Raw genomic sequence first — 57671 nt, forward strand, 5'->3', positions numbered from 1 at the left:
CTCTAAGCTTTGAAATGCTTTTTGATCCAAATTTTAACACTCCTTCAGATATTTTAGCACAAATTGCACCTTTGGGTTTTGTATTAATAGCTTTTGCTTTATTAGAGCTTTTTTTAGCTTATAAACTTCCTAGTCTAAAAGAAGAAGATAAAAGTTTAGGTTTTGATAAAAAACAATATTTCCAAGGAAAGCTTTTAGCCTCTAATTTAAAAACAATATTTTCTCATAAAATCATTTGGCTTTGTATTGTAGGAATTTCACTTTTTTGGGCCATATCGCAACTTTATTTAGTGAGTTTTCCTGTATATGCAAAAAACGATCTTTTTATAGAAAATACCTTTTATGTACAATGCTCTTTAGCTTTTTCTGGTATAGGAGTGATTATAGGATCGCTTATTAGTGGTAAGTTTTCTAAAAATTACATCGAATTAGGCCTTATACCACTAGGTGCTTTAGGGATTTTTCTAATGAGCATTTTAATGCCATTTTTAGAAAACTTACTAAGTTATAGTGTAGTGTTTTTTATTTTTGGTTTAAGCGGGGCATTTTTTATCATACCTTTAAATTCTCTCATACAATTTCATGCAAAAGAAAATGAACTAGGAAAAGTCTTAGCAGGAAACAATTTCATACAAAATATTTTTATGTTAGGCTTTTTAACACTAGCTACTTTTGCTGCTTATGCTGAATTTGAAGTGATAAATTTGTTTTATTTTATCATCGCTGTAGCATTTTTTGGAAGCATTTATGTGTTAAGTAAATTGCCTTTTTCTTTAGTGCGTTTATTAATGAGTATAGCGTTTTTTCAACGCTACCGTTTATTAGTAGAAGGTTTTGAAAATATTCCTGAAAAAGGTGGAGCATTATTGCTTGGTAATCATATATCTTTTATAGATTGGGCTATTGTGCAAATGGCTATACCAAGAAAAATTTATTTTGTTATGGAAAAAAGCATTTATTCTAAGTGGTATATTAGAATTTTTCTTGATAAATTTGGAGTTATTCCTGTTTCAAGTGCTTCTAGTAAATCAAGTTTAGAGCTTATTGCTATGCATATTAAAAACGGAAATTTAGTTTGCCTTTTCCCAGAAGGAGTACTTTCACGCCATGGGCAGCTTAATGAATTTAAAGGCGGATTTGAGTTAGTTTGCTCAAAATTAGAAGAACAAGATGGAGTGATTTTACCTTTTTATATTAGAGGACTTTGGGGAAGTGCTTTTTCAAGAAGTGATGAAGAATTTTCAGCAAGAAACCGCAAAATAAGCAAAAGAAAAATCGCTATTGCTTTTGGAAAAAGCTTGCCAATACACACTAAAAAAGAAGTGGTTAAAACAAAGGTTTTTGAACTTTCATTTATTGCTTGGAAATCTCAATGTGAAAGTATGCATACTATAGCCAGAGCTTGGATAGATAGCGCTAAAAGAAATTTAAGTCAAATAGCTATTGTTGATCCTTTAATAGGTGGTATTACCTATAGAAAAATGCTTGCTTTAAGTTTAGTTTTTAGCTCTTTCATAAAAGATAGATCACATGAGCTAAATATACAACCTACCCAAGGAAGCTATGCTCCAAAAGAAGAATGCGTGGGAATTTTACTCCCTGCTTCTATGGCTAGTTCTCTTTGCAATCTAGCTGTATTACTTGCAAATAAAATCGTGGTAAATTTAAACTTCACAGCAGGTGTAAAAGCGATTAATCAAGCCATTCAAAGTTCTCAAATTCAACAAATTTATACTTCTAGAAAATTTATGGAAAAATTAGAAAATAAAGGTATAAAACTAGAATTTGAAGAGCATGTTAGAATCATTTTTATGGAAGATATTATCACAAGCTTTAAAAAACAAAAACTCAAAATCTTTTCTATGCTTGCTTTAGTAAGTATTTTACCTACTTGTTTAATAAAAGCATTATTTGCACCTAACAAACAAAACCTTGCCATAGCTGCTATATTATTTAGTAGTGGTAGCGAGGGAACACCTAAAGGAGTAATGCTAAATAATCGTAATATTTTAAGCAATATAGCTCAAATTTCAGATGTATTATGTGCAAAAAATGAAGATGTTGTCTTATCTTCTTTACCACCTTTTCATGCTTTTGGATTAACTGTAACTACTTTTATGCCTTTATTAGAAGGGATTAAAAGCATAACACATGCTGATCCAACAGATGCGCTAGGTGTAGCAAAAGCTATAGTAAAAAATAATGTTAGCATTATGTGTGCTACTTCAACTTTTCTAGGTATTTATGCAAGAAATAAAAAACTTGATGCGATTATGTTTGAAAGCTTAAGGATTATCGTCTCAGGTGCTGAAAAACTCAAAAGTGAAGTAAGAAGCGCCTTTGAAATGAAATTTAAAAAACCTATTTTTGAAGGTTATGGAGCTACTGAAACCACTCCGGTTGCAAGTGTAAACTTACCAAATAAATTTGATCCTGATTATTGGATTTTACACCGTGCAAATAAAGAAGGTAGCGTAGGTATGCCTTTACCAGGAAGTGCTATACGCATAGTAGATCCATCTACTTATGAAAGTTTAAATCATGGAGAAGATGGATTAATACTCATTGGTGGCCATCAGGTTATGGTGGGTTATTTAAACAATAAAGAAAAAACCGATGAAGTTATCAAAGAAATCGATGGTATACGCTGGTATAATACCGGCGATAAAGGTCATGTAGATGAGGATGGCTTTTTATATATAGTAGATCGTTATTCTCGTTTTGCAAAAATTGGTGGAGAAATGATATCTTTAGGAGCTTTAGAAGAAGAAATTGCTAAATTTATCAATACAGATATAGTAAAATTTTGCGCAGTTGCGCTAGATGATGATAAAAAAGGTGAAATGGTATGCTTATTAGTAGAATGTCAAGAGCAAGACTTTGATGGAATTTGCGAAGCGATTAAAAACTCTACTATGCCTGCTATTTTTAAACCAAGTAAATATTTTAAAGTAGAACAAATTCCACTTTTAGGCTCTGGTAAAGTAGATTTAAAAGGCGCTAAAGATTTAGCTAAAATCTTACAAGAAAATTAATTCCCAAAGTAATTTTACTTTGGGAAATTTTACAAACTATTTCTTTTAGTTTTATAATCATATTTTTTATCAAAAACAAGCTTATCGTTTTCTTTGACTGCTATTTTTCCTTTAATATAAAAATACTCCAAATCACTAGTTTGCGTTAAGATTATATCAGCCTCCATCATACAACCCTCGCGTCCTATTTGCATTGTTTGAGTAATAGTATACTCTGCACTTAATGGGTTTTCATTTTGAAGTTTTAATTCTCTTTTTAAATTGTGCTTTACTAAAACATCAACCTCATCAAATCTATAAACACCTTCTCCAAAAACTCCACCAACACCATCTGTAATACAAGTCCAAGTATCATTTAAAATATCATAAGAAATGCTTCTATCTACCCTACCTTCTTCTAAAAGTGTTATTGGAGTTAAAGGAGCACTTTGTGGTTGCATATTGATTTTATCGCTATCTTGACCACTAAAACATGGTAAATTAAATTCACACTCATTTAGATCTAAAGTTAATGTTGAAATTTTTGGCATAGGCCAAAACATAGGCCAAAAAGAATTTGCTAATGATAATCTTATCTTAGAACCCTTAGCAAATCTATATCCACAAGCATCAAGTTTGATTTGCTTTTGGATAAATTCATCTTTTTTTAAAGGTACAAATTGCTCTTTATCATCACTTAATGCAAGATTGATCACTCCATAACTTACTCTTTTTACAAAACCATCAGCTCTAACTTCACTAAGCTGAGCAAAGAGCATAGCTTTTTCTTGATCACTTGCAATTTTTACATTTAAAACTGGAAAACCCAAAATATCTAAATCTTGTTCTAAAAAATCACTTTCAAAAACAACCGCCATCCCATCATCTAGCCTTTGGTCACTAGGACTTTCTCCTAAAACACCAGCCCCCATCCATTCTCCGGATAAAAGCCCATGATTTAATGGAGTGTTAATTTTGATAAATTCACTTGATTTTTTGCATGTTAGTTTATACGGATTTAAATAGTATTTTTTATAGCTAATATCATTTTTAAAATCATTTAAAGCAACAAAACGACCTTCTACTTTCTCTGTTTTTGAATTTGGCTTAGAGCTATTTTCAATATATGCTTGTATCATAGGAGCTTCAAGCACATCGTTTTCTTCATTTTTAAGCCATTTATCCCACCATTTAAGTGCTTCTTGTAAAAAACCCATTGCAGGCAAAGGAGATCCATCATGAGGATAAACATGAGCCCAAGGACCAACGATAGCTTTTTTTGGAACTTTCAAAGCATTCATTAGAGTAAAAACAGGATTAGTATAAGAATCAGCCCACCCATCTAATGCAAAAACAGGAACTTGTATATCATCATAATTTTCTCCAACAGATCCATGCTTCCAATAGTCATCTTTTAAAGTATGCTCAAGCCACAATGCGGGCCATAAAGGCATATTCTCAAGCCTATTGAGCCATTTATTTCTACCATTTGAATCAATTTTTGGATCAACAAAGCGCGATTGATATGCAAGCATAATATTACCCCACCAAAAATTATCATTAAGTAAACATCCACCTTTATAATGAATATCCTCATTAAACCTATCATCAGTAAAACCTACTACTATAATTGCTTTTAAATTTTTAGGTTTTCTTGCTGCAACTTGTAAAGAATTAAAGCCACCCCAAGATTTACCCATCATACCAATATTCCCATCACACCATTCTTGCTTTGCAATCCACTCAATGACTTCTAAGGCATCATCTTGTTCTTGTTTTAAATATTCATCTTCTAATAAACCATCAGATTCCCCACTTCCTCTAATATCAACCCTAACAACCGCATAGCCATTACCACTAAAATATCCGTGCATAGGCTCATCTCTGCCCCTTGTTCCATCATTTTTTCTATAAGGAATGTATTCTAATATAGCAGGAACTTTTTCTTTTACTTGAGGAAGCCAAATTCGTGATGAAAGCTTAGTGCCATCTTTTAAAACTATCCATTCATTTTCTATTACTCTAACCTTGTTTTTAAAGTTAAAAACAATTTCCTTCATTTCATCTCCTTTTTATTGTATTTTTTAATCCAAATCAAACAAAACATTACACCCAAAATAGCCATAGCTATCATAATAGTAAAATATATATGAAAACCTTTTACACCTGGATATCTATCTAATAAATCTCCAGCAAGCAAAGGTGCAAAAACCTCAGGTAAATATCCAAAAGTAGATACAATACCTATGGCCATACCTGCTAAATGAATAGGAATTTTTCCCTCACTAAGTAAAGAATAATAAATTCCAAAATTAGAATACATAGCTACATAAATTACCACACAAGCAGAAGTTAAAACGCTCATTTGCAAAAATCCATTTAATTTTGAACTAAGCATTAAAAAAATAACACCAATTCCCATTAAAATAAAGCCTATCATCATTATTTTAGCCTTTCCATATCCATCTGCTATAAACCCACCTACCACAGAAGAAACAGGACGAATGTATTGAGCTAATACTGTTAAAATAGCTGCAAAAACAGCAGAAGCTCCTATCACATTACTTGCATAAGGAGTAAAATAATAAAAGCTCATATTAAAAAAATAGGTACAAAAAGTAATAGCAACCACAAGCCAAAGAGCAGAATTTTTCAAAAGAAAAACTAAATCTTTGATTTTAATCTTCTCACTTTGTTCATTAACCTCATCTTTTAAGAGAAAAAATAATAAAACAGCACTTGCAATAGGAGCTATAGAATAAAAAATAATAACCATTTCTATACCTTGCGCGGCTAAAGCTTTTGTTTGAAAATATCCAAAAATACTTGTAGCTATAGCCAAATGCGCAGCACCAACAACACCTCTACCACCTTCAAAAATTCCATAAGCTTTTGCTTGTTCTTTAGAATTTGCCAAGCTTCTTACTATTTTCATCAAAGAAGGCCAAAAAGTTAATAATGAAGTAATCCCCCAAATTCCATAAATAATCAAAAGTGCATTTAAAGAAGTAAAATATAAATGCAACAAACCACCAAGCCCTGTAGCAATTAAAGAAAAAATCAATAATTTTTTTGGCGCAAAACGATCTGCTAAATACCCTCCTAAGGCATAAGAAAACAAACCAAGCAATCCATAAGCACTACCCAAAAGCCCCATTTCAAAATTATTTAAATGATAAAGACTCATATAATCATCATAATAATATTTTCTAAAATAAGGCAAACCATAAATAATAGATCCACAAAAAGATAATAACAATAATGTAAAAAAATTATTTTTTAAACTTTGCTCTTTATTTTCATACATTAAAAACCTCCTTTTTTATACTATATATGATTTTTTTATTTTTTAATCTAAATATAGATAATTTTGCATAAAAATTTTAAATTGATATATTTTTTTACACACTTAAGATAATTTTTAAAAATTTTTTTTAATTAAATGAGTTGCAATAAAAACAAAAACTCTACAAAAAATTAAAATTATCTATAAATTTTTATATTTCATTATCATTTTTTTGATACATTTACACATTAAAATACTGAAAAAAGGGAAATAATGAAAATTTTTGATATGGTAGTTATTGGTGCTGGCCCTGCAGGTATTGCAGCGGGAGTAGAAGCTAAAATAAAAAATAAAGAAGTTATTGTTTTAGAAAAAGCTGATGCGATTTGTCAAACATTAGTAAAATTTTACAAAGAAGGCAAAAGAGTAGATAAAGCTTATAAAGGTTGTGATAGCACAAATCACGGGCATATAAATTTTGAAGATGGAACTAGAGAAAGTACGATAGAAACTTTCCAAAATGCTATCAAAGAGTATAATCTTGAAGTAAAGCTTTCTAGTGAAGTTGAAAGTGTTAAAAAAGATGGAGAAAATTTCATCGTTAGCACCGCAAATGAAAATTATATTTGCAAAAATGCAGTTATTGCCATAGGTAGAATGGGTAAACCAAATAAACCAAGCTATACTTTACCTATAACTTTAACAAAAATCATCAATTTTAATGCAAATTCAGCAAGCCAAGGTGAAAAAATCTTAGTTGTAGGTGGTGGAAATTCAGCAGCAGAATACGCTATAGATTTAGCTAAAAATAATGATGTGACGCTTTGCTATAGAAGAGAAACTTTCTCAAGATTAAACGATATTAATCTAGAAGATATTCAAAAAGCTTTTGAACAAGGCAGTGTAAAAGCAAAACTTGGCATAGATATAACTAGCATTGAAGATGAAAGCGGTAAAGCTAAAGTAAATTTTACTAATGACACAAATGAAATTTATGATCGTATCATTTATGCTATTGGTGGTTCAACTCCACTTGATTTCTTACAAAAATGCTCTATAGAAGTTGATGAAAAAGGTGTGCCAAGCTTTGATGAAAATAAAGAAAGCAATGTAAAAGGATTATTCGTAGCAGGCGATATAGCGAGTAAAAACGGAGCTTCTATTGTAGTGGGTTTAAATGATTCATTTAAAATCTGCGATCATCTTTATAAATGCTAAAACTCTTTCAATACTCAAAAGGCTATCGCTATAATAATGATAGCCTTTTGCTTTTTGACTTTTTATCTAAATATAATTTAAAAGGAAATATCCTTGATATAGGATGTGGTTGTGGAATTTTAGGACTTTTAATAAAGCAAAGATTTCCAAATTCAAAAGTTTATCTACTAGATATCCAAGAGCAAAATATCAAACTAAGCTATAAAAATGCCAAAGAAAATAAACTTGAAATTCAAGGCATTTGTGAAGACTTTTTAAACTATAAAAGTGATATAAAATTTGATTTTTTAATATCTAATCCTCCATTTTATAAAAAAAATACACAAAAAAGCCAAGATTTGCATTTATGTATATCAAGATATCAAGAATTTATGCCACTTGAGAAGATGCTTGCTAAAATAAATACTTTAATCAAACCAAATGGTAGTTTTTTTATGTGTTATGAGGCAAGTTTTATAGATGAAATTTGCGCTTATTTAAAACAATTTAAATTAAAACTAGTTTCACTTCAATGTGTTCATACTAATACACAAACTAATGCAAGACTTGTTTTAATGCATATTAAAAAAAATAGCAAAAGTCCTTGTGCGATAATGCCTACACTTTTTATGTATGAAAATGATGTTTTAAATCCAAAAATTAGTGAAATTTATGAAAATACAGGAACTGTAAGCTATGATGTGTGAAAAAGGTTTTGATTATTCTTTTGATGAAAGTGCTTGTGAAAAATGCGGTGGAAAGTGTTGCACTGGAGAAAGTGGGTATATCTATGCTAGCAAAGAAGAACTAGAAGCTATTGCTAGTTTTTTAAATTTAAGCTTTGAAGTATTTAAAGAGCAATACCTCATCAAAGTTGGGTTTAAATATAGCTTTAAAGAAGCAAAGTATGAAAATGGCTATCGTTGTATTTTTTTTGATACAATGTATAAAAAATGTTTAATTTACAAGCATAGACCAAAACAATGTAGAACTTTTCCATTTTGGGAGTATTTTAAAACACACAAAGAGGAGTTAAAAAAAGAATGTATAGGGGTTTGCTTTCACTAATTATAGTTTTTATCTTAACAAGCCTTGCTTTAGCTAAAGGTGAAGATAAAATCCTACAAGCACTTATTTATGAAGAGCATGGACAATTTCAAAAAGCATGTGATATTTATACAAATTTATTTCATGAAAATAATGAAAGTATTTATTTGCAAAAGGCTTTACTTTTAGCTTTAAGTGCTAATTTAAAACAAAAAAATGAGCTTTTAAAAGCTTCTAAAGACTTTTTAGAACACACAGCTATTGCAAGATTAAATGCTTTATATTTTTTTGAAATAGGAGATTATAAACAAGCTGAAGCTATACTTTATAAACTCATTAAAGAAGAACAAGATTATAGAAATTATGAAATATTAGGCGATATTTTTGCTAAAAAAGCTTTATATACTAAAGCTTTAGAGCAATACAATCTTGCTTATAAACTTTTTGAACATGAAAATTTATTACTTAAAATAGTTGAAGTTAATATCAAAAATAAAAATATCAACCAAGCTAAAAAGACCTTAGAAGAATTTGCAAAAAACTCACACTGTACCCTTAAAACATGCACCCTACTTTTAAAAATTTATCAAGAACAAAAAGATTATAAAGCAAGCATCCAAACCCTTGAAAAGCTATATAAACTCAACAATGATATTAAATACATCTACGCTATGATAGAATTACTAGTACAAGAAAAAAATTATACTCAGGCTCTAAATTTAACCCAAAAATATAACATAGATCCTGATACTAAAATTTTCTTATACACACAAACAAAAGATTATGAAAAAGCTTATGAAATAGCTTTAAAACATTATGAACTTAGCAAAGATAAAAAATATCTTTCTATGGCAGGTGTTTTAGAATTTGAAATTCATATGGATCCTAAAAGTAAAAAAGTCACGGACCCAAAAATTCTAGCCTCTATCATGAAAAAATTTGAACAAAGCGTAGATGTGCGCAGTGATGCTTTATATCAAAATTACTATGGCTATGCTTTAATTGAATATGATATTGATATAGCCAAAGGTATAGAGCTAGTAGGCTGGGCGCTTGAACAAGAACCACAAAATCTTTACTATCTTGATTCTTTAGCTTGGGGATATTATAAACTTAAAGATTGCAAAAAGGCTTATGAAATTTTGCAAAAAACACTGCATGATAAAGAATTTTCAAGCTCAGATGAAAGTAAAGAACATTTAAAGGCCATCGAAAAATGTTTAAAGCAATAGATTTAAAAAATCATTTTTCAAAAACACAAAAAATTCTTGAAAGTAAAAAAGAAATTTTTCCTTATGATATGCTAGGTAGAAGTCTAGCTTCTAATGCCTTTTATCCTAAAGATATTTACACACTTTTACTTGAAGGAAAACTTTCACATTTTTTATATTCTAAAGATTTAAATTTTAATCATGAAAATTTTGATGCCATCATCTTACCAACAAGCCCTTTGCTTAATCAAGACATACAAAATTTAAGTCTTTTTAGACGCTATCATGAAAAACCTATTGTGCAATTTGATTTTATTTTTGATGAATATCAAATTTTAGAAAGCTTAGTATATGGGGCTGATGCGTTTATTGCATTTCCTAAAATGCTAAAAACCATGCAACTAAAAAAGCTTTATAATTTTGCAATACATCTTGGTTTAGAGGCCATTTTTTATCTTGAAAGCAAAAATGACCTTAATAATGCTATTTTAGCTGGAGCTAGAATTTTTTTGCTAGAAGATGAAAAACTATTACCTTTGATACCAAAAAATAAAGCTCTTATAAGTAAAAATATTAAAAATCTACATGCTTGCATAAAGGAGAGTTGATGGAGTATTTATACGCACCTTGGAGGGATGTTTATTTTAACAATAAAGATAAAAATTTTTGCCCTTTTTGTCATTGTAAGCATGAACTTAATGAAGATGAAAAACTTGGGGTGATTTTTAGAGCTAAAGAATGTTTTGGCATTATGAATAAGTACCCTTATAGTCCGGGTCATTTTATGATTATCCCTTATGAGCATTTAGAAAATATAGAGGATTTAAGCGCTGATACATGGCTAGAAATTAGCCATTTTGTGCGTATTGGGGTTAAAATTTTAAAAGAAAACTTTCATGCTAAGGGTGTTAATATAGGTATGAATTTAGGCAGTGCAGCAGGAGCTGGCATAGCACCACATTGTCATTATCATTTAATCCCAAGATGGCAAGGCGATACAAATTTTATCACTACCATAGGACAAACTAGAGTTTGTGGGAGCGATTTAGAAAAAGTTTATATCACCTTATGCAAAGCTTTTAAAGACTATGTATAAAGAAGTTGATTTTGAAAATTTTTTAAAATTTAATTTTGATCTTTTAATTGATGCAAGAAGCCCTAAAGAATACAAACTTGCTCATATAAAATCTGCGCAAAATTACTACGCACTCAATGATAATGAATTTGAAGAAATAGGCACACTTTATAAGAAAAATAAAGGCTTAGCTAAAGCAAAAGGTGTAAGTTATATTTGCAAAAATATGAGTGAGCATATTAATAAAATTTATCAAAATTATAAAATAGGCTCTTTGGTGGGAATTTATTGTGCAAGGGGTGGTAAAAGATCAAAAGCTATTGCTTTAATTTTAGCTGAACTTGGTTATAGGGTTGTAAGATTAGAAGGTGGATACAAAGCCTATAGAAGTTATGTGAGTGAGTTTTTTAGAAAAGATTTAAATATTGAGTTTTTATGCCTTTGTGGTAATACAGCAAGTGGTAAAAGTGATTTAATCCAAACTTTAGATAATGCTTTAAATTTAGAAAAACTAGCCAACCACCAAGGATCTAGTTTTGGTAAAATTTATGGAGAACAACCAAGCCAAAAAGCCTTTGAAGATGAATTGTTTTATTTTTTAAAAGATTATACTTATAAAACTTGTTTTATAGAAGCTGAAAGCAGACAAATTGGAAATTTAACTATCCCGCTAAATTTATACAATAGCATGCAAAAAGCTAAGAAAATTTGGTGTGAGTGTGATATGAATTTACGCATTCAAAGAGTTTTAAAAAACTATACTCCAATGGATAAAAAAGTATTTTATCAATGTGTTGAAAAAATATCACCTTATATTAGCAAGGATTTTAAACTAAGACTTTGTCAAAATTATGAAGAAAACAATTTAGAACTTTGTGTAAAAATGCTTTTTGAATATTATGATAAAGTATATAAAAAACCTTCAAAAATTGATTATTTTATCAATAGTTCTAATTTAGATGAAGCTAAAAAACATCTTATGAGTTTAAACTCATAAGATTGTATTTACAAAGATAATAAAAATAATACTTGAAAGAATTCCAGCAACTGGTAAAGTAATCACCCATGCTAAACCAATAGGTTTCATCATAGCCCATTTAGCATCTTTATTAAATACTCCTATACCTAAAATTGCACCAATTAAAATATGGGTTGAGCTAACTGGAATTCCAAGTTGAGTGGCTAAAAGTATAACAATACTTGCACCAAGTTCAGCACTAAAGCCTGTTGTTGGTTTAATTTCAGCAAGTTTTGAACCCACAGTTTGAATAACTTCTTTACCTAAAAACCAAAGCCCAATAACTAAAGCTATACCAAACATAAGCATCACAGCAAATGGCACTGGTGAGCTAGGATTAATGGTGTTATTTTTAAGCACATCTAAAATTGCAGCAAATGGTCCAAGAGCATTGGCTATATCATTAGCTCCATGTGAAAAAGCAAAACTTGAAGCAGTAAAAATTTGAAACCACGAAAAAATCTTTTCTATGGTTTTATTAACCTGAGTTTTTTTCATCAATCTCACAACTGCTAAAGTAACAATATAAGCAAAAATAGAAATAATCGAAACTATCCATAAATTTTGCATTACATCTAAAGTAGAAACATTATTTAAACCCTTAAATAAAAACATAGAAGCAATAGTCAATGCACCTACACCTGCTATTAAAGGAACATGAAATTTCATTCTTGAGAAAACATCTATGTTTTTTTCTTTTTCTTTTAATTCTTTAATTTTTAACTTATATTCACTTCTTTTTTCATCATCATCTAAAACAATAGCGCTAAGTTCTTTGATTTGCTCTTCTTGGCTTTTGTTTTTTAAATTTTTAAAATATTCTTCTTTAAATGCTTTTTTTTCTTTTTTGATTTCTTTTACCACAAGAGTTATTTCTTCTGATGGCTTTAGAATTTTTTTATAAATATAAGCATAAATTAAATACGCCACAAGCCCACCAAGCAAAGGCGAAATAATCCAACTCATAGCTATTTTATAAATACCATTCCAATTTACCATAGATAATGCTTGATCTTGATCAAAAAATACAAAACCCATAGCAATACTTGAACCTACAATACCTCCTATAATACTATGAGTAGTAGAAACTGGAAGTCCTTTTTTAGTCGCTACAAAAAGCCAAATTCCTGAACTTAATAAAGCTGAGAGCATTACGCATACAAATACCATAGGATTAATTCCATCAGGTAAAACTACTATACCACTTCTTATAGTATTTGTTACTTCTCCTCCTGCAAATACAGCCCCGCTTAATTCAAATACCGCTGCAATAATCAAAGCTTGTTTTATAGTAACTGTTTTAGCACCCACGCTAGTACCAAATGAATTTGCAACATCATTACCACCGACATTAAAGGCCATGAAAATACCAAATACACTAGCAAGGATAAATAATATCATGGAATTATTAGGAATATAATTATACCCCCAAACAAAAAAGCATAAAACACTCACAATAAAAATAAAAAATGCAATAGCATTATCTTTACTCAAGCATTCTCCTTAAGAATTTATTTTAATGAATTAATTTTAGTAACTTTTACTTAGTTTTTTCTTTGATTTTTAAAAATTGCAAAGCAGATTTCACTGCTTGCATATAACTTTGTAAATTAATTTTTTCATTTTTATAAGCCCTATCATAAGCTGTTCCATGATCAACGCTAGTGCGAATTATAGGTAAATTTAAACTCACATTAATACTTTTTTCAAAATACAAAGCCTTTAAAGGCGCTAAGCCTACATCATGGTACATACTCACTAAATACTTGCATTTACTTAGTGCAAAAGGAGTAAAAGCACTATCAGCCACCAAAGGCTCACTTAAATAAATATTTTCCTTACAAGAAAGTTCTTTTTCTTTTTGACTTAAAAAATCTTCATTTTCTAAATTTTGCAAATTTAACGCACAATCTTTTAAAAATACATTTGCCATTCTTATAGCTTTTTTTATTTCCTGCTCTTCTTTTCCGCCTATTACGCCATTATCACTTGCATGAGGGTTAAAACTTAAAACACCAATTTTTTCAAATAAAGTGCATTGATAAAAATTAATTAAAAATTGTGCAAGTTTAAAAGCCTTAATCTTTTTATAAACATCTCTTAAAGCCATATGCTCAGTATACAAAGCCACAAAAAGCTCATCACACCCTAACATCATAATAGCATCTTGTTTGAAAAAATCTCTTAGTGCCTCAGTATGACCTTTATAACTCACTCCCCCTATTTGCCAAGTTTTTTTATTAATCGGTAAAGTTACCAAAGCATCTAAAAACAAATGCGTGCAATAACTAGCTCCTTCAAAACTTAAAAAAGAATAAGCTCCACTTTTAGCGTCTAAATTTGCAGGATTTAACTCAAAATCAAAATCAATAATTTTACTAGCTTGATATGAAAACTCATAAATTAAAAAATTTTCTTTTTCTTCTTTAAAGACAAAATGTGGTTTTAATGCATTAGAAATTTCAACTAAATTGATTTTAGATTTAGGATTTATTTTCAAAAATTTATTTGCTTTTTGAAATAATTCATAATGTACAAAATAATAAGGCTCGCAAATTTTTACTAACTCATCGTGACAAGCTAATAAAATTTGCATACCTATGCCATTTAAATCCCCTATGCTAATAGCAATTTTTTTCATCTTTTAATCAAAGCTTTCATTTGCAATATAGCTTTTTCTAAGCCCACAAAAACTGATCTTGCTACTATACTTTGTCCTATATTTAACTCTTCTATCTCTAAAATATCTACAATATTTTTTACATTTTTATAATTAAGCCCATGACCAGCTGCTACTCTTAAATTTAAACTCTTAGCCAAACTTGCACTTTGTCTTAATCTTTGGAGTTCATTTTCTAAAAGCTTTTTGAGTTCATTTTTACTTAAAATTAATTCAGGCAATGCATAAGAAGTTTGATTGATATTAGTATATAGTGCATTATAAATATTAGCATACAAGCCTGTATGAAGCTCTATAAAATCAGCATTTAAAGAAGATGATTTTTTAATATCTTCTAAATTTGGATCAATAAATAAAGAAACTTCGATTTGCTCTTGCTTTAAAGCATTAATAACTTCTTGTAGTTTTTCATTATCTAAATTTAAACCACCTTCTGTTGTAAGCTCTTGTCTTTTTTCAGGTACTAAAGTAACGCGTGAGGGTTTGTATTTTAAAGCATATTCTATCATATCAATAGAGCATTCTAAATTCACTACACATTTGCAATATTTTAAGATATTTTCTAAATCAAACTCATTAGCATGGCGACGATCTTCTCTCACATGGATAGTGATTTGATCAGCTAAATTTGCACTCAAAAACGCAGCTTCAAGCAAATCAGGATCATTTACTTTTCTAGCTTCTCTTAAAACTGCTATATGATCGATATTAACCCCTAAAAGCATAAGTTTTCCTTATAAGTTTTTTGCTATTATACTTTAAATTTTTTAAGGAGAGCTAGTGCTAGGTATTGATATGGGTTCAAATACATTAAGAGCTGTTTTAATGGATGAGAATTTTAATAAATTAAAAAGCGAAGAATTTATCATAGGGGCAGCTAAAAATATGCAAAATGATATCATTAGTGATGAAGCCATAGAAAGAATTTTTAATGCTTTAAAAATCTTAAAAGAAAAAAATTATGACTTAAGTCAAGCCAAAGCAGTCGCCACAGCTGCTTTTAGAAAAGCAAAAAATACTGAGTTTATTTTTGAAAAAATTCAAAAAGAATTTAAACTTGATGTAAAATTAATCGATGCAAAAACCGAAGCAAAACTAAGTATTTTAGGTATGCAAGAGCGTCTTAAAGCTCTTAAGCTTTTTAAAAAAGACCTAAACTATTGTGATTTAGGTGGTGCTTCTTGTGAAATTTCAAATGAAAAGTTTAGCAAAAGTTATGATTTTGGAATTATTAGTTTTTATGAAAGAATGCATTTTAAAGCTATAAAACCAAGTGCTTATGTAAGATTTTTTAAAAAATATCCACAAAATCTTATGCGTATTAAAGATGAAAAATTAAAAATTCATCTAAGCCCCTATCCTACGCATTTAAAACAACTTGCCTTAAAAGCTTTTGATCTTAGTAAAGATATAAAATTAAAAGGAATTTTTTTCATACTAAATTCAGGAGTACCCACCACACTTTGTGCTTATAAACAAAACATAAAATACAAAGATTATCTAGAAGAAAGTGTAAATGGCAAAATACTCAAACGCAAAGATTTTTTTGATTTTGCATTAAAAATTTGGAATTTAGAACAAGAAAAAGCTAAAATTTATCTTGGAGAAAATAGAAAAAAATACCTCATAGCAGGCTCAATGATACTTTTTGCTTTATTTAATAAACAAAAGCTCATTGTGATTGATGATGGTGTTAGAGAAGGTGTGTGTATAGCACATTTTAAAAATATCAAATTTTAAAGGAGAAAAAATGAGTTTAAAAGATCAAATTTTAGAAGATATTAAAGAAGCTATGCGTAGCAAAGATGACTTCAAAAGAAACACTTTAAGAACGCTTAATGCTAGCTTTAAACAAATAGAAGTTGATGAGAGAATTACGCTTAGTGATGAAAGAATATACAAAATCATTGCGAGCGAGATTAAAAAACGAAATGAAGCAGCTTTGGCTTTTTCTAAAGGCTCTAGAGAAGATTTAGCACAAAAAGAACTCCAAGAAGTAGCTATTTTAAGTGCTTATTTACCAAAACAACTTAGCGATGAGGAATTAGAAAGTGAGCTAAAAAAACTTATAGATAAATTACAAATTAGCTCTTTAAAAGAACAAGGTGTTTTGATGAAAGAAGCTAAAGCAGCTTTTGGCGCAAGCGTTGATGGTAAAAGACTTAATGAAATGGTAAGAAAGCTTTTAGCATGAAAAAAGTTTTAACACTTTGTGCCTTAGCTTTAAGCTCTTTTGCTTATACTCAATATGAATTGCATCCTAGCTTTAAAGCTTATTTTAAAGACTGCTCTTTATTGATGGATAAATATTATTATATTAATTGTTATGATTATAATTATAAAGGCACTAAGGCAATTGCTTATAAACTAGAAGCTAAAATTTTAAATCAAGGGCACATCAAAAAACGCCCAAGATTTCAAGAAGATACCAATATACCTAAAAAATACAGAACTTATTGGGAGGATTATCTAAGAAGTGGCTATACAAGAGGGCATGTCGTGCCAAATCAATCCATGAATGCAACCCCACAAGCTCAACTTAGTACTTTTTTAATGAGCAACATAACTCCGCAAAAAAAAGATATTAATGCAGAAATTTGGAATGAAATCGAACAAAGAGAAAGATATTTAGCAAAGAAAAATAAAGAATTAGAAGTCTTAAATTTAATACTTTATGATGATAAGCCAAAACGCATTAAAAACAACATAGCCATTCCTAGTTTTTATGTCAAAATTCTTAAGGCTAAAAATTTCAGTGAATGCTATAAAGTGCCAAATAATGATAATTTTGCAAGATTTGATAGAAATTATTTTAAGGAAGATTGTAAAAAATATATTGATTAAACTAGAAGCGCAAGGCTTCTAGTTTAGTTTTTACTCAACTTCAGCATCGATTACATCATCGTCTTTTTTCTTTTGAGCGTTTGGTTCTTCTTTTTTATACATATTTTCTGCTAATTTATGAGAAACTTCACTTAAAGCTTTCATTTTGCCTTCGATTTCTTCTTTAGAAGCATTAGCATTTTTCAATGTCTCTTTTAACTCATCTAAAGCTTTTTGAATATTTGCTTTATCATCATCGCCTACTTTATCTCCAAGCTCACTTAAAGACTTTTCTACTTGATGTACCAAACTATCAGCAGCATTTCTAGCTTCTACTGCCTCTTTGCGTTTTCTATCTTCTTCTTTGTGAAGCTCTGCATCTTTTACCATATTATTGATTTCTTCTTCACTTAATCCACTTGAACCTGTGATTTTAATCTCTTGAGCCTTACCTGTAGCTTTATCTTTTGCACTAACTGTTAAAATACCATTTGCATCAATATCAAAAGTTACTTCAATTTGTGGCATACCGCGAGGTGCTGGTGGAATTCCTTCAAGATTGAAATTTCCTAAAGATTTATTATCACGGCTAAATTCTCTCTCACCTTGTAAAACATTGATAGTAACTGCGCTTTGATTATCTTCAGCGGTTGAGAAAACTTGCTCTTTTTTGGTTGGTATAGTTGTGCCTTTTTCGATGATTTTAGTCATCACACCACCTAAAGTTTCAATACCTAAAGAAAGCGGAGTAACATCAAGCAATAATACATCTTTAACATCACCTTTAATAACCGCACCTTGAATCGCTGCACCTATTGCAACAACTTCATCAGGATTTACTGATTTATTAAGCTCTTTTCCAAAGGCTTTTTTAACTTCTTCTTGTACTAGTGGAACACGAGTAGAACCACCCACCATAACGATTTCTTTTACTTCACTTTTATCAAGCCCTGCATCTTTTACTACTTCGTTAATCTTACTAATAGTTTCAGCAACTAAACCATCAATCATGCTTTCAAATTTAGCTCTTGTTAGAGTTTTAGTTAAGTGTTTTGGACCACTTGCATCAGCTGTGATAAATGGTAAATTAATATTAGTTTCATTAGCTGAACTTAATTCTTTTTTAGCATTTTCAGCTGCTTCTTTTAATCTTTGTAAAGCCATTACATCGTTTTTAAGATCAATACCTGTTTCATCTTTAAACTCATTTGCTAAAAAGTCGATTAATTTATTATCAAAATCATCACCACCTAAAAATGCATTACCGCCAGTTGCTAAAACTTCTACAACATTATCACCTGTTTCAAGCACAGTAACATCAAATGTACCACCACCTAAATCATAAACTACAATTTTTTCACTTTCTTTTTTATCAAGTCCGTAAGCCAAAGCTGCTGCAGTTGGTTCATTAATAATTCTTAATACATTCAATCCTGCAATTTGTCCTGCTTCTTTTGTAGCTTTTCTTTGTGCATCATTAAAATACGCTGGAACAGTAATAACCGCATCTTCTACTTTTTCGCCCAAGAAAGCCTCTGCATCTTCTTTTAACTTCATTAAAACTTTTGCTGAAATTTCTTGTGGAGTATAAATTTTACCTGCTATTTCAATCGCACAAGCCCCATTTCTCTCTGTGATATGATAAGGTAAGCGATTTTTAGCTTCTTTTGCTGCCTCTTCATTGATCATTAACCCCATGATTCTTTTTATAGAATAAATAGTTTTTTCAGGATTAGTCACAGCTTGACGCTTAGCACTATCTCCAACTAAAACTTCACCTTTATCTGTAAAAGCAACTACTGAAGGAGTAGTGTTTTTACCTTCTTTATTTGGGATAACTTTACTCTCGCCTCTTTCATATACACTCACACAAGAATTTGTTGTACCTAAATCTATACCTATAACTTTTGCCATTTTTTATCCTTTTTATTAAATTTTATTTTGCAACACTAACTTTTGCTGATCTAATCACTCTATCATTCATCATATAGCCCTTTTGTAAAAGCTGGACAATATGATTGCTTTCATGATCAGCACTTTCAACATGAAACATCGCTTCATGTAAATTTGGATCAAACTCACCATCTGCTTCTATTACTTTAACCATATGTTTTTCAAGTTTTTTCAAAAGCAAGTCTAAAGTGTTTTGAACCCCTTCTTTGATTTTTAAACTTAATTCATCATTGGCTTCTACATTAATAGCCGCCTCTAATGCATCAACTACATCAAGCAAATCTTTAGCAAAACTTTCATTTGCATAAATTGTTGCTGCAATTTTTTCTTTTTCCATTCTTTTTTTGATATTTTCAAATTCAGCATTTGCTCTTAAATAAGTATCTTTTAACTCATTATACTCTGCTTGAATTTTTTCTAATTCATTGTTTTGACTTTCTGAATTTTCCACTGCTTCTTCTTGCATTTGCTCATTTTGCTTTTCTTCGCTCACGCAGCCTCCTTTATAATATTTAACATTGTTTTAAAATCAGAATACACACTACCGGCAAAAACCACATTAGATTCTTTACCTAAAAATGTACTCTTAAGCTTTAATCCCATAAAACCCTCTTCAAATAAAGGTTCAAATTGCAATTTATCGTTAAAATAAAATCCAATTTGAGGAGATAAAAGCTTAGCAAATTCATCATTTTGATAAATTTGATAAGCTTTACTCTCATTATATCTATAATAAACCATAGCATCTTTTAACATAGCAATTTTTTCTAACAACTCTTTAAACTCAACTCTAAAAGCTAAATTTTCAATACTTTTTAGATCAAGTCCTATAAGTCTTTGTAAGAAAATTAAACTATCTTGACTAAATCTTAAAACCAACTCATTTTGTCCAAAATCAAGTATGATAAATTTATCATTAACCTTAGTAATATCTTGCAAAATAAGCTCATCACCACCATAGACTAAGGTATAAATTTCAAACTTATCAAGCAAAAACTCTAGCAAAGCAAGATCGTTAATCACAATCTCATCTTCGCAAAGTTGCTCATACCAATAAGCCTTCATAGCAGTAAAAGTTGGTATGCGACCACTGCTAATGTGAAGTTGTGTTAATACACCCTCATCACTTAATTTTTTAAAATAAACTCTTATAGTAGAAGCAGGTATGCTAACTTTATGATTTAACTCATTAGAACCCACAGGATTATTACCATCTAAATAGGTCTCAATGATAGTTTTTAAAATTAAATCTTTTTTACTATAAGACTTCACTATAAAACCTTAGTTTTTTATTTTAGCACTCAATGTTTTTAAGTGACAAGATAATTATACAACTTTAGTATAATAATGTCAAGTTATTTTTAAATAAAAATATTTAAAATTATTTAGTCTATATAACTAAAGTTTATTTAGTTATTTATATATAATATATAAAAATTTCTTTTTCAGTTTTTTTAAAAGAAAAGATAATATAATTGCGTCTAGCAATATTTTTTAAAAGGTTTATAATAATGAAAAATCTTACTTTAAGAGAAAAGCAAGATCTAGAAGCTTATGTGTTTTCTAATATAGAAAGAAAAAAAATGGCTTTAAGTAGAATTTTAAAATTATATTATTTAAGATTTTTTAGATTAGTTTTTTAATTTATATTTTTTCATACCCTCTTTTGTGAAAGATAAGTCTTTAAAATCAGGAGATGAGATTAACTCCATACAAGTTTTATCTAAATTTTCCATTCCGCTTATTTGCATACTAGCTTGCAAATTTTCATCTAAATATAAATCAAAAATTACACAAGCTTGATTATTAACCTTGTAAAGAATTTTTCCACCTTTTTTCTCATCTAGTTCATACGCTTGTAGTTTATCATTTTTACTCATTTTCTTAATTTCATTTGCAAAAGATTGATGCAAGGTATAATAAATCATAAAATCACGCATTATGTTTTTAATATCAACAATTTCTTTTCTTAGTTTTGACAAATCTTTAGTGTATAAACTTATAAATTGCGTATTTAAGTATTCATTTAGACTTTTTTCGTTTAAATTTTCACACAATGGATAAATTTTAACCACGAAAGCCTTATTTTTAGCAAGCACTATATCTACGCAAGCTTGTTTGTTTTGTTTGTATTCTAAAAATAAAGCTTGACTTGAGCTTAAATTTAGCGTGTTTTGTTTATTGTAAGCAAAATCGCTTAAATCTTCATAGATATTTGCATAAGAAAAAATTCCCGCAAAAAGCAATAATAAAATTTTCATTCAAATAAATCTTTATGATGATTTTTTAAGTACTCTACTACTTCTAAGATCTCATCAACTCCTTCTTTTTGAGTATTTTGACAAACCTCATCAATGCAATCAATATAAGCCTCAATTGCTTTTTCTAATTTTGCTCTTTTTACCCCAGCAAACAAGAGCATTACCTCTAAAACTATGCTTAATTCATATTGTAAATTTTCTATTTCTTCTTTAAAATCATGATTTGTTTTCATTATTTTCCTTTAATTCTTTGCTTTTAATTAAATCCACAAATTGTGCTTTTATAAAATCATAGTTAGAGCTATCTTTATACGCAGCGAACAATCCACCACTAGCATTTTTATGCCCTCCCCCATTGACCAAGCTTTTAGCCATCAAACTCACATCGATTTTATTATTTGCTCTAAAACTTAAGGTTTTTCTTGAACTAAGATCAACGAAAAAATCAAAATCAGGATTTTGCATTAAAAAATCATTTCCAATTACAGAAGTATTGCCTATATTTGAAGTTAATAAACCTTTACTTCCTTTATAAAATACACTAAATTTTTCTTTATTTACACTTAGTCTTTCTACCACAAATTTGGAAATTAAATTGCTTAAGGTGTCATCATTTTCTTTTTTAAAAAAAGATTTTTTTAAGCCATGCAAATCATCATCTAAATTAATATGAGCATTTTTTTGATGAATGTATTTTCTACAAACATCAAAAAGATAAAAAAGATATTTAATATTTTCTTGTGCAAACATTACTCTATTGATTTCTTTTGCTCCAGAAACCATACCAAGCAATACTTTTCCAAGTTCAAAATTCTCATCTTCACTCAACCAAATATCTACTGCATTTACCACATCTACAAATTCTGACAAAGCTTTATTTTCGCCATAACATTTACTAAAAAAATCATAAACAATCTTAGTAGCACATCTTTTATCATCTAAAAAATACCAAGGATATTTTTGCATACATTCTAAGCCACTTTGATGATGATCTAAAAGTAAAAGTTTGATTTTTTTGCATTCTATAGCTTTTTGAAAATCTTCACATTGGCTTAAAGTTAAATTTAAATCCGTGATTAAAATCACAAATTCTTCATTAGGATTTTGCTTTAAATCTTCCTCTATATTTTTAAAAATCACATTAAAATTTTCATTAATCTCTTTACCATAATTAGAATTATAAAAATAACAATTCTTAAAATAAAAATCTAGCACATACTGACAAGCATAGCCGTCTAAATCTGTATGTGAAAGATGATAAATTTTCATATTTTTCCTTTATAAATTATCAACTTTTATGATACCTTCTGTTTCAAATTTGGTATTTTCTGCAATCTCAGCAAAACTCAAAACCGTAATATTAATACCAAAATTAGAACAAATATCAGCAATAAATTTTCTAAGTTGTGGCTCAACACAAAGCAAGAAAGGTTTAATTCTTGTATTTGCTACACTTGCAAGTTCAGCTTTTAAAGCTTCTACTAAAGCACCAGTTTGAGCTACATTTATCATTAAATGATACGAACCATCTTTAAACTGCACATGCTCCATTAATTTTGCAGCAGCAGCAGCATCAAAAATATAAAAGCTAATTTGCCCTTTTTCATCCACATATAAATTTGTAATTGCTCTTGCTAAAGAAGCTCTTACATGCTCAATAATCATATCCAAACTCTTACTTACTTCAGCTATATCACTAATTGATTCTAAAATTGTAAGCATATCTTTAATAGGAATATGCTCTTTAAGTAAAGCTTTTAAAACTTTTTGGATTAAACCTATACTAGCAACTCTTAAACAATCATCTACTACGATAGGATAATCATTTTTGATTTTATCTAATAAATTTTGAACCTCTTGTTTAGTTAAAAGTTCTGAAGCATTGGCTTTTATAAGCTCACTCATATGGGTTGAAATCACACTTGCTGGATCAATTACAATATAACCATTTAGCGTTGCCTCATCTTTTAAAGATGATTCAATCCATAAAGCATCAGAATTAAAAGCAGGTTCTTTAGTAGCTATACCTTCGATAGGTTCAGTTATAAAACCACTATCCATAGCCAGATATTTATCAGGATAAATTTCAGCACTAGCTATACCCACACCTTTGAGCTTGAAAGTATATTCATTAGGCTTTAATTGTAAATTATCTCTAATTCTAATTTTTGGCATCAAAAAGCCTAAACTTTGAGCTATATTGCGTCTTGTTGATCTAATACGCTCTGTTAATTCACTTTCTGCTAATTTAATAAGTCCATAGCCTAATTCTAATTCTAAAATTTCTAATTTTAAAATATCTGTGATTTTGTTTTCTTCTTCTTTTAAAATTTCTTCCTCACTGCGTTTTTGAGGTTTAGCTTGCTCTTGCTCATCAGCTTCTTGGGATTTTTTAGCCGAAATTGTATTGATTTGAATTTTACCTTCTTGCACTTGTTTTATCATATAACCAAGACCCAAAAACACCAAAGCCATAAAACCCAAAGAAAAATGTGGTAAACCAGGCACTAAAGCAAAAATAAATAAAACAAAACCTACAATTAATAGTGTTTTGTATTCTCCTAAAAGCTGATTAATAGAACCTTCAGCAAAATTATCCTCATCTTTACTAGCACGCGTGATGATAATTGCAGTTGCTGTTGAAGTGATAAGCCCAGGAATTTGAGAAACAAGTCCATCACCTATTGTTAATATAGTATAAGTTGAAGCACATTCTCCAAGCTCCATATCATGCTGAAAATAACCTATCATAAACCCGCCAATTAAATTTACAATGGTGATAATAATCCCAGCAACAGCGTCCCCTTTTATAAATTTAGAAGAACCATCCATTGCTCCATAAAAATTTGCTTCGGCTATAATTTCTTGGCGTCTTGCGCGTGCAGTTTTTTCATCAATCAAACCTGCATTTAAATCCGCATCAATAGCCATCTGCTTACCTGGCATTGCATCAAGGGTAAATCTTGCTTGAACCTCAGAAACCCTTGTACTACCTTTGGTTACAACCATAAAATTAATCAAAACCAAAATACAAAAAACAACCATACCTATAACATAATTGCCACCAACAACAAATTCACCAAAACTTGCCACTATATCACTAACAGCTGCTGGACCTTGATGACCCTCACTCAAAATCATACGCGTTGTAGCAATATTAAGTGAAAGTCTAAAAAGTGTGATGATCAAAATCAACGTTGGAAAAGTTGTTAAATCCGTAGGCTTTGGTATATACAAAGAAATTAAAATAATTAAAACCGAAATGGCAATACTTAAAGCAAGAAAAAAGTCTAAAACTATACTTGGTAAAGGCACTATAATAATTGCTAAAATTGCAATAATTACGGCTACTATAGTTAAACTTTTTGCCTTTAAAATAGGCGCAACAAGTGGAGCAACCCAAGGCAACACTAAGCTAAAAATATCTCTTTTAGCCATTATTTTGAATAATATCCTCTAAGGTAATAGAAACTAAAAAATCATCTATCTTATTTTGAAGTTTCACTAAAACTGGCATAATTTTGCAATTATCCTCTTTTTGAGAAGGACAAATTCCATTACTACATTCAAAAACATTAATAGATTTTTTCTCTACGCTATTGATAATTTCTTTTAAAGTGTATTCACTTGGCTGCTTAATAAGCGCAAAACCACCCTTAGCTCCCTTGTAAGACTTCAAAAGTGCATCTTTAGCAAGAGCTTGTAAAATTTTTGCTAAAAAACTTTTAGGTATATCTAAGACATTTGACATAGTATCTACATCTTGTGGTTCTTGGGATTTTGCTATATGAATTAAAGATAATAAAGCATATTCGCTAGCTTTGGTAAATAACATTTGTTCCTTTCAAGTTATAAATAAAATATATTATTGGTTATTAATAAAAATTTTTATTATATCAAAAATAAGTATCGATAAATATTAAATTTCATATTTTTTAAATTTCAGCATTCTTTTTGGTTTTTTAGTTATAATTACACTTTTTATTTTAATACCGCTCAGGAGGTCTATTATGGCTTTAGATTCGGCTAAAAAAGCAGAAATAGTTGCAAAATTTGCTAGAAAAGAAGGAGATACAGGTTCTCCAGAAGTTCAAATCGCACTTTTAAGTGCAAGAATTTCAGATTTAACAGAACATTTAAAAATCTACAAAAAAGATTTTTCTTCTCGCTTAGGTCTTTTAAAGCTTGTTGGTCAAAGAAAAAGACTTTTATCTTATCTAAAAAGAAAAGATTATCAAGCTTATTCTAAATTAATTAGCGAATTAAACTTAAGAGATAAATAAGCTTCGTGCTTATTTATCTTTATATATTTTTTATTACGTTTATTTACTACTACTTTAATTTAAGTTTTCAAAATTTCATCGTTTTATTCACAAGAGTTTCACAGTGTGAATTTACCTTCTAAGCACCTAAAAATAGCACTTTAAGTTTTAAACTAAAAAACATTTTTCACATTTAATTTTATTGATTTTTAATATTTTTTCACTTTTGCTATAAAAAACCCATCTGCATAGTCATCTGGTAAAACTCTTTTAGCAAATGATAAATCAAATTCATCACTCTTTGCACATATAAAATCAACATTAACCAAATTAAAATCAAGCAATTCTAATTTAAAATTTTCATTTCTTAATGCATTTTCTAAAACCGCTTCATTTTCTTCTCTTAAAAATGTACAAGTGCTATATACTAATTCTCCACCATGTTTTAAAGCTAACAATGCTGAATGCAAAAGCTTTTTTTGCAAATTTGCAATTTGCTTAATTTCTTTTGTGTTTTTTTGGATTTCAAAACCCATTTTTGCAAAAGTTGAGCAAGGTGCATCAAGTAAAATTTTATCAAATTTCAAAGGACAAGCTTTACCTATAGTACGTGCATCTTTTAAGAAGCATTTTACAATTTTAACTTGATAATTTTCCATAGTTTTTTTTAAGGTAAAAAAACGTGTTTTAGATAATTCACAACTTGCTAAATAACCCTCATTTTGCATGAAATTAGCTAAATTTAAGCTTTTTCCACCAGGAGCTGCACACATATCCAATACACTCTCACCAGCTTTAACACCCAAAGTTTTAGCACACAAGTACGAAGAGTAATTTTGTATATAAAACTTACCCTCATTAAAAGCTTTCATTGAGCTTAGTTTGCTTTTGAAGATACTTGGAATTTTATAACAATTCAGATCAATTTTTTCAAATTCTATATTTTCATTATTTAAAATTTCTTCTAATTCATCATTATCAATAAGCAAGGAATTTCTAAAAATATTAATATATTTTTCTTGATTAAAACTTTGAAGGATTTGTTCTTTTTGCTCTTTTGTATAAATTTCATCTAAAGCTGTATTTAAATCAAGCAAGGCCATAAAAATCCTTTAAAAACAAATACGCAGCTAAAGAATCAAGTTTGCCATCTTTTTTCTTTAAATTCACCATGCCAAGTTCTTGTGCATTTTTAGAACTAAAACTCTCATCGACAAAAAAAACTTCTTTGTCAAAATCAAGTAAAGATATGAAATGTTCTACCCTTTTTCGCATTTCATCTTCACTAGATCCACCTAAAGGAACTCCTACCACCAAAGTATTTACATCATACTCTTTGATGTACTTTTTTACCTCATTTGCTGCTTGATTGCGATTTTTTCTAATAATAGCTTCAAGTGGCATAGCTATACTTTTATTAATACACAAAGCAACACCAATACGCTTTAAGCCTATATCTAATGCTAAAGTTTTCATAAGCAAGCTCTTATTTTCACTCCAGATATTTCTACCAAACCCTCAAGTTCATATTCATAAACTCTATCACCAAATTTTTTTAAAACTTTTTCTAAATCATCTTCATGTTTTAAAAAACTTAATAAATCATCTTCGCTTTGCTCTTGATGAAACTCTCCAAACATTTTTACAAATTCATCAAAATCATGAATTAAATTTGCCTTTTTTGTTGCTAAAAGCAAATTTGTTCCTTCGCTTTCATTTTTCCTATGAGGTAATACATATATAGGTTTATTCATACCTAAAGCAAGTCTTGCACTTTGCATAGAACCACTTTTTAAATCAGCTTGAGCTATTACAACAACCTCACTTAAAGCAATAACAAGTCTATTTCTTAATAAAAAATCATAAGGCTTTGCCTTATAATTTCCTTCATTTTCGCTTAAAGCCAAAGCATTATCATAAATATTTAAAATTTCATTTGTGTTTGCTTTTGGATAAATCTCATCAAGCCCATTAGCAAATATAGCTATGGTTTGTGGATAGGCTATTTTAGCTGCTTGGATATCCACCCCTAAAGCCCCGCCACTTACTACACAAACCTTAGCTTTTTTTAATAAAGTCACTAATTCAACAAGACAATTTTTAGTATAAACACTCATTTTTCTAGAACCTATAATAGCCACTTTTCTAGCATTTAAAAGCTCTAAATTGCCTTTATAATAAATCTTTGAAGGCGGATTTAAAAGATTTTTAAAATCTTCAATATTCTCAATAAATTTCATTTAAATACACAAGCTCAACTGAATTTAACAAATCTTTACTTTGCACCAAGGCCTTAAAAGTCTTTTCTCTTGGATGACCAATAGCGATAGCAAAACCTTTCTTTTTTGCCTCTTCTACTGCTTGTTTGAGTTGGTTTTTAATATATGCTATATCATCTTCATTATCCAAAAAAACATCTCTAGCTATATAAGGTTGTTCAAAATGACTTACTAAATTTTTAGCTTTAGAATTTCCTATGGTTCTTGAATCTACAAAAATAAAATCATTTTGCTTAAAGGCGCTAAATAATTTTTCCATAGCCTGCTTATTTGCAGTAAATAAACTTCCTGTGTGGTTGTTAATAAATTTTACTTTTGGAAATTGCTCTTTTACAAAAGCTACGCGCTTGCTTATTTTTTGCATATCATCACTAGGGTGTAAAGTGTTTAATTCCGCCTTGTCATATTTTATAGCAGCAAGAGGCAAATGCACCATAAAAAAGTCAAAATCCTTTGCAAACTCAGCTGTATAAGGATGGCGTTTATCAGGTGGAAAAAAAGATGGGATTAATTTTAAATTTGTTTTTTTAAGCATATCTACATGAGTGTGACTTGCCATATCATCTATAATAATTGCTAGACGAGGCTTGGTATTTTTTTGTACTAGAATTTGGGTTTTATTATCCTCGTTTTTATCTGATATATTTTGCTCTTTATTGATTGATTCTTTGCTTGCATTTTGATCTATTACTTTTAAAATTAAAGTTTGATTATCCTCTTTAGTTTGATTTAACTCTGTATTTACAGGGTTTAAATTTAAAATTTCACTAATATTTTTATCTAAAAATTCTAATTTTTCATTTTCTAAAGTCAAATTTATATCATTAAAACTAAAATTATTTTCTTGCTCTTTTGTGGGTAGTAATGGTTCTTTTTGAATTATGGTTTGATTGAAATCTAAAACTTTATTTTCTTCTTTTTTTAAAAACAAAGCTCCAAATGCAAAAAGAAAAATTCCAAACACAACCAAACAAAGTGCTAGAAGCACTTTGTATTTTTTATTTATAGTTTTCAAGTTAGTTTTTATCTTTATCAACTAATTTTTTAGCACTAATCCAAGGCATCATAGCACGAAGTTCGCGTCCTGTTTTTTCTATCAAAGAATCATTCATTAATTTACGCTCTGCGTGCATTCTTGCAAAATTTGCTCTTCTTTCTAAGATAAAATCTTTAGCAAAACTTCCATTTTGTATGTCTTTTAAAACACCTTTCATAGCCTCTTTAGTTTCTTTGGTAATAATCTTAGGCCCTGTGATATAATCTCCATATTCAGCAGTATTAGAAACAGAATATCTCATATCAGCAATACCACCTTGATAAATCAAATCCACAATTAATTTCATTTCATGTAAGCATTCAAAATACGCCATTTCAGGCTCATACCCTGCTTCAACTAAGGTTTCAAAACCAGCTTGAATTAAAGCACTAAGTCCTCCACAAAGTACTGCTTGCTCACCAAATAAATCTGTTTCAGTTTCAGCTTTAAAAGTTGTTTCTATAATACCTGTTCTGCCACCGCCTATAGCACTAGCATAACTTAAAGCTAAATTTTTAGCATTTTTACTCTCATCTTGGTGGATAGCAATTAAACAAGGAGTACCCCCACCTATACTAAATTCATGCCTTACAGTATGACCTGGAGCTTTAGGAGCTATCATAATCACATCTATACCTTTTGGAGCAACAATTTGTCCATAATGGATATTAAATCCATGTGCAAATGCTAAAGTTTTACCTGCTTTTAACTCAGGTTTAATTTCCTCATTAAAAATTTCATTTTGAATTTCATCAGGAGCTAAAATCATAATCAAATCTGCTTCTTTAGTAGCTTCTTTTACACTTTTTACTATAAAATTTGCTTTTTGAGCTTTTGCCCAACTTTGCCCACCCTCTTTTAAGCCTATGATAACATCTACACCACTATCTCTTAAATTCATAGCATGAGCATGACCTTGAGAGCCAAAACCTATAATAGCTACTTTTTTTGATTTTATTAAATTAATATCACAATCTTTATCATAATAAATTGATACAGCCATTATGCACTCCTAAAATTAAAATTAAAGCAAAGATTATAACTAAAAAATATAAATTTAATCCTTTTATGATAAAATTTAAGTTTTGAAAAATTACTATAAAGAGTCTTATGAAAGAATTATTTAATCAACTAAGTTATGGTCTAAATGCTAATGAAATTACCAATAAAAATAAGCAAATCATTAGAGAATTATTAACTTGTGATATCATTAAATTTTATAAAAACAAATACTATTTAAAAGATGGCTTTACTTTTGGTAAAATTGATATTTCTGTTAATGGAACGGGATTTTTAGAAAGTTTTGATCCTGCTTTTAAGCGTGATTTGCTCATAGAAAATAAAAATTTAAAAGGAGCAAATTATGCTGATATAGTTGTGGTAAAATTACTCCCTCTTAAAAAAAAGCGACCAAGTGCTAAAGTTATTTTAATACTTAAAAGAGCCCACGAAACTTCTTTGGTTATGACTAAAAAATACGGCGAAGCAGTTCTTGGAGTAAATATTCAAACAGGACTTACATGTGCCTTAAAAGCCTCTCAAAAATCCTTAAAAGCTCTGCCTTTAGGAACTATTTTAAAAATAGAAAATCATGATAACAATATCACTGAAGTGATAGGGCATATTGATGATGATTTTGTGGATGAAAAAATTTCCTTAGCACTTTTTAATAAAAATGCAATTTTTGATAATTTATGTGAAAATGAAGCAAAAGCTTATGGAGATAAAGTTGATGCAAGTATGTATCCATCAAGAAAAGATCTTAGAAATTTAAATTTTTGCACCATTGATCCAATTGATGCAAAAGATTTTGATGATGCAATTTATTATGATAAAAATGAACATGCCATTTATGTAGCCATAGCTGATGTAAGCGCTTATGTGCATGCTTATAGCGCCATTGATAAAGAAGCAAGATCAAGGGGTTTTTCGATTTATTTTCCTCATATTGCTATACCTATGTTGCCAAGAGCTTTGAGTGAAAATATTTGCTCACTAAAACCTAATGAAGATAGGTTGGCATTTTGTTTTAAAATAAGCTTAGATCAAAATAATGAAGTGATTAAAGAAGAGCTTTTTGAGGCTATTATTAACTCAAAACGCCGTTTTAATTACGATGAAGTTGATGAGTATTTACAAACGCAAGAAGATTTAGGTGCAATCAATTGGCTTTATGAAGTTTTTAAAATCACTCAAAATTTACGCAAAAAACGATTAAAAAATGCTTGTGAGTTTAAAACCCAAGAGCTAAGAATGACTTTAGATGAAAATAATAAACTCATAAAAACACGCCTTGAAAATGACACGGCCTCGCATAATTTAATCGAAGATTGTATGCTTTTAGCCAATAAAGCTGCAGCAAAACTCATTGATATAGGAGTTTTTAGAAATCACTTAAGTCCTGATTATAAAAAAATAGATCAATTGCTAGCTGATCTTTCAACACTTAGTATAGATATTAATCCTAAAAATAATGTCATAGAATTATTTAAAGACATTCAAGTCTTAGCAAATGAGCTAAATATAAGAGAAGAAGTAGATAAGCTCATCATCAAAGCACAAAAAAAGGCAGAATATTCTAGTGAAAATGCTGGACATTTTGGCTTAGGTTTTGATAAATATACCCATTTTACAAGTCCTATTAGAAGGTATTCTGATCTTATTTTACATAGACTTTTAAAAGCCAAAATCAACAATGATGAAAAAATGTTTAATTATTTGCTTTTAAACATACAAAGTACTTGTGAGGAATTAAGCTTACTAGAAAGAGAGGCGGATAAAGTTGCTTGGCATTTTATGGATAGAAAATTTGCAAGATGGGCAAAGGAAAATATAGGAAAAAGATTTAAAGCTTTGGTAGTAGAAAATCAAAGTTCATTGCAAGTAAAATTAAATGATGAAATTAAAGGAGCTTTGATTACCATCATAGGTTCAAGGGCAAATTTATTAGAAAATGTAGAAGTAGAAATCACTGAAGTGGATATTGTTAGTGCCAAAATTTTTGGCAAAATCACCAAGCATTTTAGTTTAGAAAGAAACCAAAATGTATAAAAATCAACTCCAAAGCTTACTTAATAGCAATAGTTTTCCTAATTTTTTCTTACTTTATGGAGCGGATAATTTCCAAATAGAGCTTTATGCTAAATTTATTAAAGACAAATACTCTTTTGATGAGAGTTTAAGATTTTATTTTGAAGAATATGATTTTAAGCAAGCCCATGATTATTTATCTAGTGCTTCTTTATTTAGCGAGAGAAAACTGCTAGAAATCAAAACTCAAAAGAAAATCCCAAGCAAAGAACTCAAACAACTTTTACAGCTTTGTCAAAATTCGCAAGATAATTATTTTTTACTTGAAATTTATGATGAAAGCTCCAAACAAAGCGAAGCAGAGAAAATTTTTGCTAATAATTTTTGTAGATTTTATAAGGTAAATTCAGCTAAAGAAGGTATGGAGTTGCTAGCTTTAAAAGCTAAAGAATTAAATATTAACATCACTCAAAATGCCCTCTATGCTCTTTTTTATAATTTTAATGAGAATTTATATTTAGCAGCTAATGAGTTAAATAAATTTAGTGGTTTAAATATCGATGAAAAAATTATTCAAGAGCATTGTTATAGCTTAAGTACTATTAGCTTTGAAAGTTTTTTTGATAAATTAATGCAAAAACAAGATTTAAGAAATGAACTTGAAAATATTTTAGAAAATTATAATGAAATAGCACTGATTAACGCCTTATATGCAAATTTTTCTAGACTTTTTAAAATTGCATTACATGTTAAAATTTATGGAAATTTAGACTTAAAAGAAATTTTAGGCTATGCCCCGCCTATTTCTGTGGCACAAAATCTTCAAAAACAAGCTCTTGTGATCAAAATATCACAATATAAACATATCTTTTTAACACTTTGTAATTGCGAATATGAATTAAAAAAGAATTCTAAAATAGAAAAAAAAGAGTTTTTAATCGCAACACTTTTACAACTTAGCTCCATATTAAAAAGTTAAATTAAGAAAACTTATGGTAAAATAAAATTTGCATTTTATGCAAAATCCTTGCCTAAAAATTTTAGGCTTTATATCCATAAGGAGAAATTAAATGAGACATTATGAAGTTTTATTCATATTAAAACCGACACTTACAGAAGAAGAAGTAAGTGCTAAGTTGGAATTCGTAAAAGAAGTCCTTACAAAAAATGGCGCAGAAATTGAAAGCGTAGTTCCAATGGGAACAAGAAAACTTGCGTATAAAATTAAAAAATACGAAAGAGGAACTTATTTTGTGATTTATTTCAAAGCTCCTACAAATTTAATAGCAGAGCTTGAAAGGGTATTAAGAATCACTGAAGAAGTAATTAGATTTTTAATCGTAAAATATGAAAATAAAAAAGAAATTGCAGCTTGGGAAAAACTAAGCAAAGGTATCAAACAAAATAAAAAAGAAATCAAAGCTAGTGAAAATACAGAAGGCTAATTAATGTTTAATAAAGTCGTTTTAGTAGGTAATCTTACAAGGGATATAGAGATGCGCTATGCTCCATCAGGTAGTGCAATAGGCTCTTCTGCTATAGCTGTAACAAGAAGATTTAGTACAAATACAGGAGAAAAAAGAGAAGAAACCTGCTTTATCGACATTAGTTTTTTTGGTAGAACAGCAGAAATTGCTAATCAATACCTTAACAAAGGTAGTAAAGTTTTAATTGAAGGTCGTTTGAGATTTGAGCAGTGGAGCGATCAAAATGGACAAAATAGATCAAAACACAGTATTCAAGTTGAGAATTTAGAAATGTTAGGTTCAACTGTACAAAATAACCAACAAAACAATTTTGACAATCAAAATTATGGCTATAATCAGAATTTTAACCAACAACAAAGTTTTGATCCTTATGCTCAAGTACAAACTAGAACAAACCCATCTAATACCTATCAAAATCCTCAAAAAGAAACCCCTATGAAGGAAATTGATATTGATAAATATGATGATGATACAGAATTACCATTTTAAAGGAAAAAATCATGGCAGAAAAAAGAAAATATTCACGTAAATATTGCAAATATACAGAAGCTAAAGTTGATTTCATCGACTATAAAGATACAGCATTGTTAAAACATGCTTTATCAGAAAGATTTAAAATCATGCCACGCCGTTTAACAGGTACTAGCAAAAAACACCAAGAAATGGTTGAAGTTGCTATTAAACGTGCAAGACATGTAGCACTTATCCCTTATATCGTAGATAGAAAAGAAGTTGTTACTAATCCTTTTGAAGGGCTATAATTATTAAATCAAACCCAAGCTTTTAAGCTTGGGAAAATAAAAGGTTGTTTTATGTTTTCAGATATAGAATCTGAAATTTATATAATTTTACTTGCTTCTGTTGCTATTATAGCAGTTTTGAATCCTTTTGGAAATCTTCCTCAATTTCTTGCAATGACTGAGGGCTTAGATGCTGATACAAGAAAAAAACTTTTTAGAAATATCATTTATACTGCATTTTGTATTGTTTTAGTTTTTTTACTTTCTGGACCATTTATCATGAAATATTTATTTAAAATAGATATTAATGATTTACGAGTTGCGGGTGGTTTGATTTTAATCATTATGAGCACCAAAAACTTACTTTTTACTCCATCAAGTTCTCAATTTCAACATTATCAAGGATTAAGTCATAAAGAATTATTGAAAAAAAGTATAGTACCAATGGCATTTCCTATGCTAGTAGGTCCTGGAACACTTTCTACTATAGTGGTTATTTCAGAAGATCAAAATTTAGCTATAGCTATAGCTTCTGTATTGCTTACTTTTGCTTTTATTTTTGTTTTATTTCACTTTTCAGCTACTATTGAAAAAGTCATAGGAAAACTTGTGCTTTATGTTTTTTCACGTATTGCTTTAGTTTTTATTATGGCTATGGGAGTAAAAATGATAGCTATTGGAGTTCAAACTTACATTCAATCTAATTTAGAATAAACAAAAAAACTTTTTTGTAAAAACACTTCTTCATTTACCGCTTTATTACCATTTAGTAACACACTAATATTTACAGCTATAATGCTTTTTGCATTAGCATCATTTTCTATCAATTTATATTCTTTACACTCACCTAAAGGATAAGCATAATCAATTCGTATTTTTATATTATTATATTCAAAATTATATTCATTTAAACATTCTTTACCCTCTAAATAGGCTTGATATAAAAAATATTTAGAAAGCTCTTTTGCATCATAAAGCAAAATCTTCCCTTGAGTATAAAGAGTTAAATCTTTCATAATTCTTGGAGAATATGAAGAAATTTTTATAACAAATACCATAACAAAAGAGATAAATAAAATAAAAGATATTGTATAAATCATAGCAAACGATTTTCTCATAAAAACATCCACTTAGATAAACATTCATCTTGACTTTTATCGCATATTAGAACTTTTAGCGTCTTATCATCTTGCTTGAAAATAAGTTTTGAAATATTTTGAGCTAGCAAAAAAGATCGTTTGTGATGATTTAAATCATCTATTTGTATATAAATATTTTCATTTTCTAAATATACTCTAACATAAGCATATAAAATAGTATAAAATCCACTAAATTTCTCATTAATAAAATGGATTTTTTCTCTATCACTAACTAGTGCTTTATAAATTTTTGAATTTTGTATATCATAAAAATACATATAATCATTAGCATATATTTTTAACTTTTTTTCACTATGCATATCTTTGTAATTACTTAAAATTCCTTTAGAACTTCCATTTTCTATAAAATGCAAATTGCTTTTTGGACTAAAAAAACTTTCATTGTTTTCTAAAATAATGCCACTAAAGTTTAATTTTTTTAATGACAAATCGTAAAAAATATCATCATTTGCACTCATATAACACTCAAAAGAACTACTTGTTAATGTCACTTTTAAACAAGAATGATAAATTTTTTCCATACTAAGCAATGTTTGGTTTAAATTTAAAAATACTGTGTTGGAATTTTTAATTTTGTGACTATGATTATAAAGATGTATGGCCGGATTGCTTAAGATAACAATTAATACACCCAAGATAACAAGGCTTAGTGCAAGCTCTAATAAACTAAAAGCTTTTTTCATCTATAAAAGCTTCTTTATAGGATAAATCTTTTATTTTTAAAGATTTGAGTTTAAACTCATCGCTAGTGTATTCTAAAAAGTTATAAGTATTTATATTTACTTCTTTTGCTTTATATGAAGGATTTTGTATAAATAATTCTTTTTCTTCATTAAAAAGGATTTGATTTTGCCATATAACATTTAAAGATTTATTTGCAAATATAAGATAATAAGATCCAAAAACAAAAGATAAGATTACAATACAAAAAGCAAGCTCTAGGAGACTAAAAGCTTGCTTCATTTGTTTAAACTTGCATTAAAAGCTTCAAAAAAAGTACCGCGCAAAGCTCTTTTTTCCAAAGCTTCAATTCCTTTTATAGTTACTCCTGCTGGAGAACAAATTTTTTCTTTGATAATAGCAGGATGAGCATGATTAAACAAAGCGCTAAAGCTTTCAAAACTTGCACGAGCAAGCTCATAACTAAGCTCATTTTTTAAACCATTTTTAACACCTGCATTTGCTAAACTTTCTGCCACCAAAGCCAAAAACGCAGGAGCGCATCCACTTAAAACCATAGCCACATCAAATTCTTTTTCATTTTGCAAACTTATGGCTTTACCAAAAGTATTTAACAAAGATAAAATTTCATCTTTATATAAATCATTTTCCATCAAATACGCAGTCGCTGAGGCTTTAAATTCAGCTGCTGTATTTGGCATGATTTTTATATAATTTTGCGCATTAACACAATGAAGTTGCTCAAAAGTAGTATTTGCTAAAACTGAAATAAGCCATCTTGCCTTGCCTTTTAATTTAACAGCTACTTCTTCTAAAGCATAAGGTTTAAATGCTAAAATAACATTTTTATCTTCTAAATCAAATTCTTCATAAGATAAAACTTCTAAATTTAAGCTACTAGCTTTTTTTAAATCCCTAGCAACAATAACTACTTTATAAGTATCTTTTAAACCTTTAGCTATAGCACTTGCCATAGCGCCATTTCCTAAAATATAAATTTCAGACATTATTTTGCTTGTTTAATAAAAGCTGAAATCTTTTCAGATTGAAAATAATTAGGATATTTGCTTGTATCTAAAATCACTTGTACTAAAGAATTATTATCATAATTCATCACAACAGGTGCTAAAAAATTAACCGTAGATTCTTCTAATGGCTCATTAATAGCGACAATAACAAACACACCAAAATTAGTTTGTTCATTTAAAGCTAATAATTCTTGATAATAATCAGGTACTTCAAAATCATAATCAGGACGGATCATATAAGGATCAATCATCACAAAAGAAAAATCTTTACCATCAAGGCTTTTAAGTCTATAAAAAACCTCATCTATTTTATAAAAGTTCATATTTTTGGTATCTTCAAACCCCAAAATAGGACATTTAACCTCTAAGTTCATTTTGCCTCCTAAAATCTATTGACTAAGAAATTACAACTCATAAAGCAATTTTAGTTCCAACTTTTTAAATTATGCTAATTAAAACTTTTTGATTATAATTTTAATTCAAAAATTAACATTTTCATAAACATAAAAACACTATAATTATAAACTATATAAATTTATAAGGTAGCATCATGAAAAAACTTTTTATTTTTTCGCTTATTATTGCAGGTTTATTTTTAGGTGCATGCAGCTCAAAAAAAGCCGAAGATTTGTATAATCTAAGTTCGATGGAATGGTATCAACAAATTATAAAAGATTTACAAGAAAAAAATCTTGAAGCAGCTGATAAACATTATACTTCAATGGCAGCTGAACATATAGCTGATCCATTATTAGAACAGACTTTGCTTATATTGGCTCAAACTCACATTAGTGAAGAAGAGTATGAAATGGCAAATTTTTATCTTGATGAATATTTAAATAAATTTGGTGATTCACAAAATGTAGCTTATATAAGATATTTAAAAATCAAAGCCAAATTTGACTCTTTTGCTGTTCCAAATCGCAATCAAGCACTAATGTTAAAAACAATAGAAGAAATCAAAGAATACAATCAAAGCTATCCTAATGTGCAATATAATGATTTAATTGACACCATGCTTACTAAATTTAATCTTGCGGTTTTTTATCTTGATACCAGCATAGCAGAGTTATATCATAAAAAAAATAGAGAGCAAAGCTATGAGATTTATAAGCAAAAAATAGAAAATTCCGATTTTAATAAAATCGATATGATTAAACCAGAACTTCCATGGTATAGAAAAATATTTGAAGAAGGTATAATGTAATGAAATTAGAAAACACTCAAAACTATCCAACAAAACTTCCTGTTCTTGTGGAAGATGAGCTTTTTTTATACCCTTTTATGATAACACCAATTTTTTTAAATGATATGCAAAATATCAAAGCCTTAGATACTGCTTTACAAAATGAAAGCATGATTTTTGTAGCACCATCTAAGATTGAAGGTGGACGTGGTTTTGATGAAATTTATGATTGTGGGGTAATAGGGACTATAATGAGAAAGGTCCCGTTGCCTGATGGTAGAATTAAAATTTTATTTCAAGGCTATGCTAAAGCTAAGATTCTTGAGAAGATCTCAGATGACCCCTTGCTTGCTCTAGTTGACTTAATCCACCAAGAACCATTATGCAATACAAAAAAAGAAGCTATTATTGAAGTAGTAAGAGAAAAAGCCAAAGCTTTATCTACTGTGAGCCACTATTTTCCGCCTGATCTTTTAAGAACCATAGAAGAAGATGTTGAACCTAGTAGAATTTGCGATTTGATACTAAATTCTATCAAAATCAAAAAACAACAAGCATATGAGTTTTTCATCGAAACAAATTTGGAAACAAAGCTTTTAAATTTAATTGATTATTTAGCTAAAGAAATTGAAGCAAATAAAATTCAAAAAGAAATCAAAAACAAAGTTCATTCTAAAATAGATAAAGTCAATAAAGAATATTTCCTAAAAGAACAGCTCAAGCAAATTCAAAGAGAGCTTGGAAGTGACATACAAAAAGAAAGTGAAGTAGAAGAATATAATAAAAAATTAGAAAAGAAAAAAGCTTTTATGTATGAAGAAGCTTATAAAGAAATCAAAAAACAAATTCAAAAATACGAAAGAATTCATCAAGATAACTCAGAAGCCTCTATGGTGCAAACTTACATAGAAACGGTTTTAGACATACCTTTTGAACACTCTTCAAAGAAAAAGCTTAATCTAAAAGATGTGTCTTTACAGCTTAATAGCGATCATTATGCATTAGAAAAACCAAAAGAACGTATTGAAGAATATTTTGCAGTTAAAGAACTTTTAGAAAAACGTAAAATTAAAGATAGAGATGGTGCTAAAGTTATCTTGTGTTTAGTTGGACCTCCAGGTGTTGGTAAGACTTCTTTAGCAAATTCAGTTGCAAAAGCACTAAAAAGGGAATTAGTACGCATAGCTTTAGGCGGTTTAGAAGATGTAAATGAATTAAGAGGGCATAGAAGAACCTATATAGGAGCTATGCCAGGACGCATTATACAAGGACTTATAGAAGCTAAACAAAGTAATCCTGTAATAGTGCTTGATGAGATTGATAAACTAAGTCGCAATCATAGAGGAGATCCAAGTGCAGTTTTACTTGAAATCTTAGATCCTGAACAAAATACTAAATTTAGAGATTATTACCTAAATTTCAACATTGATTTAAGTAAAATTATTTTCATAGCTACTGCAAATGATGTAAGTTTAATCCCACCTGCTTTAAAAGATAGAATGGAATTTATAGAGCTTAGCTCTTACACTCCTCAAGAAAAATTCCAAATAGCTAAAAACTATCTCATACCTGATGAAATAAAAAAACATGGACTAAAAGAAAAAGAAATTAGTTTTGATGATGAAGCTATAGAATTAATAGTCAGTGAATATACCAGAGAATCAGGTGTAAGAAATTTAAGAAGAAAGATTGCTGAAGTTTGTAGAAAATGTGTTAAAAAACTTCTTTTGGAAGAAAATATTAAAAACATTCATATTAATACTAAAAATTTAAAAGATTTTTTAAACAAAAAAGTCTTTGAAATAGAAAAACATGAAAAAGAAAATAAAATCGGTCAAGTAAATGGACTTGCATGGACTGCAGTGGGTGGAGATGTTTTAAAAATAGAAGCTATTAAAATCAAAGGCAAAGGCGAGTTAACTCTTACAGGAAGTTTGGGTGATGTGATGAAAGAATCAGCAAAAATTGCTCAAAGTCTTATAAAAAATTTAATTGATGAAGAACAAATCAAAACACCAAAAAATCTTTTTTATAAAAAAGACGAAAGCATTTACAATCAATACAATCTTCATATTCATGTTCCAGATGGTGCAACACCAAAAGATGGGCCAAGTGCAGGTATAACAATCACTACAGCTATTGCCTCTATTTTTAGTGACAAAAAAATAAGATCTGATGTTGCAATGACAGGAGAGATTGACTTAATGGGTAATGTTTTACCAATAGGTGGTTTAAAAGAAAAATTAATTGCTGCTTATAAAGCTGATATTAAAACGGCTATTATTCCACATAAAAACTACGAAAGAGATTTAAAAGATATCCCAGAGGAAGTAATAAAAAACATGAAGATAATTGGGGTAAAAACTTTAAATGAAGTATTAAAAATAGCTCTTGTGTAAAAAACTAGAAGCTTATTAAGCTTCTAGTTTGTCCATAATTAATTTACTATCTTTTTCTAACTCTCTTATATCACTAATAATTGAATCATAATCTTCTTTTGAAATATTTTCTTTTTTAGCTATTTCTATAGCTTTATTTGCAGAGTGTTGTATTTTTTCGCTCTTAGAATCCATTTCATTTTGAGAGATTAAAGGACAGAAAATACTTTTTGCATCTTCATCTTTACATAGACTAGAGATTGGATCAAGATTTTGTAGATTTTGCTGAGAACCATTAAGAGTTAGATAAACATCTGATTTATATAAAATATGATCTATTTTCATAGCCGATAAAGTCAAATCAGAAGCAAAATTAACAAATTCTTTTCCTAAATGAGAGCTTTTATCCTCTAATTCTCTAAATGCTTCGCTAAAATCAGCGATTTTACTATTAGAAGAATTTGCAATATCAAATACCTTTTCACTACTTTCTTGTATTGAGCCAATTTCTTGATTCATTACTTGAATTGCCAAGGTAATCTCGCCAGTTGCTTTTTGTGTTTTTTCAGCAAGTTGTCTTACTTCATCTGCAACCACAGCAAAACCCCTTCCATGTTCACCCGCACGAGCAGCCTCAATAGCCGCATTTAGCGCAAGAAGATTAGTTTGATCTGCTATATCTCTAATAACTTCTACAATTGCATTAATACTCTGAGCATTAGATGCAAAAGTATCAACAGCTTTTTTACTCTCATCGGCCACTTGCATCATAGAAGAAATCGAATCTTGCAAATTGCCCACTTCTAAACCATTCTTTTGAGCAGTATCTGATATTATTTTAATATCACCAAAAACTTCCCTCATCAACTTAATAATACCATTTAAAGCAGAAGATAAGTCGTTTAAATTTTTATTTTGACTATTTAAACTCAAATCCATCAATTCTCTTGATAAAGCATTTTTAAAAACAGATTTTCCTGTTTTTTCTATATCATCTAAAGCTTTATTGATAAAGTTAATATTATGAACAAAAATTCCTTTTAAACCCTCAGGAATAGCTCTTCTAAAATACTCACCCTTTTGAGAACAAGCAATAGAAGTATTAATTTCTCTCAAATAAGCTTCTAAACCATCTATAGTATTATTAAGATTATCTGCAATTTCTTTAAGTTTTTTATTGCTACATTTAATGTATACAATTCTTGAATCAAAATTACCATTTTTTAATTCTCTGCTAAGATCTAAGATTTTATCACTAAATTGATCTTCTTTTTTTAACACAACAAAAGCAAAAGCAAATAACAAAAGCAAAGCTAAAGAAAATCCAAAAGAAATAAAATCCATAAAATATATAGAATTTGCACAAGATAAAATACCCAGACCAATACCAATTAATACAATATTTTTCATCAACATCCTTTTATTTTTGAATTTGCATTATTAATTCATTGTAGCCCATCCCATAAGATTTTACTACAGCATTTAGTTCTTCAAGTCCTGCTTTTATACCGCCTTCCTTTTCTTTTCTTATAAGAACTTTATAAATTTCTTCTATTGTTTTAACAGCCTCTGCTTTAGGTTTTCTTCTTACTGAATAATAATTTAAAATATTTTCATTAGAATCACAAGAAGCAGTTACATTTGCAAAAACCCAATAATAATCATTAAATTTTGTTTTATTTTTTACAAAAGCAAAAACTTCTCTTTTTATTTGAATATTATCCCATAAATATTTAAAGACAGTTCTTGGCATATCAGGATGACGCATAATACTATGAGGTTTATATAAAATTTCTTCAATTTTATAATCAGAGTATTTTAAAAAATCCTCATTGGCATAAATAATTTCACCTTTTAAATTAGTTTTTGATGTTATTAAAACATCTGAAGTTAGAACTTTTTCCAAAGACATAGATAATTTCCTTAAATTTAAATTAATCAGACTTATTATACCTTTTTTTTAAAAAATATTTTTTAAATATTTTTATAAAATTATTTTTGAAGCTCTAAAATTAGCTGATTATAACTCATACCATAAGAATTAACTATCTTCATAAGTTCATTCACTCCAGCTTTTATACCTCCAGTTTTTTCAGCTTCTATTAAAACCTTATAAACTTTCTCTATAACCGGTATGGCCTCTCTTTTAGGTTTTCTTCTTACCGAATAATAATTTATAATATTTCCTTGATTATCAAATGAAGCTGTAACATTAGTAAAAACCCAATAATAATCATTTTGTTTGGTTCTATTTTTTACAAAGGCAAAAATTTCTTTTCCATCTTGTATATAATCCCACAAACATTTAAAAACCGTTTTTGGCATATCAGGATGACGCACAATATTGTGTGGTTTATACAAAATTTCATTCATTTTATAACCAGCGTATTTTAAAAAATCATCATTAGCATAAATGATATCTCCTTTTAAATCTGTTTTAGAAGTTATTAGCGTATCTGGTTCTAAAATTTTCTCTTGTGACATTTTTACTCTTTTTTGGTTTTATTTAAAAAATATTATATTTAATATATCATAAAATTTCATTAAAATTAAAACCTTTATCATAAAGTATCTTTCTAACTAATTCTTGATGCTCTTTTCCTTTAGTTTCTAAGGTAATTGAAATCATTGCATCACCATATTCAAGCTTGGTTGAAAATCTATCATAGTCAATTTTAACTATATTAGCCTGAGCTTCCTTAATTGCATCACTTAAAGCACTTAAAGCCCCTGGTTTATCAACTAAAGTAACATTAATAAGCATTTTTCTAAAAGCTTTAAATAAGCCTTTTTCTATAATAATATTTAACATTTGTACATCAATATTTCCACCACTTAAAACCACACCGATTTTCTTATGATTTTTTAAATCTATTTTTTTATGCAAAAGTGCAGCTACTGCTGATGCTCCTGCTCCTTCAACTGTTATTTTGTGTTTTTCAAGTAAATACAATACCGCATTAGCTATTTCTTCATCATCAACTTGAATAAAATCATCAACACATTCAAGAATAATATCAAAATTAATTTTATTCACATCACGCACTGCTATACCATCAGCTATAGTTCTAACAGCTTTTGAATTAATCATTTTTTTACTTTTAAAACTCTCATACATCGCAGGAGCTCCCTTAGCACTCACTCCGATAACTTTTATAGCAGGATTAATTTGCTTAGCAGCACTTGCTACACCACTAATCAAACCTCCCCCACCAACTGGAGCCAAAATCATATCTAAATCACTTATTTCATCAAGCATTTCAAGCATTAAAGTACCCTGCCCTGCTATAATACTTTCATTCTCAAAAGGATGAATAAAATTTAAATGATGCTCTCTAGCATAATTTAGTGCATAAGCATAAGCCTCATCAAAATTATCTCCTTTTAAAATCACTTTTGCACCTAAATTTTTAGTCGCACTTACTTTTAATAAAGGCGTAGCTTCAGGCATAACAATCACAGCTTCTATGCCAAATTTTTTAGCACTAATTGCTACTCCTTGTGCATGATTTCCTGCACTTGCAGCTATTACACCTGCTTGCTTTTGTTCTTTAGTTAAATTAGCTATTGTATTATAAGCTCCTCTGATTTTATAAGCACCTGTTTTTTGCAAATTTTCACATTTTAAAAAAACATCAGTTTCTAAAAACTCACTCAAAAAAGAAGAGTGCACAAAAGGGGTTTTTAATACAAAATCTGCGATTTTTTGTTTTGCTTGATAAATTTTATTTAATTCAACCATGATATTATCCTTTTTGTAGTTCTATTTTAATACAACGATCTTGAACGCAATTTATACCATATTTTTTGCATTTTTGTATTATTTCTTCATTGATAATGCCAAGTTGCATCCAAAAATTTTTAATCTTTTTACTCAAAAGATCCTCAAAAATTTCATTTGCAAAACTTGCTTTTCTAAACATTACAACCGTATCAACTTCAAAAGGGATTTCTTTTAAGTTTCTATAAACTCTTTCATTTAAAATAAAATCTTCTTTAGGGTAGATGGGATAAATTTTATAACCTAAATCTTGTAAATATTTGCTTACAAAATGAGAAGGTTTATCTTGATTAGGGCTAAGTCCTATAATGGCTATATTTTTCATAGTACTTAGTATTTTATAACTATCACACAATGCTTTTTCCTTTTTAAAGCATTGTATCTAAAATCAAATTAATAAGAAGCTTTTTTTATAATCAACAAACAATACAAAATCAAAGCCATTACAACTAATAAAGCACAAAAAGCATAAACATTAGCAAAACCTATACTTGGCTCTATAATGCCTAGCAAATAAGGACTTACTCCTATACCAAAATCTAAGGCTATAAAAAATGTAGAATTAGCCAAGCCCATTTTTTCTTTAGGTGCAAGTTTTATAGCTAAAGCTTGAGCGCTTGAAGTAGCATTAGCATAACCTAACGCACAAAAAACTCCAGCTAAAATAATCATATAAAAATTTAATGCAAAAGCAAGTAAAAGCAAACATACTATAAAACTCAAAAAAGAAAAAATCATCACAATATTAGCACCATATTTATCAAACACTTTACCAGCAAGTGGTCTAAAAATCATAGAAAATCCAGCATATATCACAAAAAACATAGATCCAGCAAAAGCTAAATTTAAACTTTGGGTATAAGCACTCATATAAGCTATAATAGCGCCAAAAGGGCATGCAAGCAAAAAGGTTACCAAGGCTAAATTTAAAACTGATTTTTCAAAATAATTATAAATACTAAATTTTCTTTTTATATGATGATATTTTTTAAATCTTCTTACTTTTAAAAAAATAGACAAAACCAATGCAAAGACAATACTCAAACAAGCTATTAAAAAACTAAGCCAAAATTGATTGATAGAGTCAAGTTTTATAGCCAAAAAAGGCCCTAAGGCTGAAGTTAAAACAACGCTTGTAGCATAATATCCTATACCAACTCCTCTTTTATTGCTAGGTATTATCCTAGCAATAGCTGCCCCACAAGCACAAGAACAAATTCCATAACAAACCCCTGCTAAAAAGCGTATCAAAATCAAAAAATATACATTATAAAATTTCAAATATAGCAAATTAATAAAAAGATAAAACAAAAGCGAAAACACTATAACCTTTTTTATATTAACATCATCAATTATAGAACCAAAATAAAGTCTAGATAGCAAAGCGCCTATAACAAAAGCTCCCATAATAAGACCTGCTGTGCTAGTTTGAAGGTTTAAAACACCTAAAACATAATCTGTACTAGAAATAGTACTCATATAAAAAACAAGACAAATAGCAAAATTTATCCCAAAAATACAGAAAAAATTTATATTAAATAAATTATATTTTTTACTTAATCCCATGAAAAAACCTTTTAAATTTTCTCATTGATATAATCAAGTAATTTTAAAAGTCTTTCTTGATCTTTTACATCTAAGATATCTAAAATATTTCTTTCATATTTTCTTATATAAGCATTTGCATCTAAAAAAATTTCCTTACCTTTAGTGCTTAAAGTAATGATTTTTTCTCTTTTATCATCTGCTTTTAAAAACTCTATATATTCAAGTTTTGCTAATTTAGAAACAACTCTAGAAAGTATAGCTTTATCCATCTGATAAAACTCACATATTGGAGCTAAAGTGCTACAACCATGCTGATTTAAATATACAAAAACCCTCCAATCACTTGATTTTAGTCCAAAGGGTTTTAAAATTTCATTGACTTTATAGAGTATTTTTCTATTTGTATAAGTAATTTTTTGAAATAAAATAAGAAATCCTTTATAAAAATTAATTGATTAAATCAACTATTTTTATAATAACAAAGCTTGTATAAATTCTAACTTATACTAAGCTTTTATTTTTAAATGCACCCCACATTCAAGATGAGGAGTATTAGCAAATTGATCAAAAAAGGCTAAATTTAAAATTTCATGACTTTGACACAAGATTTCAAGATTTTCTTTTAAAGTGATAGGATTACACGAAATATAAATGATATTTTCATAATTTTTAATAAGTTCAATCACGCTTAGATCAAGCCCTGCTCTTGGAGGATCAACCAAGACATGAGATATTTTAAAGCTATCTAAATCTATGTTTTTTAAACGGTTAAATTCTCTTTCTTTTTTCAAAGCTTGACTCAACTCTTCACTAGAAAGTCTTGTAAAAGTTATATTTTCAATAGAATTTAAAACACAATTTTTTAAAGCAAATTCGATATTTTTTTTAGAAATTTCAGTTGCCAAAACTTTGTTAAAATTTCTTGCTAAAGCTATGGTAAAATTTCCATAACCACAATAAAGCTCTAATAAATCTTGTTTAAAATCACTTCCAATGCAAGATACAACCCATTCAATCATCTTTTCATTGATAAAAGTATTAGGCTGGATAAAACAATCATTATTAAACTCATATAAAAATTCATTTGTATTGATTTTTAAAGCTTGTCTTAAATTTTCTCCATTAAATACAAGTTTTTTACCCCTGCTTCTTGCTATGAGTTTGAGATTTAATTTTTCTGCTAATTCTTGTAAATCTTGTACAATTAACTCTATATTTTTATGAAAAAGCAAAGTAATACTTAAATCTAATTTTGTAGCTAAAAACTCTACTCCAAAAAGCTTATGTTTTAAATTTTCATTTAGATTATTTAATAAAATAGGCATACAGTCTTGAATTTTTTCATCTGCTATATCAAATTTTTCAATAGGATTTTTTTTCTTATTTTCAAACATTGCATAAGAAATTTCCCCATTTTCATGATGATATATAGAAAATTCTGCCCTAGTTCTATAAGCTTTTAAAGGTGATTTAAAGCACTGAATTTCTTTATCATATAAAGAAGAAAACAATGCTTTATTTAAAGCAATTTTTTCTTCAAAATGCATCTATGCATCTACCTTTTTGCCAACTACAAAAAGTAAAGCTATCATAGCTAAGATTCCAAAAACAAGCCCTAGCCATACATTAAGTCCTAGTGCTACTGGTAAATAACCACAAAGTATACTAATAGCACAAACACTCAAAGCATAAGGCATTTGCGTGCTAACATGAGCTAAAAGATCACACTTACTTCCCATAGATGAAAGTATAGTTGTATCAGAAATTGGCGAGCAATGATCTCCAAAAATAGCTCCTGTTAAAACCCCTGAAATATTAATAATCATATATTGGTGCAACTCTGCTCCGCTTAATTCATTATGAACACCAACAGCCATAGCTAAAGGAATAGCTAAAGGCATTAAAATACCCATAGTTCCATAACTAGTTCCTGTTGAAAAAGAAATAATAGAAGCAAAAATAAAAATTGCCGTAGGAAGCAAGTAAATAGGCGTTTTATCTGAAAATAAATCAATTAAATATTTAGAAGTTCCTAAATCCTTAATCACAGAAGCTAATGACCATGCGCAAAGTAAAATAATCACAGTCATAATCATAGTTCTCCAACCATGAGTCCAAACCGCAATAGCTTCTTTTAAAGTAAATATTTTTCTATACATTCCCAAAATAATAGCTACTATGGTAGCTAAAAGTGCTGCTTGAAATAATACAACCGAAGCATCAGCTGCGCCAAAAGTTTCTCTAAAAGCAAATAAACTAAGCGGTGCTGCATCAATTTGTGCTTTAATACTCGCATCATCTAGAGCATTATAACCACTAAAATAAAAACCTATAAATGAAAATACAATCAAAACAGCTAAAGGTATAATAGCATTAGAAGCTTGTAATTTCACATGCTCTTTTGGCTCTAAAACCTTATCTTCTATATTATCAATTTGCTCATGACCATGAGAAAATTTACCCGCTCTAGCTCTAAGCTCAGCTTTTAGCATAGGCCCAAATTCCCTACCTGTATAAATAGTTAAAACAACAAAAATCAACATAAAAAGATTATAAAATCTATAAGGTAAGGTTTGTACAAAGATCTCAAAAGCATTGATTTCTTCTTTTACTATACCTAAATGCGCAAAAGTTGCATTATCGATTAAATCATATCCGCTACGAATTAAAGAAATTTCAAGTCCTATCCAAGTAGAAATGATAGCAAGACCGGTAATTGGTGCTGCAGTTGCATCCATAATAAAAGCAAGTTTTTCACGGCTTACTCTAAATTTATCTGTTACCGGACGCATGATAGGACCTACGATTAATGAATTAGCATAATCATCAAAGAAAATAAAAATCCCCATACACCAAGTAGCAAATTGTGAGCTTTTTGCCTGTTTAGCTTTAGTAGAAAGCCAAACAGCTACAGCCTTAGTACCACCTGTTTTGGTAATAAGAGCTACAACCCCACCTATGGTTAAAACTTGTAATAAAATTCCTGCATTACCAGGACTCGCCATGGCATTTACCACTTTAGAAATAAAGCCTGTAAAAGAAGCAATAATAGCATGATAAATGCTATTTTCAATAAGTCCTAGCATAAAAGTACCACTTAATGCACCAATAAACAACGAAAGCACTACATCTTTAGTGATAAAAGCTAAAATAATAGCTATCACCGGTGGTAAAAGCGTCCAAACTCCAAAAAGTTCTGCATTTGCTTGTGCATCAGCAAATAACAATAAAGGAGCTAATAATAAATAAAAAATTTTCATATTTTTCCTTAAGTTTTTATATTTTCTCGCTAAAAGTTCCTGCCCATGTTTGAGTCACAGGCATAAGTTCAATTTCATTAATATTAATATGCTCAGGCAAGCTAATAATAAAAGTAATAATTTTTGCTACATCTTCAGCTTTAATATATTTAGTATTTTCATAAACCTCATCAGCTTTTTTAATATCACCTTTAAATCTCACTTCACTAAATTCAGTTTTACAAAGCCCCGGAGCTATATTTGTTACCTTTATATTGCTTCCGCGCAAATCTGTTCTTAAAGCTTTAGAAAATTGCGCCACAAAAGCCTTAGTTCCACAATAAACATTACCTCCATAATAAGGTACATTTGCCGCAATTGAACCAAGATTAATCACATGAGCATTTTTTGCCTTTCTAAGCAAAGGTAAAGTAGCTCTTGCTATATATAAAAAGCCTTTGATATTAATGTCTACCATGGCTTCAATATCTTCAATATCCAAAGAATCAAACTCATTTAAACCCAAAGCAAGACCTGCGTTATTAACAAGTAAAGAAATATTTTGTAAATCTTGAGGTAAATTTTCAATTGCTGTAAAAACCGCTTGTTTATCCCTAACATCAAGCACGATAGGATAAATTTTATCCCCATAAAGCTCTTGTAGTTTTTCTAATCTTTCTTTACGTCTTGCTATGGCTATAACCTTATAATCAAGCTCTATCAAAGCTTTTAAACTTTCTAATCCAAAACCTGAACTTACCCCTGTTATCAAAGCAATCTTCATGGTTGTGCCTCTTCATATAACATCAAATTTTCATTTTCTTTTAAACCAAGTTTTTTTAGAAATTTAATATTTTCTTCTTTTTTTGCAATGATGGCAAAATCAAGAGCATTAAATCCTAAATCATCTATTTCTTTATAATTAGCTTTATAATCTATAAGTAACTTAAGCATTTTTACATCAGCATAATTTGCCCCATGCATAAAGATATTTTTAGAAGTATGCTCAAGCGCACATAAGGTGATAAAATATGGCGTATTGCTTCCCATACTGGCAATAGAAAGTTTTTCATTATCATTAATGTATTTTTGATTTACATTTGCATCATTTTCAAGCAAAAGCTTGGCAACTTTATAGTTGTTATATTCAACAGCATAAAACAAAGGTGTTTTTCCAAAAGAATTTTTATAATCAACCACCGCTTCATTTTCAAGCAAAAGCTTAACATTTTCTGCATTATCTAGTGCAAAAAATAAAGCAGATTCATAACCTTCATTTATTTTTACACCTAATTTAATAAATTCTCTTATAATCTCACTTTCTCTATTATTTAACAAGGCTGATTTAAAACCATTGTTTAATTCTAAATTACTAATTTTTTTAGTATAAATATACTCTTTAATCTGCTCTAAAGAGTTATTTTTATTAGCTACAAATTTTTCAAAATCTGAAATATCTTTAAAAATTTTAGTCTCGCCAACCGCCCAGTTTAAAAATTCATTCAAAGCATTACTAGCAAAATAAATTGCACTTGCTTTATCTAAATTAAATTCCTTTTGAAAATATCTTGTTAAAGGATTAATCGCATTATTATATTCTTTCCAAAATTCCTTGAAAAGTTTAAAATTTCCAATGCTTTGATAAGCCCAAAATCTAAAATACGCTTTTAATTTTGCAAATTTTTCTTCAAGTATTATAGGATCTTGTAAAGTCTTTTGATAGTCTTGTGGATCAAGTGCAATTTCTAATAATTTAAAATCAAATTTTCTCAAATCGCTAAAATATTCTCCACCCATGCAAGCACTATTACTTCCTCTGATTTCATTAGCAAGCTCATATAATCTTTTTGTGATTTGATGGTTTTTTAAAGAAAAAGCACACTTTAAATCCACTTGAGCAAAATCTTGTGTATTTTTTGGCTCAAATTCTTTAAAAAAATTAGTCTTATTTTCCTTAACATACTCACAACTATAATCCAAAGCTAAAGCATTTAAACTTATAATCAAACTAAATAATAAAATCTTCAAATATTTTCCTTGAATATAAATTAAATCACTATTTTAACTAAATTTTTGCTTTAATAACAATTAATTAATTTAAAATTCATACAATGCTTGCTTTTAAATAAGGAAAAATATGTATCAAAGTTTTTATAAAGCTAGTTTTGCTTATATTCTTTTACAAAGTGATAAAGATAAACTTATTAATGTTGATTTTGCTATATATAAGCCTGATTTTACCAAAGATAAACACCTTGTTTTAGAACAAGCCTTAGAAGAACTAGACCTTTATTTTAACAAAAAGCTTTTTGCTTTTAGCACTCCCCTAGCTCTTCAGGGAAGCGAATTTGAACAAAAGGTATATAAAGCTTTGATAAAAATTCCTTATAGACAAACTAAAACTTATCAAGAAATTGCTTCTTTTATCAATCATCCAAAAGCTTTTAGAGCAGTAGGTAATGCAAATTCTAAAAATAAACTTGCAATTTTTATACCTTGCCATAGAGTGGTAGCTAAAAATCACTTAGGTGGATATAATGGTGGTTTATTTATCAAAGAAGCTTTACTTAAATTAGAAGGCGTGCTTTAAAATGCCAAGTTTATTACTAGCAAGTTTTATTTGGGCTTTTTCTTTTCCATTAATTGGACATTTTATTACCTTAGAAATGGATAGTTTTTTTGCAGCATTTGCAAAAGTTTTTTTATCTTTATTGGTATTTTTACCTTTTTTAAATTTTAAGATAAATTTGCATTTAAAATTAAAACTCATAAGCATTGGAGCTTTGCAACTTGGCGTGATGAATTTATTTTATTATCATTCTTTTTTATATTTAAGTGTAAGCGAAGTAGCGCTTTTTACGATTTTTACACCTTTTTACGTTGTGCTTTTTTATGGGCTTTTTTCAAAAAATATTAGATATTTATATTTTATAAGTATTTTTATATGCATTATGGGTGCTTTTGTAGTTAAATTTGATAATATTAACTCTAATTTTTTATATGGCTTTTTACTTATTCAAGGGGCTAATTTAGTATTTGGAGCTGGACAAAGTTTTTATAAAATTTTATTAGAAAAAAATACAAATTTAAGCCAAAAAGAAGCTTTTGCTTATTTTTATCTAGGCGCAACCAGTATAACCTTACCTGCATTTTTATTTTTTGGAGATTATAATAATTTACCATCCAATTTAAGCTCTTGGATAGCTTTGATTTATCTTGGGACTATTGCTTCAGGACTTGGATATTTTTTATGGAATAAAGGCTCTACTGAAGTAGATAGTGGAGTTTTGGCCTTGATGAATAATGCCATTATACCTATAAGTATTTTTATCAACATGAGTATTTTTGGAGTAGATGTAGAGCTGCTACCTTTTTGTATGGGGACTTTAATCATTCTTTTTTCATTTTTTATACATAAAAAAATCATGCATTATTATAATAAGAAATCTTACTCAAATATAAACCACTAGCAGGAGCTAAAAATCTACAATGAGCTTTTTTAGCATTAATTTGTTCTAAAAGCTCATTTTGGCTCATTTTTCCTTCTAATACTTTTAAAATACTTGCCATCATCATTCTAATTTGTGATCTTAAAAAACCATTTGCTTCAAAATAAAACACAGTGTAGTTGTTATAAGTATAAACTCTAGTTTTATACATTTTTCTTATGCTTGTTTTATTATCAGAGCCTTCTTTTTGAAAGAGTTTAAAATCATGCTCTCCTTCAAATAAAAATGCAATTTCATTGGCTAATTTAATATTTATTTTTGGATAAAAATACACATAAGAGGCTAAAAAAGGATTGTATTTTTCATGACTTATAATATAGCGATATGCTCTTTTTTGCACATCAAAACGCACTTGGAAATTTTCTTGCATTCTTTGAATATGCTTTATATGTATAAATGGGTGCGCAAAATGATTGATTTTATTTTTTAAATATACAAAATCTTTAAAATGTTCTCCCGCTTTTACACAAGCGACTGCATTAAATGCATGCACACCTTTATCAGTTCTTGAAGCAAATAAAGGCTTTTCATAAATACCCAAATGTGACAAGGCCTGCGCTAAGGTATCTTGGACACTAAGCTTATGTGGCTGGGTAGCTGAACCTTGAAATTTAGAACCATCATAAGAAAAAGTTAATTTTAAAAGCATTAATACTTACTTGCAATTTTTGCTTTAAAATAAAACAAAGAAGTAATTAAAAAGCTTGAAAAAATCACAGCAATAGCTACAAAAGGAGGATTATAAAAACTAATCAAAAGCGTAAAATAAGCAAAAATAATCACAAAAATTCCAAAATAAGCAAAACCTTTTTCATAACGATAAGTTACTATACCAAAAGAGAGTGCAAAAAGCACGCTGGCTAAAGGAAATAAAGCTATAAGAATATAAATAACAAATTCTTTTGCTTTTTCTTTATTGCTTGTTACATCAGACCAATACCCATAAAAACTTTGAGTATTTAATTCTTTAGAAGAAAGCTTGCTTTTAATTAATAAATTTTTAAAACTAGAAATATGCCAATCTTCTTCTTTAATCTCATAAGCTTTTCCTTCATCTAGCTTAAAAGTAATAACCCCATCATTGGTTTCTAACTTTCCTTCTTTGGCTAAAATCACTTGTTCTTTATCTTGTGGGTTTTTCTTTGGATGATACATTATGATATTTTTATAAGTTTCATCAGAATTTTTAGCATCAATAAAAACAAGCCATTCCCCATATCTTTGTCCAAATTCTCCTGTTTTTATGCTTACTTTAGCGCTAATTTTTTTATAATCTACAAAATTATCAAAAAGTTCAAAAGATATAGGTATAAAAACCAAAACCACCACAAGCATAAAAGCACTTACTAAAGCTGCAATTTTTGCAAAAAAACTTGCTATCATACTTGGAGCTATACTCAAAGCAAACAACACCGTGCTTTCATTTTCCCTAGAAAGTCTATAAAAGGCCAAAGTCAAAGCTATGAAAAAAGATATGGGTAAAGTAAAAATCAATATCTTTGGTAAAAGAAAAATATATAATTTGATTAATTCAAAAAAAGTAATTTCAATATAAGCAGTAATTTTAGCAAGTTGTATAAAAAATATAATCGAAACAATAATAAATAAAGTAAAAAATAAAGACAACATTGTGCTTAAAAACTGATTAAGCAAATACTTATAAACTAGTTTCATAATATACTTTCTACACTTAGATTAATCAAAATTCCGCAAAATAAAAAAGGAATCATAGGCATTTGATAATCTTTCTTGGCTATTTTTATAAACAACAAAAGACTTAAAAAACTTGCAATAAATAAAATTAAAAAGCCTTTTTCATAGCCAAAAATTCCAAAAATCAAAGCTATTATTATAACATCACCTTCCCCTAAACTTTCTAAAATTTCATCTCTTTTTTTAAAATTTTTAATAAAATTAATCACACTTTTTAGTATGAAAATTAACCCCGCCCCAAAACACACTCGAAATAAAAAGCTATCTTGAAAATCCTCTAAATTTAAACCATTTTGTAAAAAATCAAAACAAAAAGCTAAAATAAATAAAATCCAAAGCCAAAGCTCACTCACTGCTTTTAAATAATAATCCATCCAAGAAAGTGCTAATAATATAGCTAGCATACAAGCAAAAATTAAAATTTGAAAAACATCTTCGATTAAATAAAAAGCAAAGACAAACAAACACGCACAAAGAAATTCATTAAAAGGATAAATCAAAGAAATTCTTTCCTTACAAAAAGCACATTTGCCTTTTAAAAATACAAAAGATAACAAAGGAAAAAGATGATAAAATTTCAAAGTTTTAAGACACTTAGGACATTTTGATCTTGGACTTATTATGCTTTCTTTATTAATCGTTCTTAAAATCAAAACATTGACAAAAGAACCCATACAAAGCCCTAGTAATAAAAAGAAAAATATCATTTACCAAAAGTTCTTTTGCGTTTTTTAAACTCAGTAATAATATTTGCGATTTCTTTTTTAGTAAGTGCAGGAAATAAGGTTTGACTAAAATAAATTTCTGCATAACTTGATTGCCATAATAAAAAATTTGAAATTCTTTTAGCACTCCCTACCCTTAAAAACAAATCCACATCCTCGCTTAAGTCAAGATTTGCTTGTATATTTGCTTCGTTAATTTCAAGATTTTTTTCAATCACCTTTTTAACCGCTCTAACTATTTCATCCTTACCTCCGTAAGAAATAGCTAAATTTACGCATAATTTTGTGTAGTTTTTAGTTTGTTCTTGAAAATTTTGTATTTTTTTTAAGGTTAATTCATCTAAAAGACTTAAATTTCCTATGGCTTTAAAACACACTTCATTGGCTACAAATTTATTTAAAGACTCATCAAGATATTTATTTAATAGTTTAAAAAGAAACTCCACTTCTTCTTTTGGTCTTTGCCAATTTTCTGTACTAAAAGCATAAAGGGTTAAATTTTGAATTTTTTCATCTATACATACTTCTATGATTTTTTCAACAACTTTAGCACCTTGACTATAGCCAATTTTTTCTAAAAGTCCATTTTTTCTAGCCCATCTTCTATTGCCATCCATTACCACAGCAAGATGTTTTAACTCATTCATTCTATCCCTTTATATCCATCAATCTTTTAAAAACAAACATAGGATTAAGCGTATTAACTACTTCAAATTTAAAATACTCATTTAAAAAATGCGCTACTTTGGCAAAAGGTGTTTGTATGCGTATGATTTTACCATTATCAATTATAATTTTTAAAGCACCAAAAATTTCAAAATACAAATACACTTCTAAAATATTTCCATTTTTCTTAGCTTCAAACAAAGCCCTATTTCCCTCATAAACAAAAGGTATATGATAAATTCCTTCAAAAAATGCAAAAAACATTTCCTTATAAATTTCAAATTCATACGCACTTTTGCTTTCCATAAGTCTTTGGATAATGAATTTTTTATACCAAGCTTTTTCATCACCTTCTTGCAAAAGCTTTTCTATAAGTTCAGCCCCTTCTTCAAAAAGTCTAATTTTAGGCTTTTTCAAAAGATTTTTAAAAGAAATCACGCCTTTATTTTCATAAACTTCAGCTAAATATTCCTCCCCTACTTCAAGCTCTATCATACTTTTTGTTTCAAGCTTTTTAGTATTTAAAAGCAATACATAGCGATTATATGCACGTTTTTCCAAAATTTGCATTCTTACAGGTAAAGTTGAGTTGATGATATTCACCAAAGTTTCCTTAATTCTTGTGCTAAAACAAAGCCAAGTTTTTCTTTGCTTTGTTTAGAACTTTGAGAAATACTATCTTTAGTGATAAAACAAATGCTATTTTCATCACTTCCAAAGTTCATTTGCTCATTTAAGACATTTAAACACACCATATCTAAATTTTTACTAACTAAAGATTTTTTAGCATTTTCTAAAGCATTTTGCTCATCAAATTCCATTTTAAAGCCTATTTTTTTGCCTTTAAAATCTAAATTTTTTAAGATGTCTTCATTCAACTTTAATTTTAAATCAAATCCGTTTAAATGCTCATTTTTCTTAATCTTACCCTTATAAGCTTTTAGAGTAAAATCACTCACAGCAGCAGCCATAATTAAAGCATCAAATTCTTTGTATTTTTGCAATTTTTCTTTTAATTCTAAAGAAGATTTAAATTTTTCTAATTTATAAGGTGTTTTAAACTCTACTGAGCTAACTAACACTACTTTAGCACCTAAAAAATACAAAGCATCAGCAATTGCTTTTGCCATTTTTCCACTTGAAAAATTACTAATACATCTTACATCATCAATTTTTTCTTTAGTCCCGCCACCGCTTATAACAAAACTTTTATCTTTAAAAAAATCTTCTTGCATTAGACTTCTTTTTAAAGCATTTATAATGCTATCAAGCTCAGCCAAAGCCCCCAAACCCTCATCTTTACAAGCTAGAGTTTTAACTATAGGATCAATGATAATATAGCCTTGTTCTTTTAAATTTTTTAAAGAATTTTGAGTACTAAAATGTAAATACATATTTGTATTTGCAGCGGGTGCGATTAAAAATGGTTTATTTTTATCTACTGCTATTAAAGTTTGAATAAATAAATTATCCGCTATACCATGGTTTAATTTATTAATAGAGTTTATACTAGCAGGCGCAAAAAGCACACAATCACAAGTCTTGCTAAAGGCTATATGATTATTAGTATTTTGCCAACTTTCATTATCTTCACATAAAATTTCATCTACTAAAGCTTCAAAGCTAAGCTTAGTACCAAATTTTAAAACTCCTTGGCT

General features: G+C 28.7%; 62 protein-coding genes and 1 pseudogene (1 of these 63 running past the window's edge). 23 read left to right on the forward strand and 40 right to left on the reverse strand.

Annotated features, from left to right (window positions below; all coding sequences use genetic code 11):
- Window positions 1-3035: acyl-[ACP]--phospholipid O-acyltransferase (locus CAMP5082_RS00005; RefSeq protein WP_337205536.1), on the forward strand; the 3035-nt coding region annotated here is incomplete at its 5' end.
- 29 nt (window positions 3036-3064) lie between these two features.
- On the opposite strand, the gene CAMP5082_RS00010 is transcribed toward CAMP5082_RS00005, so the two are convergent.
- Together CAMP5082_RS00010 and CAMP5082_RS00015 are read right to left on the reverse strand one after the other, a co-directional pair.
- Window positions 3065-5074 (reverse strand): CocE/NonD family hydrolase, encoded by a 2010-nt coding sequence (locus tag CAMP5082_RS00010; RefSeq protein ID WP_337205537.1) that lies wholly within the window; start codon window positions 5072-5074, stop codon window positions 3065-3067.
- Window positions 5071-6321 (reverse strand): MFS transporter, encoded by a 1251-nt coding sequence (locus CAMP5082_RS00015; RefSeq protein WP_263663202.1) that lies wholly within the window; start codon window positions 6319-6321, stop codon window positions 5071-5073. The genes CAMP5082_RS00010 and CAMP5082_RS00015 overlap by 4 nt, the downstream gene beginning before the upstream one ends.
- A gap of 252 nt (window positions 6322-6573) precedes the next feature.
- On the opposite strand from CAMP5082_RS00015, the gene CAMP5082_RS00020 reads away from it, so the two are divergent.
- Genes CAMP5082_RS00020 through mnmH form a run of 7 tightly spaced genes read left to right on the forward strand, consistent with a single transcriptional unit; the run spans window position 6574 to window position 11827 of the window.
- Complete coding sequence (locus CAMP5082_RS00020) at window positions 6574-7518, forward strand: NAD(P)-binding domain-containing protein (protein ID WP_263708166.1); 945 nt, start codon at window positions 6574-6576, stop codon at window positions 7516-7518.
- Entirely contained in the window at window positions 7512-8204 is a 693-nt protein-coding gene (locus tag CAMP5082_RS00025) for a tRNA1(Val) (adenine(37)-N6)-methyltransferase (RefSeq protein WP_337205538.1), read from the forward strand. The genes CAMP5082_RS00020 and CAMP5082_RS00025 overlap by 7 nt, the downstream gene beginning before the upstream one ends.
- Window positions 8194-8565, forward strand: coding sequence for a YkgJ family cysteine cluster protein (locus CAMP5082_RS00030; RefSeq protein WP_047208358.1), 372 nt, complete (start codon window positions 8194-8196; stop codon window positions 8563-8565). Before CAMP5082_RS00025 ends, CAMP5082_RS00030 begins: the two co-directional genes overlap by 11 nt.
- Window positions 8541-9776 (forward strand): tetratricopeptide repeat protein, encoded by a 1236-nt coding sequence (locus CAMP5082_RS00035; protein WP_337205539.1) that lies wholly within the window; start codon window positions 8541-8543, stop codon window positions 9774-9776. Before CAMP5082_RS00030 ends, CAMP5082_RS00035 begins: the two co-directional genes overlap by 25 nt.
- Window positions 9761-10363, forward strand: a complete 603-nt coding sequence (locus CAMP5082_RS00040) for an indole-3-glycerol-phosphate synthase TrpC (protein ID WP_337205540.1) — start codon at window positions 9761-9763, stop codon at window positions 10361-10363. The genes CAMP5082_RS00035 and CAMP5082_RS00040 overlap by 16 nt, the downstream gene beginning before the upstream one ends.
- Entirely contained in the window at window positions 10363-10851 is a 489-nt protein-coding gene (locus CAMP5082_RS00045) for an HIT family hydrolase, FHIT branch (protein ID WP_039628407.1), read from the forward strand. The genes CAMP5082_RS00040 and CAMP5082_RS00045 overlap by 1 nt, the downstream gene beginning before the upstream one ends.
- Window positions 10844-11827, forward strand: a complete 984-nt coding sequence (gene mnmH / locus CAMP5082_RS00050) for a tRNA 2-selenouridine(34) synthase MnmH (protein ID WP_263724846.1) — start codon at window positions 10844-10846, stop codon at window positions 11825-11827. The genes CAMP5082_RS00045 and mnmH overlap by 8 nt, the downstream gene beginning before the upstream one ends.
- Here mnmH and CAMP5082_RS00055 read toward each other — a convergent pair.
- From CAMP5082_RS00055 to CAMP5082_RS00065, 3 genes are read right to left on the reverse strand one after another with little or no spacing between them, the layout of a single operon-like run.
- Complete coding sequence (locus CAMP5082_RS00055; protein WP_257938453.1) at window positions 11822-13342, reverse strand: inorganic phosphate transporter; 1521 nt, start codon at window positions 13340-13342, stop codon at window positions 11822-11824. The two genes, mnmH and CAMP5082_RS00055, sit on opposite strands and share 6 nt — an antisense overlap.
- Window positions 13343-13388: 46 nt before the next feature.
- A complete protein-coding gene (pdxA, locus tag CAMP5082_RS00060; RefSeq protein WP_337205541.1) occupies window positions 13389-14489 on the reverse strand; it encodes a 4-hydroxythreonine-4-phosphate dehydrogenase in 1101 nt (366 codons plus the stop codon).
- A complete protein-coding gene (locus CAMP5082_RS00065) occupies window positions 14486-15253 on the reverse strand; it encodes a pyridoxine 5'-phosphate synthase (protein ID WP_337205542.1) in 768 nt (255 codons plus the stop codon). The genes pdxA and CAMP5082_RS00065 overlap by 4 nt, the downstream gene beginning before the upstream one ends.
- Before the next feature lie 55 nt (window positions 15254-15308).
- Between CAMP5082_RS00065 and CAMP5082_RS00070 the strand changes: the two genes are divergently transcribed.
- The 3 genes from CAMP5082_RS00070 to CAMP5082_RS00080 are packed head-to-tail and all read left to right on the forward strand — an operon-like array spanning window position 15309 to window position 17372.
- A complete protein-coding gene (locus tag CAMP5082_RS00070) occupies window positions 15309-16268 on the forward strand; it encodes a Ppx/GppA phosphatase family protein (protein WP_337205543.1) in 960 nt (319 codons plus the stop codon).
- A gap of 10 nt (window positions 16269-16278) precedes the next feature.
- The gene (locus tag CAMP5082_RS00075; protein ID WP_337205544.1) at window positions 16279-16722 is read left to right on the forward strand and encodes a GatB/YqeY domain-containing protein; all 444 of its coding nucleotides are present in this window, start codon (window positions 16279-16281) and stop codon (window positions 16720-16722) included.
- Window positions 16719-17372, forward strand: a complete 654-nt coding sequence (locus CAMP5082_RS00080; protein ID WP_337205545.1) for a DNA/RNA non-specific endonuclease — start codon at window positions 16719-16721, stop codon at window positions 17370-17372. Before CAMP5082_RS00075 ends, CAMP5082_RS00080 begins: the two co-directional genes overlap by 4 nt.
- Before the next feature lie 30 nt (window positions 17373-17402).
- On the opposite strand, the gene dnaK is transcribed toward CAMP5082_RS00080, so the two are convergent.
- The 3 genes from dnaK to CAMP5082_RS00095 are packed head-to-tail and all read right to left on the reverse strand — an operon-like array spanning window position 17403 to window position 20576.
- Complete coding sequence (gene dnaK, locus CAMP5082_RS00085; RefSeq protein ID WP_114640400.1) at window positions 17403-19265, reverse strand: molecular chaperone DnaK; 1863 nt, start codon at window positions 19263-19265, stop codon at window positions 17403-17405.
- Between the two features lie 22 nt (window positions 19266-19287).
- A complete protein-coding gene (grpE, locus tag CAMP5082_RS00090; RefSeq protein WP_337205546.1) occupies window positions 19288-19797 on the reverse strand; it encodes a nucleotide exchange factor GrpE in 510 nt (169 codons plus the stop codon).
- Window positions 19794-20576, reverse strand: a complete 783-nt coding sequence (locus tag CAMP5082_RS00095; protein WP_337205547.1) for an HrcA family transcriptional regulator — start codon at window positions 20574-20576, stop codon at window positions 19794-19796. The genes grpE and CAMP5082_RS00095 overlap by 4 nt, the downstream gene beginning before the upstream one ends.
- Window positions 20577-20815: 239 nt before the next feature.
- Between CAMP5082_RS00095 and CAMP5082_RS00100 the strand changes: the two genes are divergently transcribed.
- On the forward strand, window positions 20816-20947 hold the full coding sequence (locus CAMP5082_RS00100) for a hypothetical protein (RefSeq protein ID WP_256374638.1): 132 nt from the start codon (window positions 20816-20818) through the stop codon (window positions 20945-20947).
- Here CAMP5082_RS00100 and CAMP5082_RS00105 read toward each other — a convergent pair.
- Genes CAMP5082_RS00105 through CAMP5082_RS00125 form a run of 5 tightly spaced genes read right to left on the reverse strand, consistent with a single transcriptional unit; the run spans window position 20936 to window position 25400 of the window.
- Window positions 20936-21565, reverse strand: coding sequence for a hypothetical protein (locus CAMP5082_RS00105; protein ID WP_337205548.1), 630 nt, complete (start codon window positions 21563-21565; stop codon window positions 20936-20938). The two genes, CAMP5082_RS00100 and CAMP5082_RS00105, sit on opposite strands and share 12 nt — an antisense overlap.
- Window positions 21562-21798 carry a hypothetical protein gene (locus tag CAMP5082_RS00110; protein ID WP_337205549.1) on the reverse strand — a complete coding sequence of 79 codons (237 nt, stop codon included), beginning with the start codon at window positions 21796-21798 and terminating at the stop codon, window positions 21562-21564. Before CAMP5082_RS00110 ends, CAMP5082_RS00105 begins: the two co-directional genes overlap by 4 nt.
- Window positions 21782-22834: a DHH family phosphoesterase gene (locus tag CAMP5082_RS00115; RefSeq protein ID WP_337205550.1), complete on the reverse strand. Its 1053-nt coding sequence runs from the start codon at window positions 22832-22834 to the stop codon at window positions 21782-21784. The genes CAMP5082_RS00110 and CAMP5082_RS00115 overlap by 17 nt, the downstream gene beginning before the upstream one ends.
- Before the next feature lie 9 nt (window positions 22835-22843).
- A complete protein-coding gene (gene flhA / locus CAMP5082_RS00120) occupies window positions 22844-25003 on the reverse strand; it encodes a flagellar biosynthesis protein FlhA (protein ID WP_263678690.1) in 2160 nt (719 codons plus the stop codon).
- A complete protein-coding gene (locus tag CAMP5082_RS00125) occupies window positions 24996-25400 on the reverse strand; it encodes an Rrf2 family transcriptional regulator (RefSeq protein WP_263663184.1) in 405 nt (134 codons plus the stop codon). The genes flhA and CAMP5082_RS00125 overlap by 8 nt, the downstream gene beginning before the upstream one ends.
- Before the next feature lie 175 nt (window positions 25401-25575).
- Between CAMP5082_RS00125 and rpsO the strand changes: the two genes are divergently transcribed.
- The gene (gene rpsO / locus CAMP5082_RS00130) at window positions 25576-25848 is read left to right on the forward strand and encodes a 30S ribosomal protein S15 (RefSeq protein WP_012661650.1); all 273 of its coding nucleotides are present in this window, start codon (window positions 25576-25578) and stop codon (window positions 25846-25848) included.
- A gap of 188 nt (window positions 25849-26036) precedes the next feature.
- Here the strand turns inward: rpsO and CAMP5082_RS00135 are convergent, their stop codons facing one another.
- Genes CAMP5082_RS00135 through ilvC form a run of 5 tightly spaced genes read right to left on the reverse strand, consistent with a single transcriptional unit; the run spans window position 26037 to window position 30145 of the window.
- Entirely contained in the window at window positions 26037-26930 is an 894-nt protein-coding gene (locus CAMP5082_RS00135; RefSeq protein ID WP_337205551.1) for an RsmB/NOP family class I SAM-dependent RNA methyltransferase, read from the reverse strand.
- Window positions 26917-27303, reverse strand: coding sequence for a Holliday junction resolvase RuvX (gene ruvX, locus CAMP5082_RS00140; RefSeq protein ID WP_039626400.1), 387 nt, complete (start codon window positions 27301-27303; stop codon window positions 26917-26919). The genes CAMP5082_RS00135 and ruvX overlap by 14 nt, the downstream gene beginning before the upstream one ends.
- Window positions 27300-28067, reverse strand: coding sequence for a DNA-processing protein DprA (locus CAMP5082_RS00145; protein WP_337205552.1), 768 nt, complete (start codon window positions 28065-28067; stop codon window positions 27300-27302). Before CAMP5082_RS00145 ends, ruvX begins: the two co-directional genes overlap by 4 nt.
- Window positions 28054-29112 (reverse strand): divergent polysaccharide deacetylase family protein, encoded by a 1059-nt coding sequence (locus CAMP5082_RS00150; protein WP_442863311.1) that lies wholly within the window; start codon window positions 29110-29112, stop codon window positions 28054-28056. The genes CAMP5082_RS00145 and CAMP5082_RS00150 overlap by 14 nt, the downstream gene beginning before the upstream one ends.
- A 10-nt stretch (window positions 29113-29122) precedes the next feature.
- Window positions 29123-30145 (reverse strand): ketol-acid reductoisomerase, encoded by a 1023-nt coding sequence (gene ilvC, locus CAMP5082_RS00155; RefSeq protein WP_337205554.1) that lies wholly within the window; start codon window positions 30143-30145, stop codon window positions 29123-29125.
- A gap of 107 nt (window positions 30146-30252) precedes the next feature.
- On the opposite strand from ilvC, the gene CAMP5082_RS00160 reads away from it, so the two are divergent.
- The 6 genes from CAMP5082_RS00160 (at window position 30253) to CAMP5082_RS00185 (ending at window position 35113) form a co-directional block, all read left to right on the forward strand.
- A complete protein-coding gene (locus CAMP5082_RS00160) occupies window positions 30253-32193 on the forward strand; it encodes a ribonuclease R family protein (protein WP_337205555.1) in 1941 nt (646 codons plus the stop codon).
- Window positions 32186-33151, forward strand: coding sequence for a DNA polymerase III subunit delta (gene holA / locus CAMP5082_RS00165; protein WP_337205556.1), 966 nt, complete (start codon window positions 32186-32188; stop codon window positions 33149-33151). Before CAMP5082_RS00160 ends, holA begins: the two co-directional genes overlap by 8 nt.
- Before the next feature lie 91 nt (window positions 33152-33242).
- Window positions 33243-33617 (forward strand): 30S ribosomal protein S6, encoded by a 375-nt coding sequence (gene rpsF, locus CAMP5082_RS00170; RefSeq protein WP_263663175.1) that lies wholly within the window; start codon window positions 33243-33245, stop codon window positions 33615-33617.
- Between the two features lie 3 nt (window positions 33618-33620).
- Window positions 33621-34148, forward strand: coding sequence for a single-stranded DNA-binding protein (locus CAMP5082_RS00175; protein WP_115645698.1), 528 nt, complete (start codon window positions 33621-33623; stop codon window positions 34146-34148).
- A gap of 11 nt (window positions 34149-34159) precedes the next feature.
- Complete coding sequence (gene rpsR / locus CAMP5082_RS00180) at window positions 34160-34420, forward strand: 30S ribosomal protein S18 (RefSeq protein WP_039618521.1); 261 nt, start codon at window positions 34160-34162, stop codon at window positions 34418-34420.
- A 51-nt stretch (window positions 34421-34471) separates the two neighbouring features.
- Window positions 34472-35113, forward strand: coding sequence for a MarC family protein (locus CAMP5082_RS00185; protein ID WP_337205557.1), 642 nt, complete (start codon window positions 34472-34474; stop codon window positions 35111-35113).
- On the opposite strand, the gene CAMP5082_RS00190 is transcribed toward CAMP5082_RS00185, so the two are convergent.
- Genes CAMP5082_RS00190 through fliW form a run of 5 tightly spaced genes read right to left on the reverse strand, consistent with a single transcriptional unit; the run spans window position 35095 to window position 37642 of the window.
- A complete protein-coding gene (locus tag CAMP5082_RS00190) occupies window positions 35095-35517 on the reverse strand; it encodes a hypothetical protein (RefSeq protein WP_337205558.1) in 423 nt (140 codons plus the stop codon). The two genes, CAMP5082_RS00185 and CAMP5082_RS00190, sit on opposite strands and share 19 nt — an antisense overlap.
- Window positions 35514-36242 (reverse strand): type II secretion system protein, encoded by a 729-nt coding sequence (locus CAMP5082_RS00195; protein ID WP_337205559.1) that lies wholly within the window; start codon window positions 36240-36242, stop codon window positions 35514-35516. The genes CAMP5082_RS00190 and CAMP5082_RS00195 overlap by 4 nt, the downstream gene beginning before the upstream one ends.
- Window positions 36226-36522 carry a hypothetical protein gene (locus CAMP5082_RS00200; RefSeq protein ID WP_337205560.1) on the reverse strand — a complete coding sequence of 99 codons (297 nt, stop codon included), beginning with the start codon at window positions 36520-36522 and terminating at the stop codon, window positions 36226-36228. Before CAMP5082_RS00200 ends, CAMP5082_RS00195 begins: the two co-directional genes overlap by 17 nt.
- Window positions 36519-37247, reverse strand: a complete 729-nt coding sequence (locus CAMP5082_RS00205; RefSeq protein WP_337205561.1) for a pyrroline-5-carboxylate reductase — start codon at window positions 37245-37247, stop codon at window positions 36519-36521. Before CAMP5082_RS00205 ends, CAMP5082_RS00200 begins: the two co-directional genes overlap by 4 nt.
- The gene (gene fliW, locus CAMP5082_RS00210; protein ID WP_263663168.1) at window positions 37247-37642 is read right to left on the reverse strand and encodes a flagellar assembly protein FliW; all 396 of its coding nucleotides are present in this window, start codon (window positions 37640-37642) and stop codon (window positions 37247-37249) included. The genes CAMP5082_RS00205 and fliW overlap by 1 nt, the downstream gene beginning before the upstream one ends.
- Before the next feature lie 176 nt (window positions 37643-37818).
- Here fliW and bamD point away from each other — a divergent pair, with 176 nt between their 5' ends.
- The gene (gene bamD / locus CAMP5082_RS00215) at window positions 37819-38475 is read left to right on the forward strand and encodes an outer membrane protein assembly factor BamD (protein WP_337205562.1); all 657 of its coding nucleotides are present in this window, start codon (window positions 37819-37821) and stop codon (window positions 38473-38475) included.
- Window positions 38475-40853 (forward strand): endopeptidase La, encoded by a 2379-nt coding sequence (lon, locus tag CAMP5082_RS00220; protein ID WP_337205563.1) that lies wholly within the window; start codon window positions 38475-38477, stop codon window positions 40851-40853. Before bamD ends, lon begins: the two co-directional genes overlap by 1 nt.
- Window positions 40854-40868: 15 nt before the next feature.
- Here lon and CAMP5082_RS08435 read toward each other — a convergent pair.
- The 11 genes and pseudogenes from CAMP5082_RS08435 to CAMP5082_RS00275 all read right to left on the reverse strand — a co-directional run.
- A pseudogene (locus CAMP5082_RS08435) lies at window positions 40869-41570 on the reverse strand (methyl-accepting chemotaxis protein); the annotation flags it as partial.
- Between the two features lie 682 nt (window positions 41571-42252).
- Window positions 42253-42744 (reverse strand): PAS domain-containing protein, encoded by a 492-nt coding sequence (locus CAMP5082_RS00230; protein ID WP_337205564.1) that lies wholly within the window; start codon window positions 42742-42744, stop codon window positions 42253-42255.
- 80 nt (window positions 42745-42824) lie between these two features.
- On the reverse strand, window positions 42825-43316 hold the full coding sequence (locus tag CAMP5082_RS00235) for a PAS domain-containing protein (protein WP_337205565.1): 492 nt from the start codon (window positions 43314-43316) through the stop codon (window positions 42825-42827).
- A gap of 46 nt (window positions 43317-43362) precedes the next feature.
- The gene (gene ilvA / locus CAMP5082_RS00240; protein ID WP_337205566.1) at window positions 43363-44574 is read right to left on the reverse strand and encodes a threonine ammonia-lyase; all 1212 of its coding nucleotides are present in this window, start codon (window positions 44572-44574) and stop codon (window positions 43363-43365) included.
- Between the two features lie 4 nt (window positions 44575-44578).
- Window positions 44579-44938, reverse strand: a complete 360-nt coding sequence (locus CAMP5082_RS00245; RefSeq protein ID WP_337205649.1) for a CoA-binding protein — start codon at window positions 44936-44938, stop codon at window positions 44579-44581.
- 68 nt (window positions 44939-45006) lie between these two features.
- On the reverse strand, window positions 45007-46179 hold the full coding sequence (locus tag CAMP5082_RS00250; RefSeq protein ID WP_337205567.1) for an MFS transporter: 1173 nt from the start codon (window positions 46177-46179) through the stop codon (window positions 45007-45009).
- 11 nt (window positions 46180-46190) lie between these two features.
- The gene (locus tag CAMP5082_RS00255) at window positions 46191-46613 is read right to left on the reverse strand and encodes a MarR family winged helix-turn-helix transcriptional regulator (RefSeq protein ID WP_337205650.1); all 423 of its coding nucleotides are present in this window, start codon (window positions 46611-46613) and stop codon (window positions 46191-46193) included.
- Window positions 46614-46667: 54 nt separating this feature from the next.
- A complete protein-coding gene (gene trmA, locus CAMP5082_RS00260) occupies window positions 46668-47708 on the reverse strand; it encodes a tRNA (uridine(54)-C5)-methyltransferase TrmA (RefSeq protein ID WP_263678715.1) in 1041 nt (346 codons plus the stop codon).
- Window positions 47709-49421: a Na+/H+ antiporter NhaC family protein gene (locus tag CAMP5082_RS00265; protein ID WP_263663159.1), complete on the reverse strand. Its 1713-nt coding sequence runs from the start codon at window positions 49419-49421 to the stop codon at window positions 47709-47711. It lies immediately after the preceding gene.
- Window positions 49422-49437: 16 nt separating this feature from the next.
- Window positions 49438-50184, reverse strand: a complete 747-nt coding sequence (locus tag CAMP5082_RS00270) for an SDR family NAD(P)-dependent oxidoreductase (protein WP_337205568.1) — start codon at window positions 50182-50184, stop codon at window positions 49438-49440.
- Window positions 50181-51428: an ankyrin repeat domain-containing protein gene (locus CAMP5082_RS00275; RefSeq protein WP_337205569.1), complete on the reverse strand. Its 1248-nt coding sequence runs from the start codon at window positions 51426-51428 to the stop codon at window positions 50181-50183. The genes CAMP5082_RS00270 and CAMP5082_RS00275 overlap by 4 nt, the downstream gene beginning before the upstream one ends.
- Before the next feature lie 109 nt (window positions 51429-51537).
- Here CAMP5082_RS00275 and CAMP5082_RS00280 point away from each other — a divergent pair, with 109 nt between their 5' ends.
- On the forward strand, window positions 51538-51990 hold the full coding sequence (locus CAMP5082_RS00280) for a methylated-DNA--[protein]-cysteine S-methyltransferase (protein ID WP_337205570.1): 453 nt from the start codon (window positions 51538-51540) through the stop codon (window positions 51988-51990).
- Between the two features lies 1 nt (window position 51991).
- A complete protein-coding gene (locus CAMP5082_RS00285; RefSeq protein ID WP_337205571.1) occupies window positions 51992-52870 on the forward strand; it encodes an EamA family transporter in 879 nt (292 codons plus the stop codon).
- Here CAMP5082_RS00285 and truA read toward each other — a convergent pair.
- The 6 genes in view from truA to coaBC are tightly spaced (at most 1 nt apart) and all read right to left on the reverse strand, a layout consistent with a single transcriptional unit that may run on beyond the window.
- A complete protein-coding gene (gene truA / locus CAMP5082_RS00290) occupies window positions 52824-53558 on the reverse strand; it encodes a tRNA pseudouridine(38-40) synthase TruA (protein ID WP_337205572.1) in 735 nt (244 codons plus the stop codon). The two genes, CAMP5082_RS00285 and truA, sit on opposite strands and share 47 nt — an antisense overlap.
- Window positions 53558-54583 carry an LptF/LptG family permease gene (locus tag CAMP5082_RS00295; protein ID WP_214100351.1) on the reverse strand — a complete coding sequence of 342 codons (1026 nt, stop codon included), beginning with the start codon at window positions 54581-54583 and terminating at the stop codon, window positions 53558-53560. Before CAMP5082_RS00295 ends, truA begins: the two co-directional genes overlap by 1 nt.
- Window positions 54580-55329, reverse strand: a complete 750-nt coding sequence (locus CAMP5082_RS00300) for a prepilin peptidase (protein ID WP_337205573.1) — start codon at window positions 55327-55329, stop codon at window positions 54580-54582. The genes CAMP5082_RS00295 and CAMP5082_RS00300 overlap by 4 nt, the downstream gene beginning before the upstream one ends.
- Window positions 55326-55994, reverse strand: a complete 669-nt coding sequence (gene uppS / locus CAMP5082_RS00305; RefSeq protein ID WP_337205574.1) for a polyprenyl diphosphate synthase — start codon at window positions 55992-55994, stop codon at window positions 55326-55328. The genes CAMP5082_RS00300 and uppS overlap by 4 nt, the downstream gene beginning before the upstream one ends.
- 1 nt (window position 55995) lies before the next feature.
- Complete coding sequence (locus tag CAMP5082_RS00310; protein WP_337205575.1) at window positions 55996-56616, reverse strand: hypothetical protein; 621 nt, start codon at window positions 56614-56616, stop codon at window positions 55996-55998.
- Window positions 56613-57671, reverse strand: partial view of a bifunctional phosphopantothenoylcysteine decarboxylase/phosphopantothenate--cysteine ligase CoaBC gene (gene coaBC, locus CAMP5082_RS00315; RefSeq protein ID WP_337205576.1) — the 3' portion only. The gene runs 105 nt beyond the window's last position; the window shows 1059 of its 1164 coding nt (coding positions 106-1164); its start codon lies off the right edge, out of view — the gene reads right to left on this strand; the stop codon is at window positions 56613-56615. The genes CAMP5082_RS00310 and coaBC overlap by 4 nt, the downstream gene beginning before the upstream one ends.

It is taken from the genome of Campylobacter sp. LMG 17559 (assembly GCF_024723605.1).
In the GTDB taxonomy this organism is placed as follows: domain Bacteria; phylum Campylobacterota; class Campylobacteria; order Campylobacterales; family Campylobacteraceae; genus Campylobacter_D.

Excerpts from the sequence above, each read along its gene's own strand:
- CAMP5082_RS00080 (WP_337205545.1), top strand. The coding sequence starts at position 16,719 with ATGAAAAAAGTTTTAACACTTTGTGCCTTAGCTTTAAGCTCTTTTGCT.
- CAMP5082_RS00075 (WP_337205544.1), top strand. The coding sequence starts at position 16,279 with ATGAGTTTAAAAGATCAAATTTTAGAAGATATTAAAGAAGCTATGCGT.
- fliW (WP_263663168.1), bottom strand. The coding sequence starts at position 37,642 with ATGAACTTAGAGGTTAAATGTCCTATTTTGGGGTTTGAAGATACCAAA.
- CAMP5082_RS00280 (WP_337205570.1), top strand. The coding sequence starts at position 51,538 with ATGTATCAAAGTTTTTATAAAGCTAGTTTTGCTTATATTCTTTTACAA.
- CAMP5082_RS00035 (WP_337205539.1), top strand. The coding sequence starts at position 8,541 with ATGTATAGGGGTTTGCTTTCACTAATTATAGTTTTTATCTTAACAAGC.
- CAMP5082_RS00145 (WP_337205552.1), bottom strand. The coding sequence starts at position 28,067 with ATGAAATTTATTGAGAATATTGAAGATTTTAAAAATCTTTTAAATCCG.
- ilvC (WP_337205554.1), bottom strand. The coding sequence starts at position 30,145 with ATGGCTGTATCAATTTATTATGATAAAGATTGTGATATTAATTTAATA.
- CAMP5082_RS00030 (WP_047208358.1), top strand. The coding sequence starts at position 8,194 with ATGATGTGTGAAAAAGGTTTTGATTATTCTTTTGATGAAAGTGCTTGT.
- CAMP5082_RS00300 (WP_337205573.1), bottom strand. The coding sequence starts at position 55,329 with ATGATATTTTTCTTTTTATTACTAGGGCTTTGTATGGGTTCTTTTGTC.
- CAMP5082_RS00195 (WP_337205559.1), bottom strand. The coding sequence starts at position 36,242 with ATGAAAAAAGCTTTTAGTTTATTAGAGCTTGCACTAAGCCTTGTTATC.
- dnaK (WP_114640400.1), bottom strand. The coding sequence starts at position 19,265 with ATGGCAAAAGTTATAGGTATAGATTTAGGTACAACAAATTCTTGTGTG.
- CAMP5082_RS00265 (WP_263663159.1), bottom strand. The coding sequence starts at position 49,421 with ATGAAAATTTTTTATTTATTATTAGCTCCTTTATTGTTATTTGCTGAT.
- CAMP5082_RS00235 (WP_337205565.1), bottom strand. The coding sequence starts at position 43,316 with ATGTCACAAGAGAAAATTTTAGAACCAGATACGCTAATAACTTCTAAA.
- CAMP5082_RS00205 (WP_337205561.1), bottom strand. The coding sequence starts at position 37,247 with ATGTCTGAAATTTATATTTTAGGAAATGGCGCTATGGCAAGTGCTATA.
- ilvA (WP_337205566.1), bottom strand. The coding sequence starts at position 44,574 with ATGGTTGAATTAAATAAAATTTATCAAGCAAAACAAAAAATCGCAGAT.
- CAMP5082_RS00045 (WP_039628407.1), top strand. The coding sequence starts at position 10,363 with ATGGAGTATTTATACGCACCTTGGAGGGATGTTTATTTTAACAATAAA.
- CAMP5082_RS00025 (WP_337205538.1), top strand. The coding sequence starts at position 7,512 with ATGCTAAAACTCTTTCAATACTCAAAAGGCTATCGCTATAATAATGAT.
- CAMP5082_RS00245 (WP_337205649.1), bottom strand. The coding sequence starts at position 44,938 with ATGAAAAATATAGCCATTATAGGACTTAGCCCTAATCAAGATAAACCT.
- CAMP5082_RS00105 (WP_337205548.1), bottom strand. The coding sequence starts at position 21,565 with ATGAAAATTTTATTATTGCTTTTTGCGGGAATTTTTTCTTATGCAAAT.
- ruvX (WP_039626400.1), bottom strand. The coding sequence starts at position 27,303 with ATGAAAACTTTAGCATTAGATATAGGCTTAAAGCGTATTGGTGTTGCT.
- flhA (WP_263678690.1), bottom strand. The coding sequence starts at position 25,003 with ATGGCTAAAAGAGATATTTTTAGCTTAGTGTTGCCTTGGGTTGCTCCA.
- lon (WP_337205563.1), top strand. The coding sequence starts at position 38,475 with ATGAAATTAGAAAACACTCAAAACTATCCAACAAAACTTCCTGTTCTT.
- mnmH (WP_263724846.1), top strand. The coding sequence starts at position 10,844 with ATGTATAAAGAAGTTGATTTTGAAAATTTTTTAAAATTTAATTTTGAT.
- uppS (WP_337205574.1), bottom strand. The coding sequence starts at position 55,994 with ATGAATGAGTTAAAACATCTTGCTGTGGTAATGGATGGCAATAGAAGA.
- CAMP5082_RS00185 (WP_337205557.1), top strand. The coding sequence starts at position 34,472 with ATGTTTTCAGATATAGAATCTGAAATTTATATAATTTTACTTGCTTCT.
- CAMP5082_RS00065 (WP_337205542.1), bottom strand. The coding sequence starts at position 15,253 with ATGCTTTTAGGGGTTAATATCGATCATATAGCAGTTTTAAGAGAAGCT.
- rpsR (WP_039618521.1), top strand. The coding sequence starts at position 34,160 with ATGGCAGAAAAAAGAAAATATTCACGTAAATATTGCAAATATACAGAA.
- truA (WP_337205572.1), bottom strand. The coding sequence starts at position 53,558 with ATGCTTTTAAAATTAACTTTTTCTTATGATGGTTCTAAATTTCAAGGT.
- CAMP5082_RS00110 (WP_337205549.1), bottom strand. The coding sequence starts at position 21,798 with ATGAAAACAAATCATGATTTTAAAGAAGAAATAGAAAATTTACAATAT.
- CAMP5082_RS00020 (WP_263708166.1), top strand. The coding sequence starts at position 6,574 with ATGAAAATTTTTGATATGGTAGTTATTGGTGCTGGCCCTGCAGGTATT.
- CAMP5082_RS00100 (WP_256374638.1), top strand. The coding sequence starts at position 20,816 with ATGAAAAATCTTACTTTAAGAGAAAAGCAAGATCTAGAAGCTTATGTG.
- CAMP5082_RS00295 (WP_214100351.1), bottom strand. The coding sequence starts at position 54,583 with ATGAAACTAGTTTATAAGTATTTGCTTAATCAGTTTTTAAGCACAATG.
- CAMP5082_RS00230 (WP_337205564.1), bottom strand. The coding sequence starts at position 42,744 with ATGTCTTTGGAAAAAGTTCTAACTTCAGATGTTTTAATAACATCAAAA.
- CAMP5082_RS00135 (WP_337205551.1), bottom strand. The coding sequence starts at position 26,930 with ATGGCCTTGCTTGATTTAAATACAGCTTTAGATGAAATTTATACAAAA.
- CAMP5082_RS00285 (WP_337205571.1), top strand. The coding sequence starts at position 51,992 with ATGCCAAGTTTATTACTAGCAAGTTTTATTTGGGCTTTTTCTTTTCCA.
- bamD (WP_337205562.1), top strand. The coding sequence starts at position 37,819 with ATGAAAAAACTTTTTATTTTTTCGCTTATTATTGCAGGTTTATTTTTA.
- CAMP5082_RS00250 (WP_337205567.1), bottom strand. The coding sequence starts at position 46,179 with ATGGGATTAAGTAAAAAATATAATTTATTTAATATAAATTTTTTCTGT.
- holA (WP_337205556.1), top strand. The coding sequence starts at position 32,186 with ATGTATAAAAATCAACTCCAAAGCTTACTTAATAGCAATAGTTTTCCT.
- CAMP5082_RS00010 (WP_337205537.1), bottom strand. The coding sequence starts at position 5,074 with ATGAAGGAAATTGTTTTTAACTTTAAAAACAAGGTTAGAGTAATAGAA.
- CAMP5082_RS00115 (WP_337205550.1), bottom strand. The coding sequence starts at position 22,834 with ATGAAAATTTATCATCTTTCACATACAGATTTAGACGGCTATGCTTGT.
- CAMP5082_RS00175 (WP_115645698.1), top strand. The coding sequence starts at position 33,621 with ATGTTTAATAAAGTCGTTTTAGTAGGTAATCTTACAAGGGATATAGAG.
- CAMP5082_RS00270 (WP_337205568.1), bottom strand. The coding sequence starts at position 50,184 with ATGAAGATTGCTTTGATAACAGGGGTAAGTTCAGGTTTTGGATTAGAA.
- CAMP5082_RS00190 (WP_337205558.1), bottom strand. The coding sequence starts at position 35,517 with ATGAGAAAATCGTTTGCTATGATTTATACAATATCTTTTATTTTATTT.
- CAMP5082_RS00125 (WP_263663184.1), bottom strand. The coding sequence starts at position 25,400 with ATGTTATTTACCAAAGCTAGCGAATATGCTTTATTATCTTTAATTCAT.
- rpsO (WP_012661650.1), top strand. The coding sequence starts at position 25,576 with ATGGCTTTAGATTCGGCTAAAAAAGCAGAAATAGTTGCAAAATTTGCT.
- pdxA (WP_337205541.1), bottom strand. The coding sequence starts at position 14,489 with ATGAAAAAAATTGCTATTAGCATAGGGGATTTAAATGGCATAGGTATG.
- CAMP5082_RS00015 (WP_263663202.1), bottom strand. The coding sequence starts at position 6,321 with ATGTATGAAAATAAAGAGCAAAGTTTAAAAAATAATTTTTTTACATTA.
- CAMP5082_RS00040 (WP_337205540.1), top strand. The coding sequence starts at position 9,761 with ATGTTTAAAGCAATAGATTTAAAAAATCATTTTTCAAAAACACAAAAA.
- CAMP5082_RS00200 (WP_337205560.1), bottom strand. The coding sequence starts at position 36,522 with ATGAAGCAAGCTTTTAGTCTCCTAGAGCTTGCTTTTTGTATTGTAATC.
- trmA (WP_263678715.1), bottom strand. The coding sequence starts at position 47,708 with ATGCATTTTGAAGAAAAAATTGCTTTAAATAAAGCATTGTTTTCTTCT.
- rpsF (WP_263663175.1), top strand. The coding sequence starts at position 33,243 with ATGAGACATTATGAAGTTTTATTCATATTAAAACCGACACTTACAGAA.
- CAMP5082_RS00160 (WP_337205555.1), top strand. The coding sequence starts at position 30,253 with ATGAAAGAATTATTTAATCAACTAAGTTATGGTCTAAATGCTAATGAA.